At 55.3% G+C, this 57671-nt stretch carries 57 protein-coding genes (1 of these 57 running past the window's edge); 6 read left to right on the top strand and 51 right to left on the bottom strand.

The features are described from left to right. The 5 genes from ACVBEJ_RS11975 to ACVBEJ_RS11995 form a co-directional block, all read right to left on the bottom strand. Positions 1 to 3022: retention module-containing protein (locus tag ACVBEJ_RS11975; RefSeq protein WP_447129867.1), on the bottom strand; the 3022-nt coding region annotated here is incomplete at its 3' end. Positions 3023 to 3115: 93 nt separating this feature from the next. Beyond that, positions 3116 to 4435, bottom strand: a complete 1320-nt coding sequence (locus tag ACVBEJ_RS11980) for a TolC family outer membrane protein (protein ID WP_447129868.1) — start codon at positions 4433 to 4435, stop codon at positions 3116 to 3118. Positions 4436 to 4785: 350 nt separating this feature from the next. Beyond that, positions 4786 to 6141 carry an HlyD family type I secretion periplasmic adaptor subunit gene (locus tag ACVBEJ_RS11985; RefSeq protein ID WP_447129869.1) on the bottom strand — a complete coding sequence of 452 codons (1356 nt, stop codon included), beginning with the start codon at positions 6139 to 6141 and terminating at the stop codon, positions 4786 to 4788. Between the two features lies 1 nt (position 6142). Further along, entirely contained in the window at positions 6143 to 8263 is a 2121-nt protein-coding gene (locus ACVBEJ_RS11990) for a type I secretion system permease/ATPase (RefSeq protein ID WP_447129870.1), read from the bottom strand. Positions 8264 to 8333: 70 nt separating this feature from the next. Beyond that, positions 8334 to 9248 carry a LysR substrate-binding domain-containing protein gene (locus ACVBEJ_RS11995; protein ID WP_447129871.1) on the bottom strand — a complete coding sequence of 305 codons (915 nt, stop codon included), beginning with the start codon at positions 9246 to 9248 and terminating at the stop codon, positions 8334 to 8336. 106 nt (positions 9249 to 9354) lie between these two features. On the opposite strand from ACVBEJ_RS11995, the gene ACVBEJ_RS12000 reads away from it, so the two are divergent. Both ACVBEJ_RS12000 and pabB read left to right on the top strand, forming a co-directional pair. Further along, positions 9355 to 10311 (top strand): GNAT family N-acetyltransferase, encoded by a 957-nt coding sequence (locus ACVBEJ_RS12000; RefSeq protein WP_447129872.1) that lies wholly within the window; start codon positions 9355 to 9357, stop codon positions 10309 to 10311. Positions 10312 to 10442: 131 nt separating this feature from the next. Next, a complete protein-coding gene (pabB, locus tag ACVBEJ_RS12005; RefSeq protein WP_447129873.1) occupies positions 10443 to 11807 on the top strand; it encodes an aminodeoxychorismate synthase component I in 1365 nt (454 codons plus the stop codon). Here the strand turns inward: pabB and ACVBEJ_RS12010 are convergent. The 5 genes from ACVBEJ_RS12010 to prmB form a co-directional block, all read right to left on the bottom strand. Continuing rightward, positions 11793 to 12767: a LysR substrate-binding domain-containing protein gene (locus ACVBEJ_RS12010; protein WP_447129874.1), complete on the bottom strand. Its 975-nt coding sequence runs from the start codon at positions 12765 to 12767 to the stop codon at positions 11793 to 11795. The two genes, pabB and ACVBEJ_RS12010, sit on opposite strands and share 15 nt — an antisense overlap. 368 nt (positions 12768 to 13135) lie before the next feature. Beyond that, the gene (locus ACVBEJ_RS12015) at positions 13136 to 14035 is read right to left on the bottom strand and encodes a 5'-nucleotidase (RefSeq protein ID WP_447129875.1); all 900 of its coding nucleotides are present in this window, start codon (positions 14033 to 14035) and stop codon (positions 13136 to 13138) included. 60 nt (positions 14036 to 14095) lie between these two features. After that, positions 14096 to 15250 (bottom strand): MFS transporter, encoded by a 1155-nt coding sequence (locus tag ACVBEJ_RS12020; RefSeq protein ID WP_447129876.1) that lies wholly within the window; start codon positions 15248 to 15250, stop codon positions 14096 to 14098. 13 nt (positions 15251 to 15263) lie between these two features. Beyond that, positions 15264 to 16361, bottom strand: coding sequence for a chorismate synthase (aroC, locus tag ACVBEJ_RS12025; protein ID WP_447129877.1), 1098 nt, complete (start codon positions 16359 to 16361; stop codon positions 15264 to 15266). A gap of 134 nt (positions 16362 to 16495) precedes the next feature. Then, positions 16496 to 17440, bottom strand: coding sequence for a 50S ribosomal protein L3 N(5)-glutamine methyltransferase (prmB, locus tag ACVBEJ_RS12030; protein ID WP_447129878.1), 945 nt, complete (start codon positions 17438 to 17440; stop codon positions 16496 to 16498). Between the two features lie 84 nt (positions 17441 to 17524). Here prmB and folE point away from each other — a divergent pair, with 84 nt between their 5' ends. Next, a complete protein-coding gene (folE, locus tag ACVBEJ_RS12035) occupies positions 17525 to 18064 on the top strand; it encodes a GTP cyclohydrolase I FolE (protein ID WP_447129879.1) in 540 nt (179 codons plus the stop codon). Positions 18065 to 18192: 128 nt separating this feature from the next. Here the strand turns inward: folE and ACVBEJ_RS12040 are convergent, their stop codons facing one another. The 26 genes from ACVBEJ_RS12040 to ACVBEJ_RS12165 form a co-directional block, all read right to left on the bottom strand. Then, positions 18193 to 20250, bottom strand: a complete 2058-nt coding sequence (locus ACVBEJ_RS12040) for a TonB-dependent receptor (protein WP_447129880.1) — start codon at positions 20248 to 20250, stop codon at positions 18193 to 18195. Further along, positions 20250 to 21338, bottom strand: a complete 1089-nt coding sequence (locus ACVBEJ_RS12045) for a PQQ-dependent sugar dehydrogenase (RefSeq protein WP_447129881.1) — start codon at positions 21336 to 21338, stop codon at positions 20250 to 20252. Before ACVBEJ_RS12045 ends, ACVBEJ_RS12040 begins: the two co-directional genes overlap by 1 nt. Before the next feature lie 163 nt (positions 21339 to 21501). Then, positions 21502 to 21930, bottom strand: a complete 429-nt coding sequence (locus ACVBEJ_RS12050) for a hypothetical protein (protein ID WP_447129882.1) — start codon at positions 21928 to 21930, stop codon at positions 21502 to 21504. 21 nt (positions 21931 to 21951) lie between these two features. After that, positions 21952 to 23688, bottom strand: a complete 1737-nt coding sequence (gene ggt / locus ACVBEJ_RS12055) for a gamma-glutamyltransferase (RefSeq protein ID WP_447129883.1) — start codon at positions 23686 to 23688, stop codon at positions 21952 to 21954. A gap of 260 nt (positions 23689 to 23948) precedes the next feature. Next, the gene (locus tag ACVBEJ_RS12060) at positions 23949 to 24929 is read right to left on the bottom strand and encodes a malate dehydrogenase (protein WP_447129884.1); all 981 of its coding nucleotides are present in this window, start codon (positions 24927 to 24929) and stop codon (positions 23949 to 23951) included. Positions 24930 to 25123: 194 nt separating this feature from the next. Continuing rightward, complete coding sequence (locus ACVBEJ_RS12065) at positions 25124 to 25729, bottom strand: dUTP diphosphatase (RefSeq protein WP_447129885.1); 606 nt, start codon at positions 25727 to 25729, stop codon at positions 25124 to 25126. Between the two features lie 230 nt (positions 25730 to 25959). Beyond that, complete coding sequence (locus tag ACVBEJ_RS12070) at positions 25960 to 26739, bottom strand: TatD family hydrolase (protein WP_447129886.1); 780 nt, start codon at positions 26737 to 26739, stop codon at positions 25960 to 25962. A 50-nt stretch (positions 26740 to 26789) separates the two neighbouring features. Beyond that, positions 26790 to 27143 carry a PilZ domain-containing protein gene (locus ACVBEJ_RS12075; protein WP_447129887.1) on the bottom strand — a complete coding sequence of 118 codons (354 nt, stop codon included), beginning with the start codon at positions 27141 to 27143 and terminating at the stop codon, positions 26790 to 26792. Positions 27144 to 27250: 107 nt separating this feature from the next. Then, positions 27251 to 28195, bottom strand: coding sequence for a DNA polymerase III subunit delta' (locus ACVBEJ_RS12080; RefSeq protein ID WP_447129888.1), 945 nt, complete (start codon positions 28193 to 28195; stop codon positions 27251 to 27253). Beyond that, positions 28188 to 28823: a dTMP kinase gene (gene tmk, locus ACVBEJ_RS12085; protein ID WP_447129889.1), complete on the bottom strand. Its 636-nt coding sequence runs from the start codon at positions 28821 to 28823 to the stop codon at positions 28188 to 28190. Before tmk ends, ACVBEJ_RS12080 begins: the two co-directional genes overlap by 8 nt. A 140-nt stretch (positions 28824 to 28963) precedes the next feature. Further along, complete coding sequence (locus tag ACVBEJ_RS12090; RefSeq protein WP_447129890.1) at positions 28964 to 29698, bottom strand: ubiquinone/menaquinone biosynthesis methyltransferase; 735 nt, start codon at positions 29696 to 29698, stop codon at positions 28964 to 28966. Positions 29699 to 29807: 109 nt separating this feature from the next. After that, the gene (locus tag ACVBEJ_RS12095) at positions 29808 to 30095 is read right to left on the bottom strand and encodes a helix-turn-helix domain-containing protein (RefSeq protein WP_447129891.1); all 288 of its coding nucleotides are present in this window, start codon (positions 30093 to 30095) and stop codon (positions 29808 to 29810) included. A gap of 421 nt (positions 30096 to 30516) precedes the next feature. Beyond that, positions 30517 to 30687 (bottom strand): hypothetical protein, encoded by a 171-nt coding sequence (locus tag ACVBEJ_RS12100; protein ID WP_447129892.1) that lies wholly within the window; start codon positions 30685 to 30687, stop codon positions 30517 to 30519. A gap of 197 nt (positions 30688 to 30884) precedes the next feature. Then, the gene (gene mltG, locus ACVBEJ_RS12105; RefSeq protein ID WP_447129893.1) at positions 30885 to 31937 is read right to left on the bottom strand and encodes an endolytic transglycosylase MltG; all 1053 of its coding nucleotides are present in this window, start codon (positions 31935 to 31937) and stop codon (positions 30885 to 30887) included. Continuing rightward, on the bottom strand, positions 31922 to 32755 hold the full coding sequence (gene pabC / locus ACVBEJ_RS12110) for an aminodeoxychorismate lyase (RefSeq protein ID WP_447129894.1): 834 nt from the start codon (positions 32753 to 32755) through the stop codon (positions 31922 to 31924). The genes mltG and pabC overlap by 16 nt, the downstream gene beginning before the upstream one ends. Then, on the bottom strand, positions 32755 to 33663 hold the full coding sequence (locus tag ACVBEJ_RS12115; RefSeq protein WP_447129895.1) for an alpha/beta fold hydrolase: 909 nt from the start codon (positions 33661 to 33663) through the stop codon (positions 32755 to 32757). Before ACVBEJ_RS12115 ends, pabC begins: the two co-directional genes overlap by 1 nt. Beyond that, a complete protein-coding gene (sixA, locus tag ACVBEJ_RS12120; RefSeq protein WP_447129896.1) occupies positions 33645 to 34103 on the bottom strand; it encodes a phosphohistidine phosphatase SixA in 459 nt (152 codons plus the stop codon). Before sixA ends, ACVBEJ_RS12115 begins: the two co-directional genes overlap by 19 nt. After that, the gene (locus tag ACVBEJ_RS12125; protein WP_447129897.1) at positions 34103 to 34621 is read right to left on the bottom strand and encodes a DUF4389 domain-containing protein; all 519 of its coding nucleotides are present in this window, start codon (positions 34619 to 34621) and stop codon (positions 34103 to 34105) included. The genes sixA and ACVBEJ_RS12125 overlap by 1 nt, the downstream gene beginning before the upstream one ends. Positions 34622 to 34708: 87 nt before the next feature. Further along, positions 34709 to 35734: an NAD(P)H-dependent glycerol-3-phosphate dehydrogenase gene (locus ACVBEJ_RS12130; protein ID WP_447129898.1), complete on the bottom strand. Its 1026-nt coding sequence runs from the start codon at positions 35732 to 35734 to the stop codon at positions 34709 to 34711. 109 nt (positions 35735 to 35843) lie between these two features. Beyond that, the gene (locus tag ACVBEJ_RS12135; protein ID WP_447129899.1) at positions 35844 to 36599 is read right to left on the bottom strand and encodes a class I SAM-dependent methyltransferase; all 756 of its coding nucleotides are present in this window, start codon (positions 36597 to 36599) and stop codon (positions 35844 to 35846) included. Positions 36600 to 36771: 172 nt separating this feature from the next. Then, entirely contained in the window at positions 36772 to 37554 is a 783-nt protein-coding gene (gene djlA / locus ACVBEJ_RS12140; protein WP_447129900.1) for a co-chaperone DjlA, read from the bottom strand. Positions 37555 to 37753: 199 nt separating this feature from the next. Next, complete coding sequence (locus ACVBEJ_RS12145; RefSeq protein WP_447129901.1) at positions 37754 to 38455, bottom strand: ABC transporter permease; 702 nt, start codon at positions 38453 to 38455, stop codon at positions 37754 to 37756. Further along, the gene (locus ACVBEJ_RS12150) at positions 38455 to 38796 is read right to left on the bottom strand and encodes a DUF1244 domain-containing protein (RefSeq protein WP_447129902.1); all 342 of its coding nucleotides are present in this window, start codon (positions 38794 to 38796) and stop codon (positions 38455 to 38457) included. The genes ACVBEJ_RS12145 and ACVBEJ_RS12150 overlap by 1 nt, the downstream gene beginning before the upstream one ends. Positions 38797 to 38798: 2 nt before the next feature. Continuing rightward, positions 38799 to 38978 (bottom strand): hypothetical protein, encoded by a 180-nt coding sequence (locus ACVBEJ_RS12155; RefSeq protein WP_447129903.1) that lies wholly within the window; start codon positions 38976 to 38978, stop codon positions 38799 to 38801. 45 nt (positions 38979 to 39023) lie between these two features. Further along, entirely contained in the window at positions 39024 to 39575 is a 552-nt protein-coding gene (locus ACVBEJ_RS12160) for an OmpA family protein (protein WP_447129904.1), read from the bottom strand. Next, a complete protein-coding gene (locus tag ACVBEJ_RS12165; RefSeq protein WP_447129905.1) occupies positions 39560 to 39769 on the bottom strand; it encodes a hypothetical protein in 210 nt (69 codons plus the stop codon). The genes ACVBEJ_RS12160 and ACVBEJ_RS12165 overlap by 16 nt, the downstream gene beginning before the upstream one ends. A gap of 176 nt (positions 39770 to 39945) precedes the next feature. Here ACVBEJ_RS12165 and ACVBEJ_RS12170 point away from each other — a divergent pair, with 176 nt between their 5' ends. Further along, on the top strand, positions 39946 to 40638 hold the full coding sequence (locus ACVBEJ_RS12170; protein WP_447129906.1) for a response regulator: 693 nt from the start codon (positions 39946 to 39948) through the stop codon (positions 40636 to 40638). A 141-nt stretch (positions 40639 to 40779) separates the two neighbouring features. Further along, positions 40780 to 42894 (top strand): ATP-binding protein, encoded by a 2115-nt coding sequence (locus ACVBEJ_RS12175; protein ID WP_447129907.1) that lies wholly within the window; start codon positions 40780 to 40782, stop codon positions 42892 to 42894. A gap of 92 nt (positions 42895 to 42986) precedes the next feature. Here ACVBEJ_RS12175 and ACVBEJ_RS12180 read toward each other — a convergent pair whose 3' ends face one another. The 13 genes from ACVBEJ_RS12180 to ACVBEJ_RS12240 all read right to left on the bottom strand — a co-directional run bounded on the left by ACVBEJ_RS12180 (position 42987) and on the right by ACVBEJ_RS12240 (position 55532). Further along, positions 42987 to 43949 carry an FAD:protein FMN transferase gene (locus tag ACVBEJ_RS12180; RefSeq protein WP_447129908.1) on the bottom strand — a complete coding sequence of 321 codons (963 nt, stop codon included), beginning with the start codon at positions 43947 to 43949 and terminating at the stop codon, positions 42987 to 42989. Then, entirely contained in the window at positions 43949 to 44701 is a 753-nt protein-coding gene (locus ACVBEJ_RS12185) for a type II secretion system protein N (protein WP_447129909.1), read from the bottom strand. The genes ACVBEJ_RS12180 and ACVBEJ_RS12185 overlap by 1 nt, the downstream gene beginning before the upstream one ends. Continuing rightward, positions 44698 to 45168, bottom strand: coding sequence for a type II secretion system protein M (locus ACVBEJ_RS12190; RefSeq protein WP_447129910.1), 471 nt, complete (start codon positions 45166 to 45168; stop codon positions 44698 to 44700). Before ACVBEJ_RS12190 ends, ACVBEJ_RS12185 begins: the two co-directional genes overlap by 4 nt. A gap of 2 nt (positions 45169 to 45170) precedes the next feature. Further along, the gene (gspL, locus tag ACVBEJ_RS12195) at positions 45171 to 46406 is read right to left on the bottom strand and encodes a type II secretion system protein GspL (protein ID WP_447129911.1); all 1236 of its coding nucleotides are present in this window, start codon (positions 46404 to 46406) and stop codon (positions 45171 to 45173) included. Positions 46407 to 46529: 123 nt separating this feature from the next. Then, positions 46530 to 47573, bottom strand: a complete 1044-nt coding sequence (gspK, locus tag ACVBEJ_RS12200; protein ID WP_447129912.1) for a type II secretion system minor pseudopilin GspK — start codon at positions 47571 to 47573, stop codon at positions 46530 to 46532. Next, positions 47536 to 48261 (bottom strand): type II secretion system minor pseudopilin GspJ, encoded by a 726-nt coding sequence (gene gspJ / locus ACVBEJ_RS12205; RefSeq protein WP_447129913.1) that lies wholly within the window; start codon positions 48259 to 48261, stop codon positions 47536 to 47538. The genes gspK and gspJ overlap by 38 nt, the downstream gene beginning before the upstream one ends. Beyond that, positions 48258 to 48638, bottom strand: coding sequence for a type II secretion system minor pseudopilin GspI (gene gspI / locus ACVBEJ_RS12210; protein WP_447129914.1), 381 nt, complete (start codon positions 48636 to 48638; stop codon positions 48258 to 48260). Before gspI ends, gspJ begins: the two co-directional genes overlap by 4 nt. Further along, positions 48635 to 49219 carry a type II secretion system minor pseudopilin GspH gene (gspH, locus tag ACVBEJ_RS12215; protein WP_447129915.1) on the bottom strand — a complete coding sequence of 195 codons (585 nt, stop codon included), beginning with the start codon at positions 49217 to 49219 and terminating at the stop codon, positions 48635 to 48637. Before gspH ends, gspI begins: the two co-directional genes overlap by 4 nt. A gap of 38 nt (positions 49220 to 49257) precedes the next feature. Next, on the bottom strand, positions 49258 to 49719 hold the full coding sequence (gene gspG / locus ACVBEJ_RS12220; RefSeq protein WP_447129916.1) for a type II secretion system major pseudopilin GspG: 462 nt from the start codon (positions 49717 to 49719) through the stop codon (positions 49258 to 49260). A gap of 13 nt (positions 49720 to 49732) precedes the next feature. Next, positions 49733 to 50953, bottom strand: coding sequence for a type II secretion system inner membrane protein GspF (gene gspF / locus ACVBEJ_RS12225; protein ID WP_447129917.1), 1221 nt, complete (start codon positions 50951 to 50953; stop codon positions 49733 to 49735). 102 nt (positions 50954 to 51055) lie between these two features. Then, complete coding sequence (gspE, locus tag ACVBEJ_RS12230; RefSeq protein ID WP_447129918.1) at positions 51056 to 52519, bottom strand: type II secretion system ATPase GspE; 1464 nt, start codon at positions 52517 to 52519, stop codon at positions 51056 to 51058. After that, complete coding sequence (gene gspD, locus ACVBEJ_RS12235; protein WP_447129919.1) at positions 52516 to 54528, bottom strand: type II secretion system secretin GspD; 2013 nt, start codon at positions 54526 to 54528, stop codon at positions 52516 to 52518. The genes gspE and gspD overlap by 4 nt, the downstream gene beginning before the upstream one ends. A gap of 23 nt (positions 54529 to 54551) precedes the next feature. Beyond that, positions 54552 to 55532: a type II secretion system protein N gene (locus ACVBEJ_RS12240; protein WP_447129920.1), complete on the bottom strand. Its 981-nt coding sequence runs from the start codon at positions 55530 to 55532 to the stop codon at positions 54552 to 54554. Between the two features lie 305 nt (positions 55533 to 55837). Between ACVBEJ_RS12240 and ACVBEJ_RS12245 the strand changes: the two genes are divergently transcribed. Then, positions 55838 to 56941 (top strand): phosphoribosylaminoimidazolesuccinocarboxamide synthase, encoded by a 1104-nt coding sequence (locus ACVBEJ_RS12245; protein WP_447129921.1) that lies wholly within the window; start codon positions 55838 to 55840, stop codon positions 56939 to 56941. Positions 56942 to 57035: 94 nt separating this feature from the next. Here ACVBEJ_RS12245 and ACVBEJ_RS12250 read toward each other — a convergent pair whose 3' ends face one another. Continuing rightward, a complete protein-coding gene (locus ACVBEJ_RS12250; RefSeq protein ID WP_447129922.1) occupies positions 57036 to 57377 on the bottom strand; it encodes an NGG1p interacting factor NIF3 in 342 nt (113 codons plus the stop codon). Beyond that, positions 57370 to 57671 carry the 3' portion of a Rieske (2Fe-2S) protein gene (locus tag ACVBEJ_RS12255; protein ID WP_447129923.1) on the bottom strand. The gene runs 97 nt beyond the window's last position, so 302 of the gene's 399 nt are visible here — the last part of the coding sequence; its start codon lies off the right edge, out of view; it ends in the stop codon at positions 57370 to 57372. The genes ACVBEJ_RS12250 and ACVBEJ_RS12255 overlap by 8 nt, the downstream gene beginning before the upstream one ends.

The following is a 57671-nucleotide window of genomic DNA, read 5'->3' on the forward strand; positions in this document are numbered from 1 at the left end:
CGGTGATGCTGAACACGGTGCCGTCGGCCAGACCATCGGCGTCGCTGGCGGTCAGGGTGCCGGTGATGGCACCGGCGTCTTCTTCGCCACTGCCACTGGTGTCACCACCCACGGTGGTGGGATCGTTCACCGCTGTCACGGTGATGTTGACGGTTTCGGTTTCCGCCGTACCGTCGGCGCTGGTCACGGTGTAGGTGAAGCTGTCGCTGCCGTTGAAGTTGGCGTCCGGGGTGTAGGTGACGGTGCCGTCGGTTTCGATCACGACGCTGCCGTTGGCCCCATCGGTGACGGCGGTCACCGCCGCGTCGGCGGCCTCGAAGTTGTCGTTGGCCAACACGTCGATGTTGACCGCGTTATCTTCGTCGGTGGTGGCGCTGTCCGCCACGCTGTCGTCTTCGCCGGTCACGGTGATGGCAATCACCTGGGTGACGCTGTTGCCGGCATCGTCGGTGATGGTCACGGTGAAGTTGTCGCCGCCGTTGTAGTCGGGGTTCGGGGTGTAGCTCCAGGCACCGGTGGCCGGGTCGATGCTGGCGCTGCCGTTACTGGCCAGTCCGGTGATGCTGAACACGGTGCCGTCGGCCAGACCATCGGCGTCGCTGGCGGTCAGGGTGCCGGTGATGGCACCGGCGTCTTCTTCGCCACTGCCACTGGTGTCACCACCCACGGTGGTGGGATCGTTCACCGCTGTCACGGTGACACCAACAGTAGCGGTATCACTACCACCATTACCATCATCGATGGTGTAAGTGATAGTGTCAGAGCCATTGAAATTGGCATCTGGGGTATAGGTTAGAGTGCCATCGGCATTAATGGTGATACTGCCATTTGTAGCGGTGGCAGTAGTGATGGTTAGATCATCACCATCCACATCAGAGTCGTTGGCCAGTACATTGACAGTGGTTACAGGAGTATCTTCGTTGGTGATAACAGCGGAATCGTCCACTGCTTCAGGTGCATCGTTCACTGCGGATACGCTGAGGGTCAGCGTATCGGTCATCCCGGTATTGGTGGTGTAGGTAATAACCGGTACATCACCGTTAAAGTCCGCCACTGGGTCAAAGCTGTAGCTGCCGTCGCTATTTAGTACGAAGTCACCAACACCAGAGATTGTTGTTGTATCTCCAGCGTTACGTATAGTTACATCTCCGGCAACCTGGTAGCTGGAAATGGCCAGGATATTGTCTTGGTCGCTGTCATTGTCGAGTACGCCACCAGCGCCCGCGGCAACGTTCAGGTTGTTGTCTTCAGCAACACTATTACTGTCGGAGTTAGTGATGGTTGGATCATTGTTGAGCAGAACACTTGGAGTTCCGCTGGCGGTATCGGTGAGGGTTGGATCGGTATCGTCGGTAGCGATCAGACTGACTTGTGGCAGCAGGTTGCCGTTGTTGACAAAGTCTGCACCAGTCTGGGTGAGTACGATGTTGTTGCCGTCGATGGCGAAGTAGCCATCGTCGTTGGAGCCTGGCGCGAAGTCTACGGATGGTGTGCCATCCGGGTCGGTGGCAGTAAAGGTGCCCACTACGCTGCCATCAAGGGCGCTGTCTTCAGTAACACTGCCTGGGGTAAAAGTCAGTTCGGGGGCATCGTTTACCGGGTTAACGGTGACTGTCAGGGTGCCGTTTGCGGTGCCACTATTACCATCGTCTACGGTATAGGTAACGGTATCAACACCATTGAAGTTGTTGTTTGGCGTGTAGTTGAGAGTGCCATCCGGGTTGATGGTGACGGTGCCGTTAGTGGCGGTTGCGTTGGTAACACTGAGGGGGTCGCCATCCTGGTCTGTATCGTTAGCCAGTACGTCAATATTGTTCAGCGGTGTGTCTTCGTCTGTTGTGACGGTGTCGTCCACGGCAACAGGGGCATCGTTTGCGGCATTAACAGCGATGGATACGGTGGCGGTATCGGTACCGCCCTGGCCATCGTCGATGCTGTAAGTAAAGCTGTCGGCACCCTGAAAATTGGCGTTTGGTGTATAGGTAAAGGTGCCATCGGCATTGAGTACCAAGGTGCCATTCTGAGGGCCATTTACCGGGGTGGTGTTGACACTGAGAGGGTCGCTATCCTGCCCGCCATCGCTGTCTGCGCCATTGCCGTTGTCGGTTAGTACATTGCCTTGCAGTACGCCATCTTCGTCCACAGAGAAAGCATCGCCCAGAGCAACCGGGGGAACATTGGTCACGGTCCAGATAAAGGATTCTGAAGCCTGGGCGCCGCCATTGTCGGTAACGGTAATGGTGATGTTGTAATCCTGAACGCTGGTGCCGCTGGCATCAGACACTATTGTGCCGCTGATGACCCCTGTTTGCGGGTCGATGCTCAATCCTTCCGGCAAGCCTTCTGCGCTGTAGGTGAGCTGGCCGTCCGGGTCAGTAAAATTGCTGGCCACGCTGAAGGAGATAGTTTCGCCGTCGTCGCCATTTTGTGGGCTGATGGATTGAGATGAGGGTATGGCGTTAAGCAGTTCCGCCTGCAGGTTCTGGTCTTGGGTAACAACGGGCGTGGCAAAGGCAATATCCGGGTCGATGCCTACTTCCGGGTTCACGCTTTGTTCGACCCGCTCCAGGCGCACGCCCTGCCCCAACTCGCCTTCGCTGCCGTTGCTTTCTTCACCGGCCGCAGTGGGTTGCAGCAGTTCGTTGATGTCCTGGCCGTTTTCCAGTGCGGCCATCAGCTCTTCAAAGGTTGGCGCCAACGCTTCGCCCTGCTGGTAATCCACTTCTGCCATGTGTAAGAAACTGTCGGCATTGAGGCTGGAAATACCCTGCGGCGGCACTTCGCGCACAGAGCCATCGGCAAAGACAATGCTGTTGCGGGCGGAATAAACCTGTTGTTGCAAATCGCCAGCTGTGTCGGCGATATCAATTCTCAAGGTGCTGTGAACTCTGAGTCCTTCGCCGGCAAATACCGGGTCGCCGACTTTCAGATCACGAGCCTGACCATTGCCTGAAACAGCCACCAGAACACCACCATCGGTCGCATTGACGATACCGATTGGATTTGCGCTTCCGTTGTTCATGCCTTGAGTTTCCATTATTTCACCTTGTGCCTTTCGCTAAAGCAGCGGCCCGCTTGCATCGGTGCCGCTAGCTGACAGTCTTGTTATCTGCGATTACAGTGCCGCACCCATAGTTCCCAGCAGATCACCCGTGGAACGGAGAATGCGGTATTCACTAAACAATACCTGATGCCAGGCTTGCTGATAGGCCACCCTTGCATCGATGTATTCGTTCTCAGTATTCAGCAAATCCAGCAAAGTTCTGCGACCCAGATCAAACTGCTGGGTGTAGGAATCACGGGTGGACAGGGAGTCCTGCATATGGTTTTTGAGAGCCGGCAGCTGATTTACCAGGGCTTCTCTGGCGGACCAGGCCAGGCGCAGCTCTTCTTCCACTGCGCGGCGTGCGTCATTGCGAATTTCACGGGATTGTTCTACCAGGTGGGCAAACTGCTGCTTGCGGGCCACATCCGCCTGGCCATTAAAGATGTTGTAGCGCAGGCGCAACATTACTTGAGTGTCGTCGATGCGCCCTTCTACACCATTGATATTGTCGTTCCAGTCCCGCTGCGCTTCGATATGCAACGAAGGGTAAAAGGAGCTCTTGGTTTGTTTGTAAGTTTCCTGCACCGCTTCCACGTCCGCTTCGGCGGTTTTCAGCAATGGGTGATTGGCAGCGGCCCGGGCCACCGCTGCTTCTACGGTAGCAGGCAGCGCGCTGCCATAGCTGCCGGGAGTGACCAGTTCGCCTTCTTCCGGGAAGCGACCGACGACCCGCTGGAAGTTAATGCGGGCATCCAGCAAATTGTTGGTGGCGGTAACCAGGTTGGTTTTGGCCAGGGCCAGGCGGCCTGATATCTGGCTCAGGTCGGCCTTGCTGCCGGCACCGGAGTCAAAGCGCTTTTCCATGCGCTTGTATACGTCTTCATGGAAGGCCAGCGATTCTTTGGCAATGTCGAGAATTTGCTGGCGGTTGAGCACATCGATATAAGACTGGATCACCCGCAGTGACACGTCTTCGGCCACAGAGCGAGTGCGGTGCTCAGCACTTTTCAGGCGGGCTTTTTGGTTGCGGTGTTCACTTTGCGAGCGGAAGCCGTCAAACACCAATTGCCTGAGGTTCAATTGCAGTTCGCTGCGTTCCAGTTCGTTGCGGGTGCGGCCAGCGGGCAATTCGCCGGTAAATGGATTGCGCCCCACCACCGGGTCGCGCTCCTGAAAACCATAGGCGGCCACCAGGTCCAGGGTCGGGTAGTATTTGGCCAAAGCCTGGCGCACCTCCCGGTCGCGAGCGTCCACTTCACGCTGTTCGCGGCGGATTTCCGGGTTGGTTTGCAGAGCAATATTTACGGCCTGCTCTACACTCAATGTGTCGGCTGACGCCATATTGACGAACACCAGAGAGAGGACAGAAAGCAATGTGCGCTTTGCCATAGTTTTTTCCTTGTAGAGCAGTCTTATCAATGTTTCCAAACACAATATTATTATTGGTGTTTGCTGTTGGTATGTGTCGCTGATAAATACCGGGGTTCATAACTCTTCGGAGCCGTATTATGAACTTTCAGCTTGTGCCTGGTGTGTTTATATGGGGTTGTCACTGATTTGTTACATTTAAAATCAATCAGTTACACCATTAAACTCAGCTAACTTGCCAAAAAACTCACTTAATTTCAGCCCGATATAACCCGAAAGTGTGATATTAGTCACACTTTGACTGTGAATCAACGCCATTAATTAGCACTAAAGAACCACTTATAGGGAATAAAGTATTAGATGCTCAGGAATTAACGCTCTCTTAGAGCCAATTCCCTCATCTTTAGTATGGGTTTGAGGATGTAATCGAGAACGGTCTTCTGACCGGTGAGGATATCTACATTGACTACCATGCCAGGGATGATCGGCAGCTCCTGATCACCGTTGCCAATGTAGGCGCCGGCGGTTTTCAGGCGCACCTGGTAGTAGCTCTCCCCTTCTTCATCGACGATGGTATCCGGGCTGATTAGCACAACCTCGGCATCAAGGCCGCCGTGAATGGAGAAGTCGTAGGCAGTAAATTTCACCAGCGCGGGCTGGCCGGGGTGAATAAAGGCGATATCCGCCGGGCGGATGCGGGCATCCACCAGCAGTGAATCCTCCACTGGCACAATTTCCACCAGATCCATACCCGGTTGAATAACGCCGCCGATGGTTTTCACTTTGAGTTGCTTTACCATGCCCTTGACCGGTGAGCGCACAATGCGGCGCAGCACCTTGTCTTCCAGGGATTGACTGTTTTCCCGTTTCAGCTGAAGTTCGGCCAGCACATCGGTTAGCTCGGCACGGGCTTTACCGGCAAATTCTTCGGCAAAGCCAGCGGCGGTTTGCTGGGCCTCCTTGATGGCGGATTCCAATTGAGGGATTTCCAGTTTGACCTTATTCAATTCGCCGAGCTTGTCATTTGTCTGGCGCTCCAGACGCAGAAACTCTACCTGGGAAACCGCGCCGTCCGCCACCAGTGGGCGGTTTAATTCCAGCTCCCTTAATTGCAGCTCATAGCTGCGGGACAGGTTTTCGCGAGATGCTTTGGCTGCGGACAGCTCCTGTTTTTTCTGGGTGATTTTTTGCTGCAAAGCGCTGGCCTTGGAGCGAAATTCCCGTTGCCGCCCCTCGTAGAGCTGGCGCTGTTCGGAAATCAGGCTTTCGTTCTGCTTTCCGTCAAGGCCGGCCAGTTCCTTGTCCAGTGAAGAACCGTTTGCCTCCGCCCGCAGGCGGGCAGCACGCACCGAGAGCTGATTGATTTCCAGGGTCAACTCACCAAAGTCTGCAGAAAAGGTTTTGTCATCGATATTGAGCAGGGGTTGCCCCGATTCCACCAGTTGGCCTTCATTGACCATCAGGTCGAGCAGAATGCCGCCTTCCAGGTTTTGCACTATCTGAATATCGCTGGAGGGCACAATCTTGCCATCGCCACGGGTAAACTCATCGATATTGGCGAAAGACGCCCACACCACCATCACCAACAAGAACAGCCCCGCTATCCACAACAGCAGACGGCTCATTACCGGCGACTGTTGCAGCATGGCCTCCGATGAGTAGGACATGTATTTGAGATCGACGCTTTTGGTGTCGTCCAGGTAGCGAGAAAGTTTCTTTAAGTTCATATCAGCCTCTCTTCGCCAACTTGCCCTGTTTCAAGGCTTCAAGAATATCCTCTTTGGGGCCGTCTGCCACTACAGAGCCCTGGTCGAGCACAATCAGTCTGTCCACCAATTCCAGCATGCTGCTTTTGTGAGTCGCCAAAATCAGGGTTTTGCCGGCCGTGGCTACTTTCAGTTGCTCGCGGATGCGTTGTTCACTGCCCATATCCATAGAGGCGGTAGGTTCATCCAATAGGTAAATTTGCGGGTTGCGCAGCAACACCCGGGCCAGGCCAATGGCCTGACGCTGCCCGCCAGACAGGGTTTCACCACGCTCCCCAACCGGCATTTCGTAACCCAGCGGGTGGCGATTGATAAAGTCAGCAACTCCGGCGCCCTCCGCCGCGGCAACAATTTCCGTGTCTTCTGCGGCGGGTACGCCGTAGGCTATGTTGTCGCGAATGGTGCCGTAAAACAGGGTCACATCCTGGGACAGGTAACCGATGTTGTGGCGGGTATCTGCCGGGTCCACCTGTTGCAAATCAAAGCCATCAATGGTCACTGAACCGGCGTCCGGTTCGTACAGGCGCAGCAGCAACTTGGCCAGCGAGGACTTGCCGGAACCAATGCGGCCAATAATGCCTACCCTCTCACCGGCGTTTATGGTGATACTGACCCCGGAAAGTGCCGGGTTCGCTTGTTCCGGATAACTGAAATTCACCCCTTTCAACTGGATATCGCCACGCAGTACCGGGCGATGCAAAAAGCGTTTGTTGTGGTCCCGCTCTACCGGCAGGGCCATAATTTCATTGAGGGACTTCAAGGTTGCCTCAGCGTGATCGTAGCTGCTCAGCAACCCGGCAATCTGTCCAAGGGGGGCCATAATGCGGCCATTGAGTATCACGCAGGCGATCAAGCCGCCGAGAGAAAGTGAGTGATTGGCAATCAGGTAAACACCCCACACCACCACCGACACCATGGCCAGTTGTTGCAGAAATTGCACCACCTGCAACACCGTATTGGATGTGGCGCGGGTCTGCAGCCCCCACTGGGACACATAACCAACGGATTGCTCCCAGTTGTGCTGCACTTTACTTTCCGCCCCCAGCGACTTGACGGTTTCCACCCCGATCAGCCCCTCCACCAGAATGGCATTTTTGCGGGAGCTGGCGCGCATCACGTTTTCGATGGCCGGGCGCAGCTTTTTTTGCACGGCGATGCCGTACACCACAGCAATTGGCAGGGCCAGCAGTGGCACCGCCACCAGCCAGCCCCCAAGAAAGGCCATAACAATCACAAACAGAATCAGAAAGGGAATGTCCACCAAAGTCAGAATGGTGGATGAGGTAATAAAGTTGCGCAGCGCATCGAACTCGTGCAGGCGATTGGCAAACGCGCCTACAGAAATGGGGCGGTGCTTCATTTTCAGGTTCAGCACCCGCTCAAACAGCTGTGACGACAAAATCACATCGGAGCGCTTCGCCGCCAATTCCACAAAGTAGCTGCGCAAGCCTTTCAGCAGCAGGTCGAACAGGTAAACCACGAAGATGCCAATGGTCAGCGCCCACAGGGTTTCAAAGGCGTTGTTGGGCACCACCCGGTCGTACACATTCATCACAAACAGCGGTTGGGCCAGTACAAACAGATTGATCAACAGCGAGGCGATCAGTACATCCCGGTAAATGCTGGAGGAGCTCTTGATCACCCCCCAAAACCAGTGCTGGCCGGTATTGGGGTAAATTTTCGGGGAGCGTTGGTCGAACTGCTGCATCGGCCGCAGCAGGAATAAATGGTTGTCGTACACTTCTGCCAGCTCGTCCAGTGAGAACTGCTGATATTGCTCATCCGGGGACACCAAAACCCCAAAGCCGTGTTCGAAATCCAACTCTGTCAGTACCGCAGCATTGCCGTCTTTCAACATCAGCACACTGGGCAGTGCCGCAGGTTTGATGGCGTCCAGGCTTCGCTCCACCAACAGGCCTGCCATGCCCGCCCGGTTAGCCGCCCGTACAAACAGTTGCGGGGTGAGTTTGCCGTCTTCCATAGGGAGGCCGGAAGTCAGCGCTGCAGCGGTGGTGGGGCGCCCTTCCAGTTTTGCTGCAATCAGCAGGCACTCAAGCAGGCCTTGTCCGGTAGGTAAAGTCATTATTGTTATATCCTGTTACTTGCCGCCTGTGACGCAATTCTAACCCTTGCACAACCACGCAACAAATACGTCATGGCCGTTTAATGCCTTGTAACGTCTCAAAACTGACATCTTGTGCCGTATTCAGAAAATCTGCGATATAGGCGCTGTTCGCCTGCTCCTCTCTGATACTGGCGTATAACGTTCGCCACAGGCCCGCTTCGCCGAGGGAGCAGGATTTCACAAAACCGTTGCTGGTGTAATCTGCCATTGCCCAGTTGGGCAGTGCCGCAACACCTCTGCCGCTGGCCACCAATTGAGCAATCATCAGGGTGAGTTCGGCGGTGCGGATACCTGTTGGCTCAACCCCTGCCGGGGTCAAAAAGTGCTTGAACACATCCATACGCTGCGGCTCGACCGGGTAGGTAATCAGTGTTTGATCCGCCAGTTGCTCCGGCTCCACAAAGGCCGCGTCTGCCAGGGGATGCTCTTTCGGCAGAGCCAACTTAACCTCATAGCGGAACAACGGCTCATAGTGGATGCCCTCGATCGTTTGAGGGTCTGAAGTCACCACCAAATCCAGGTCACCGCGCAGCAGCACCGGCAAGGGTTCAAAACTGAAACCGGTGCTCAAATCCAGTTCCACATCCGGCCAGCTGTCACGAAAGCGGTTGATGGAAGGCATCAGCCAGTCGAAACAGCTGTGGCAGTCAATAGCCATAAACAGGCGCCCTGCCCGCCCCCGGGTAATCTGCTTGAGGTCGCGCTCGCCCTTTTCGATCAGCGGCATTACCTGTTGAGACAGCTGCAACAGGCGCTGGCCCGCATTGGTGAGGCGCAAAGGCCGGGACTTGCGCACAAACAGCGGTGTACCGATACGGTCTTCCAGCTCTTTGAGCTGGTAGGAAAGCGCCGACTGGGTAAGATGCAGTATTTCCGAGGCCTCAACCAGTGAGCCGCCCTGTTCAAGTGCCCGAATAGTACGCAAATGGCGAAGGTCTATCATAAGTGGTATTCAATATGGTTTTGGTTTGATTAAATTTTTCTCATAATAAATCTATGGCAGGAATTGCGCCAGCGCCACATACTTTGTGGCCGTTACAGGAAATCCCATGCAAGTCATCGAATTTACTGACATCACCATCAAACCCGCAACCTGGCAACAGGATAAGCAACAGCTGATGAGCGTGCGCCAGCCTGTGTTTGTGGAAGAACAACAGGTGCCCGTTGAGATAGAAATTGACGAGCAAGATCCTTTGAGCGCCCACTGGCTGGCCTACTCCGCAGACGGCAGGGCAATTGGTACAGCCCGCCTTGAGCCCAGCGGCAAAGTGGGCAGAATGGCGGTGTTGGCACAACACAGGGGAACCGGGGTGGGCTCGGCACTGTTGCGGCGCATTATTCTCGACGCCAGCAGCCAGGGGCACAGCCGCCTCTACCTGCACGGGCAATGCCACGCTCTGGAGTTTTATGCACAATTCGGTTTTGTGGCATTCGGCGAAGTTTTTGATGAAGCGGATATAGACCATCAGGCCATGGAGTTGGACCTTGGTCCCTACCGCCACCGTGCCCGCAAAAGCAATATGATCGTCAACCCCCTGGAAAGCCCAATGGCCATGCAAGAGGCGTTGGTGGCTGCGGTTGGCAACACAAGCCGCAAGATTCGCTGGTACTCAGAACAGTTTGATGACGAGTTGCTGACCAACACCGACAGCGGTGCTGCACTGCGACAATTTCTGAACAGCTCCGCAAACTGTGAGGTGCAATTACTGATACGGGATGTCGACCCGGACAGTGGCCGCCAACACCCGCTTTTGGTGTTGCAACGAACTCTGGACAGCCGCTTCCATATTCGCCAGTGTGACCGCCGCGATACCACACCGGATTGGCCCGTGATGGTGTTGCTGGACGACCACCAACTGTTGCGCTCCGGTGTCGGCCCCGGCCAGGCCGGACAATGGTTGCAACAGGCCCCCGCGGAAGTGCGCCAGCAGGAGGAGCGGTTCGACAGTTTGTGGCAACGCTCACCGGTGCCTGTTGAAGTACGCCAGTTGAATATATCCGGGTAGTGCAACAGTCGGCACATATCATTAAAATGCCAACTTCCCCGTAGGGTGGATTAGCAAAGCGTAATCCACCAGCCACGCTTTCTGGTGGATTACGCTTTGCTAATCCACCCTACAGAGCTTTGCTCAGTTTTATGCACCAAACCACTCTCCTGCCCTATATCGCCGACTGCAGCGCCATTTTTGAGGCATTGCGAACCCTGCCGGATGCCATCTGGTTTGATAGTGGCAAGCCGGCCAGTGGCTATGGCCGTTTCGATATCATTACTGCGGCGCCATCGGAGCTGTTGTCTGTCGAGCACCCTCAGGCAGACGCCTTTGCCCAGGCACAGACGTTACTGGACAAGCTGCCGAAACCATCGGTGGTGACACAGGGTGTCCCTTTTGTGGGCGGGCTGGCGGGGTACTTTAGTTATGACTTAGGCAACCACGACCTGGGCGCCTGTGGCGAGGGCATTCGCAGCCATTCCAGATCCACGGCAATTTTGCCCTTGATGCGCCTGGGCTTGTACCACTGGTCATTGGTCAGTGATCATCAACAACAATCCACCCAACTCAGTTTTCTCGACAGCTGCCCCGACGATGTTCGCGACCAAGTGCACAACATCATCAGCGGCTTTCAGACAGGTGATGTGCCGACAGCCCGGCCCTTCCACCTGCAACAACCGTTTGCCGCCAGCATCAGCACCGCTGACTATCACGGCGCCATCAGCCGTATTCACGACTACATTCTCGCTGGCGACTGTTACCAGGTGAATTTTGCCCAGCACTTTTCCGCGCCCTTTCAAGGGGACAGTTTTGGCGCATACCAACAATTGCGCCGGACAACACCCTCGCCATTCAGCGCCTATATGGAATGGCAAAACGACACTGGAAACCAGGCAGTCCTCTCGCTGTCGCCAGAGCGGTTGCTCAGGGTTAACCGCAACGGCCAGGTGCAAACCAAACCCATCAAGGGCACCATCCGCCGAGGAACCGACCGGTTGAGTGACCTGGCCAATGCCGACACATTGGTTAACAGCGCCAAGGACCGGGCGGAAAATTTGATGATTGTGGATTTGTTGCGCAACGACCTGGGTAAAGCCTGCCAGCCCGGAAGTATTGAAGTCCCGCAGTTGTTTGCCCTGGAAAGTTTCGCCAACGTTCACCACCTGGTCAGCACGGTCACCGGGCAACTGGCAGCTGACAAAACCCGCCTGCAATTGTTACAGGGCTGCTTCCCTGGCGGTTCCATTACCGGCGCACCCAAGCGTCGCGCCATGGAAATTATTGACGAACTGGAAACTTGCCAACGCTCGGTTTATTGCGGCAGCCTGGGCTATATCAGCCGCTGTGGACGTATGGATTTCAATATTGCCATTCGCACTCTGGTGGCAGATCAACAAACCCTGCACTGCTGGGGAGGTGGCGGTATTGTTGCCGATTCAAGCGCCAGCGCCGAATATCGGGAGTCATTGGATAAAGTGGAACGCTTGATGAAGTGCCTAGAGCAACGGTAGCTCAACAGATTTGAGCAGGCGGTGGCGTTTGTCCGGCGAATCCGTCTGCCTGACCTGCGCAACCAATTCCCTGTCCAGCTGGGCCGCCAGCAGTTCGATAAAATAGTGGTGAAACTCCCGCAAAAAAGCATGGCGCCAAATGCCCAGATAACTGGTAGGCGGAGTAAACAAGTGGCTGGCATCAATCACCGCCAGGTCCAGATGATCGGTTTTCTCCACCGCCATAGTCGCCACTATGCCAACGCCCATTCCCATGCGCACACAGCTTTTAATCACATCGGAATCGGATGCGGTGCAGGTAATATTCCCCTGTATTTTATTGTTGTAAAGCGCATGCTCCACCTCCCGGTGGCCGGCGGAATTACTGGCGTAGGTAATCAGCGGAAATTCTGCCACTTGCGCCAGCGCGGGCTGACCAACAGTCGCCAGCGGATGTTCTTTGGGCACCACCAAGGACTGTCGCCAACGGAAACAGGGCAATAGCACCAGGTCCTGACTTTCTACCGATTCGTTGCTGGTAAGCACCATATCCATATGGCTTTCGCGAACCAACTCCGCCACATGGTCCGGGCTATCTTGCTGAAACTGAATGGCCACCTCCGGGTAGCGTTGCTGGAATTGCTCAATCACCCGGGGCATCACATAGCGGGCCTGCATATGGGTAACCGCCAGACGCAAGCTGCCTTTGTCCGGGTTGCTGTACTCCTCCGCCACCTGGCGAATGCTGTCTACGTGCTTGAGCACCTCGCCGGCGATTTGAATAATCTTTTCCCCTGCGGGAGTAATTTCCACCATATGACGGCCACGGCGGGAAAAAATTTCCACGCCCAGCTCGTTTTCCAACAGCATAATGTGCTTGCTGATAGCCGGCTGGGAGGTATAAAGGGTTTTGGCGGTTTCGGAAATATTCAGCTCGTGATGAGCCACTGCCCAGATAGAGCGGAATTGTTGCAGCTTCATAGCAGACGCCTGTGATTGCCTACTTTCAGCATAGAAGTCAATTGGCATAAGTGCCAAAGTTTTTATAGCTTTTTGGGATACACAAAGGAGAACTTAATTGGCACCAGTCATGAATACAATATGGCCTGCTGTGACACGCCGTAAACCCTTCCCTGGGGGCTCGTCGCCAGCATCCATGCTGGCCACGGTCACATCAGGCCGTATTGTACCCATGACTTCCGAGTGCTGTGGAAAAAGTATGAAACCAAATGGGCTGGTGATGCTTTACAGAACCGTATGCGACAGGGATGTCGCATCCGAGCTTATAGGGACATATTCACAGCGTGTTCTGTAAAGCATCACCAGCCCCTGATCGCCACCGAAACCAATTACTCATTCGCCACCCCATGAGGCACATGGCCGGTCGCCACATACTCACTGGCAGAATCGCAGTGTTTTTGCTGGTCATCGAAAAATACATCGGCGCCAAAGGCTTTTAAAAAAGCGCCTTTATCCATGCCGCCGAGGAACAGGGATTCGTCCAGGCGGATATTCCAATGGCGCAGTGTGCGCACCACTCTTTCATGGGCGGGAGCGGAACGGGCGGTGACCAATGCTGTGCGGATGGGGCTGTCATCGCCGCCAAATTCGCTTTGTAGCTTTTGCAGCGCCTGCAAAAAGTTTTTGAAGGGGCCGCCAGTGAGCGGGGTTTTTGCCAGTGCCCGTTCGCTGTCAGTAAATGCAGGCAAGCCTTGTTGTTTGTATATTTTTTCCGCCTCGTCAGAGAAGATAACCGCATCGCCATCAAAGGCAAAGCGCAGTTCGTCATCGTTGTCATTGGCGCTGTTGGCGGATAACAAGGTGGCAGCGGCCACCCCATTTTTAAGGGCGTTGCGCACATCGTCGCCATGGGTAGACAAAAACAGATGGCAGCCAAATGCCGAGACATAGCGGTAAGGGCTGTCGCCGCCACAAAAAGCGGCGCGGGTAATATTCAGGCCATGGTGTTCGATGGAGTTAAAAATTCGCAAGCCGGTGTCGGCGGAGTTGCGGGACAGCAGAATAATTTCTACCCGCGGATCACCACCGAGTTTTTCGTTAATGCGCAGCAGCTTTTTAACCAGAGGAAATGCCTCCCCCGGTTGCAGGATGTCGTCTTCGTGGTCAATCTGATAGCTGGAATAGGCTTGCAGGCCATCGGCTTCATACACCTGATGACTGTCAGCCAAATCGAATAGCACCCGCGTTGACAGGGCGATTACCAGCTTGTCGTCACTGTTATTTGTCATTATCAATACTCCACAGCCAAACAACTGTATATAAATACAGAGCCAGCCGCAACATGTCAGTCATTCTCGATACCAGGCTGCAATCACCACCAGCCCAAACAGTGACACCAATGCCGCCAGGTTAAAGGTGAAATCCGCCCCAAGGTGCCATACCTGCCCCGCCACTATAGAGCCCACTGCGCCGCCCAAGCCAAAGCTGACCGCGGTGTACAACGCTTGTGCTTTGCTCTGATGGGCACTACCAAACAGGCGGCGAACGCCTTCAACGGCGGCAGCATGGAATACGCCAAAAGTGAACGCGTGAAACACCTGGGACAGCAACAGCCAGACCATCTGGTGTGCCAGATGGCCAATCAACAGCCAGCGGACAGCCGCGATTAACAGACTGGCCAACAGCAGCCCCTTGACGCCAAAACGGGGCAGCAGCCTGTGCATCAATAAAAACAGCAATACCTCGGCGATAACACCCAGCGCCCACAGCCAGCCGATGGTCAATTCGCTGTAGCCCAGATGCTGAAGATGAATACTGAAAAACCCGTAATAGGCGCCGTGCCCCAGTTGCATCAGCAAGCCACCCAGCAAAAATGCCACAGAGGTTTTTTTCAGCACCAATGACCAAAAACCTTTGTTGATCACTTTTGACCGGGGCTTGTCCTTTGAGGGAATCACCAGGCTGCTCATCATGGTCAACAGCAGTAATACCATGGCAATGGTGGGCAAGTGAAGAATGTTTTCATCACCCAGCAAGGCTCCGGCAGCCAGCACCAGAACGATAAAGCCCACCGACCCCCACAGGCGAATAAGACTGTAGCGTTCTGGCTGAGCGCCTAAAAAACCCAGAGTGATCGCTTCCTGTTGCGGCAAGATGGCGTTCCAGAAAAAACTGTAGGCAAACAGGATGGCCATTAACGGGTAAAAGCCCAGCTCCAGAAAATGACCGGCAAAAAATACCGTGGCCAGCAGGCACCCCACGCGCATCACCAACACCCGTTTGCCGGAACGGTCCGCCAGCCAAGCCCACAGGTTGGGTGCCACAACTTTGCAGGCGGTTACCGTACCCAGCAACCAGCCTATCTGTTCAGGGCTAAAACCCAACCATTGAAAATAAAGCGGCCAGTACGGTGCCAACACACCCAGAATGGCAAAGTAGAAAAAATAAAACGAAGAAAGCCGCCAGTAGGGAACTGGCGGCTTTTCTGGCAGCGCGTCCTGCATCGACAAAATCGGCTTATGGCTGCGCCGGTATCGGCGCGCTGCCCACCGATACATCACCGTTCTGGGCGCGGTGGCGCAGCAAGTGGTCCATCAATACCATTGCCAGCATAGCTTCGCAGATGGGTGCCGCACGTATGCCCACACAGGGGTCGTGGCGGCCAGTGGTGACCACTTCGATGGGCTCGCCCTGTACATTCACACTGTGGCCGGGAATCCGCAGGCTGGAAGTGGGTTTAAAGGCCACTTGCACGTCGATATTCTGGCCGGAGGAAATACCACCGAGAATGCCACCAGCGTGGTTGGACAAGAATCCCTGCGGAGTGATTTCGTCGCGGTGCTCGGTGCCCTTTTGCGCCACCGATGCGAAACCTGCACCAATCTCCACCCCTTTGGCGGCGTTAATACTCATCATGGCGTGGGCGATGTCTGCATCCAGCCGGTCGAATACCGGCTCACCCAAACCCACCGGCATGTTAGTAGCCACCACGCCTATACGGGCGCCTACGGAATTGCCCTCTTTGATCAGTTGTTGCATATACTCTTCAAGCTCGGGCACTTTGGCGGCATTGGCGCAGAAGAACGGGTTGTTGTCCACTTCGGCCAAATCCACCGTTTCAATCTCGATGGGGCCCAGCTGAGACAGGTAGCCGCGAATGCTTATGCCGCATTGCTCCTGCAGATATTTGCGGGCAATGGCGCCGGCGGCCACGCGCATGGCGGTTTCCCGTGCCGAAGAGCGGCCACCGCCGCGGTAGTCCCGATGGCCGTATTTGTGATGGTAGGTGTAATCCGCGTGGGCCGGGCGAAACTGATCTTTGATTTTGCTGTAGTCCTTGGAGCGTTGATCCATATTTTCAATCAACAAACCAATGGGGGTACCGGTGGTAACCCCTTCAAATACGCCGGAGAGAATTTTTACCTGATCTGTTTCCCGCCGTTGGGTGGTATAGCGGGATTGCCCCGGCTTGCGGCGATCCAGTTCTACCTGAATATCCGCTTCACTGATCGCCAGCCCCGGAGGGCAACCATCCACGATACAGCCCAATGCGGGGCCGTGGCTTTCGCCAAAGGTGGTGACGGTGAAAAGTTTTCCGTAGCTGTTGCCTGACATGACTATTTTCCAAGTTCGTTCACGTCATTGCGAGGAGCGCAGCGACGTGGCAATCCAGTGGTTTAAACGCAAAGGTACTGGATCGCCGCGCTCCGCTCGCGATGACAAATTTCGAGCTATTTACTTCAGATCCCTCAGGATGATGCTTCACACTGTATCAGTTGTTCCCGCGCGAGTACGCAAACCCCATGACCGCCGCGCTCGAACTCCACCCATTCAAAAGCCAACTGCGGATAGGCCGTTTCCAGCGCTGGCCAGGAGTTGCCCACTTCCAATACCAAATGCCCACCATTGTTCAAATGCTCTGCAGCTTGTGCCAACAGGCGGCGGGTAAAGTCCAGGCCGTCTTCACCAGAGGCCAGTGCCAGCGAGGGCTCGTGGTGAAATTCACTGGGCATGGTGCCAAAGTCCGTGGCATCCACATAGGGAGGATTGCACACAATCAGGTCGTAACGTTCGTTGTCCAGCCCCTGAAACAAATCCGATTGCAGCGCCCTCACCTGCCCAGTCATATGGTGCAGGTGAATATTCTGCTGCGCCAGCTCCAGGGCATCACTGGAAATATCGCTGATATCCACCTGCGCATCCTCAAACGCGTAAGCACAGGCAATTCCGATGCAGCCACTGCCGCAACACAGGTCGAGGATGCGTTGCGGCGCACTCTGCAACCAGGGGGAAAACTGCCCTTCAATCAACTCGCCAATGGGGGAGCGGGGTATTAATACCCGTTGATCCACCATAAATTCCAGCCCGCAAAACCAGGCCGACCCGGTAATATAAGGGGCCGGAATGCGTTCGTTAATGCGCCGCTCCAGCAATGCCACAACCCGCTGTTTCTCCCCACTGGTGAGGCGCGCATCCAATACCTGAGCGCCACTGCCGTTGGGCAAGTGCAGGCCGTGCAGAACCAGTGCCACAGCTTCGTCCCAGGGGTTGTCGGTGCCGTGACCAAAAAACAGCGCCTGCTCACTGAAACGGCTCGCCCCCCAGCGAATAAAATCCCGCACACTGTGCAGCTGCTCGGTAATTTCTGCCTGATCGTTCAACAGCAAATCCTGTGGGTTTCGGGAAGGCGACATTCTACCTATGTGGGCACAAAAATGCTTTACCTTAATTGCGCTTTCACGTACCTTAGCCGCCCCTTTTCCCCTCTCGACATTGCCATGAAAGACGCATTTGCCAAGATCATCGAAAGCGTTGGTGAAGACCTCAGCCGCCCCGGGTTGCAGGATACCCCCAAGCGGGCCGCCAAAGCATTTGAGTTCCTTACTCACGGCTACCACCAAAATCTGGATCAGGTCATCAACGGTGCGTTATTTCCCTGTGACAGCAAAGAGATGGTGATTGTCAAAGACATCGAACTGTACTCTTTGTGTGAACACCACCTGCTGCCCTTTATCGGCAAATGCCATGTGGCTTACATACCCGATGGCAGTGTATTGGGGCTATCCAAAGTGGCGCGCATTGTGGATATGTTTTCCCGCCGCCTGCAAATTCAGGAAAATCTCACCACCCAAATCGCCACCACCATCGAAGACGTAACCGGCGCGCTGGGTGTGGGCGTTATTATCGAAGCTCAGCATATGTGCATGATGATGCGCGGTGTGGAAAAACAGAACTCGTTGATGAAAACGTCCGCCATGCGAGGGTTGTTCAGGGACAACCAGATGACCCGCTCGGAATTCCTTTCGTTATTAAAATAATTCATTGCTGCCCTGCAAAATCTGAAGATATGAATCTGGAGTGGCGTGCTGTGACCGTGGCCGGCAGTCAAACCTGTATTGGGTTTAGGTACATCTGCCGCTTCTTTATGGGGCGGCAGTGAAAATAATCAGAACTGCAACTCCATACCGATTCGCCAAAACCGCTGCTGCCCCAGTGTTTCCAGACCACTGGCGGTGAGGGCAGACACCACTTTGCGATCAAACAGATTTTCCACTGCCAGCGACAAAGTAAGGCTGTCGTTCAGCGGGTAACTTGCAGACAGGTTTGCAGTAAACACCGCCGCCAGCTCTCGCTGGTTGAGATCATCGTCAAACTGATTGCCACTGTAACGCCCCTGCAGCGTGACCCAACCGCGAGTAAAACGATGGCTAAACGCACTGAAAAATCCGTGGCGAGGAGTCTGTACTGGCCGGTTGCCCAGCAGTGATTGGTTGGCGGCAAAGCGGCTGATGCGACTGTCTGTGTACAAATACCTGATTACCAGATCGCTGCTCTTACCCACTTTGAACTCGCCTTCCAGTTCAAGGCCATCGATATCGATGAGATCAATATTGGCCCGCTGCCGCAGCACACCCCCTGACGGTACAAAACCGCCCAGTGGGAAAAAACCGGGGCCAAAACCGATGGTGATATTACCCACAGAATCGTCAAACTGATTGCGATAGACCGTGGCTGTGGCTTTTGCGCCCTCTGCAAATTCCAGGGTGATACCCACTTCTGCGCCGTATAATGTTTCCGGCAACAGCCCGGGATTGGCCTCGGTAATGTCATTGACCACGCGAAACGGGCGATAAAATTCATTGATGGTGGGCAAACGCCAGCTGCGATAAGCCGCCGCGTTGAGCGACAGCTTTTTATTCAATGGGTAATACAGCCCCGCACGACCAGAAAACTCGCTGCCACTGCGGTTGGCGATATTGTCTTCGCGCAACAGGTTGCCGGTATTGATGTCTTGCTCACTGCGCTGGCCATTGAAAGTGCGGTAACGGTCCAGCCGGGAAGACAAACTCACCGCGCCCCACTCCCCCTGACGGTGAAAATCCGCAAACAGGCCAACCGTGCGCTGCTCGCCACCGGCGATGCGCTGGCGGGTAAACCCCTGCCCCAGATTGCGAAAGCGCTCGTTGGTTTCTCCCTTACTGTGGCGCCCTTCGATGCCCACTTCAAAATCACCAAACTGAAGTCGAGCCAGCAAACCGCCGCCGCGGGAAGGCACATCAAATTGGTCCAGCACCGGGCGTTCTGTGGTTCGATTGTCTCTGGCGCTGGCAAACACATTGGCAAAATCCGTGGTGCGGTAGTAACCCAACAGCTCCCAATTGAAATGGTCGTCAGTTTGCCGAACAAGCCGGAAAGAACTTTCCAGGCCCAGTGTGTCATTAAGGGCGGCAGCAAGGCCATTGGTTCGCCGCTCCTGAAAATAGCGCACAGTGCCAGTCGCGCGGGTACGGCTGGATAACTGCACGCCGCCACGTACACTGAGGGTTTTTGCACTGCTGGCGGCGGGAACATCGATGCTGCCCCGTTGCTCACTGGATAACAGTTGAGGCCCATCACTGCGAAAGCGCCCTGCGGACAGGGACAAATAACCCTTCTCAGCCACCCGGCTGGCTCCGACAGACAGGTTATAACTGTTGAACTCGCCGTATTCGGTAGCTACATAGCCGCCATTTTCTTCCGGAGTCAACGATTGCAAAGACACCGTGCCCGCCACCCCTTGAGGCCCAAATGCGCTGGCGCTACCGCCTTTGTGCACCGTTACCTCGGCAATATCCCGGGGGTTGATGGACGACCAGTAAACCCAGCCACCAAAAGGATTGTTAAGGGGGGCTCCATCCAGAGTGACCAGCACCCGACCGGCACCGTTGGCTCCCACTCCCCGGGCGGACAACCCCTGAGTTGTTGGGTGCGCCGTGAGGCTGCTGGTACGGCGAAACAAGCTCAAGCCGGGAATCTGTTTGAGTTGCTCGTCCAGCCGCAAAGCGCTGCGATGAGTGATGTCCAGTCTGGCTTTGGCCTGACCAATGGCAGTGACTGGCAAGGGGTTGCCAGAAACCCTGACTTCTTCAATAACACCTGTTGTGGCAGGCGTATTGGCAGCAAATACTGCTGGGCTGGCAGCGGTAAACAGCAGCCCTGCGCATAAACGAAAAAAATAAACCATTATTGTTTGGGTTTAACTCTCAGTACCTTGCCGGAAGAGCTGTCTGTCAACAGATACAGAAAGCCATCCGGACCGGCGCGTACATCACGAATACGTGAAGCCAGCTCCTTGAACAGTATTTCCTGATCTGTCACTTTGCCTTTTTCCAACGTCAAGCGGCGCACAGAAAGCTCCTTCAAGGCGGCCACAAACAGGTTATTTTGCCACTGCGGGAAGGCCGCACCACGATATTGACCCATACCCGCTGGCGCAATGGAGGGCACCCAATAAACCAGGGGCTGCTCCATATTGGGCAATTCCGTGTGCGGAGAGATAACGGAGCCGTTGTAATCAATGCCATAGGTGATGGCGGGCCAACCGTAGTTTTTACCCGGCTCTATCACATTGAGTTCGTCCCCACCTTTAGGGCCGTGTTCGTGCATGTACACCGAGCCGGTGTCCGGATCGTAGACAATGGCCTGGGGGTTGCGGTGGCCGTAGCTCCATATTTCCGGGCGCGCATTGGGCTGGCCAACAAACGGGTTGTCAGCGGGCACAGAGCCATCCGGGTTCAGGCGGATTGATTTGCCGTAATGGTTGTCCAGTTTTTGCGCCTGCTCCCGGTGATTGCCACCATCGCCATTGGCCGTCAACAAGGTGCCGTCCGGCAGCCAGATCATGCGGCCGCCGTAGTGAATGGCTCTGTTGCGCCAGGGCTCGGCGCTAAAAATCACCTCCACATCCGTAAGCGCCATGCCCACCAGCTTGCCTTTGGCAATACGCAGGGTTTTGCTTTTTTTATTGCCGTGAGCGTAAGACAGGTAAACCACCCCGCTTTGCTCAAAATCCTCGGCCAGCAGCACATCCAACAGGCCACCCTGCCCCTGTACATGAGCTTTGGGCACACCGCTGATGGGTTGAGACAACAGCCTGCCATCGCGAATCATGCGCAATTGCCCTGCGCGCTCGGTCACCAGCATGTCGCCGCTGGGCAGGAACGCTATGGACCAGGGGTAATTCAAATCTTCGGCAACGGTTTCTACCTGATACTGCCCCCAGGCAGCACTGGAAAAAAGCAGTACAAACACCACCCTGAACAAAAACGCCATACTGTTACCCTCTTGTAGCCTTGCATTCCAATCCTGTCAGGTACATTGGCACAGTACTCGCAGGCTTTTCCAGACACGCTGTGAATACGTCCTTGTACGCTCGATGGCCGCTATCCCTGCGGCCAACGGCCTGAAAAAGCCTGCGAGTACTGCACCGGCGAAATTAACCTGCAGAACTATTTGTTGCGGCCAGTAACCGATAGCACCAGCCACCGACAAGCCCGGAAAAAATCAACGCCAATACACCCCAGCCGCGAAAACCGGCAATCAGGGAGAGCCCAATCAGATTATTTACCAGGTAATTACCCAGCCATAACAACCCGCCAAAACACAGTGAAAAGAGCAGACTGTGGGCTGCCGAATCCAGGCTTTTTTTGCAGAGATGAGACAGCAACAATGTCATCAACAGCGCAGGAATAATAATGGCCCAGTACAGCGGTGCACTGCGCCAAATATCCGTAACGGTCACTTCCAGCCGGGTAGCCAACAGTACCGGTACATCCATGGCTGTCAGCTCCGCCAGCACAAATTGCGAGGCCGCAACACTGGCACAGACATGAGTCACCAGCGCGGCCATTAAAAATGCCAACAACTGCCTGATACGTCCTTCTCCCTATTTGACACCAATAGCTGCGCCGCCGGGCCAACGGGGGTCGCAGTAGCCGTACCAGCGACCCTGTTTAAACAAGATGGTGCTGGTGCGCCCGGGCATCCAGCGGCCAGAGTGGAGGTGGTGCCCCTGGCGTACCAGCAACAGCTGGGTATCCGGGCTGATGCCCTTTTCCAGACGCAGACGATCCGGCAGCCACTGGTGGTGAATACGCGGCGCAATGGCGGCTTCCGCCACGTTCATGTCAAAATCCACCATATTGAGAATGGTTTGCAGCACCACATTGATGATGGCGCTACCACCCGGGCTACCGGTGGCCATCCAGGGCTTGCCATCCTTGAATACCAGAGTCGGCGTCATGGAAGACAGTGGCCGTTTGCGGGGCTCAATAGCATTGGCCTCGCCACCCACCAGTCCATAAGCATTGGGCTGCCCCGGCTTGGCAGAAAAATCGTCCATTTCGTTATTGAGCAAAAAGCCCGCCCCCGGCACGGCGATACCACTGCCGTAGGAGAAGTTCAGAGTGTAGGTATTGCTCACCACGTTGCCCTGTTTATCCCACACGGTGAAGTGCGTGGTTTGCGGGCTCTCCTCCACTTGAGGCAGGGACGGCGACACGTTCAGCGATGGAGTCGCCCGCACCGGGTCGATGGTGGTGCGCAACTGTTCGGCGTAGTTTTTATCGATTAATTGCTCCGCCGGCACCTGGAAAAAATCCGGGTCACCCAGGTATTTACTGCGGTCGGCGTAGGCGCGGCGCATCACTTCCGTCAGGGTGTGGATATAGTTGGCGCTGTTGTGACCCATCTGTGAGAGGTCAAACCCCTCCAGCATATTGAGCATCTGGATCAGGTGCACACCACCGGACGATGGCGGTGGCATGGAAACCACTTGATAGCCCCGATAACTACCACTGACCGGCTGGCGTTCTACCACCTGGTACTGAGCCAGATCATCCAGGGTGATCAAACCATTGCCACGCTCCATTTCCGCCACAATGCGTTTGGCCACTTCGCCTCTGTAAAAACCGTCAGCGCCTTTTTTGGCGATTTGTTTCAGTGTCCAGGCGAGGTCTTTTTGCACCAATCTGTCGCCGGGCTGATAGCCGCTGCCATCGGGCTTGAAAAAATAGCCCGCCGCTGCCGGGTTTTGTTTCAGGCGAGCACCTCGCCATTGCAGGGAGTGAGCCAGCGGGTAACCGACCACAAAGCCTTGTTCGGCCAGCTCAATAGCCGGCGCCATTACTTTTTTCAGGGGCAGCGAACCGTACTGTTCCTGGGCGTGCAATAACCCGGCTACCGTACCGGGCACCCCGGCAGACTGGTGGCTGGCGCGAGCCCGTTCGCCGTCTACACCACCCTGTTCATTCCAGAACATCTCTCGGTGAGCCGCCGCCGGAGCCAACTCGCGATAATCCAGGGCGATGGTGCGGTTTTCTTCCGCCAGATACAGCAGCATAAAGCCGCCACCGCCGATATTGCCGGCCTGGGGAAAGGTCACCGCCAGGGCAAAACCGGTGGCCACGGCTGCATCCACGGCATTGCCACCCTGGGCGAGAATATCTGCCCCAACCTGGCTGGCCAGCGTATCCCGAGCCACCACCATGCCCGCCTCGCCAATGGCTGGGTGCACTCGGGCACCGAAATCCAAAATGGGGGCGTCGGGGGTAGTTTCGGCGGCGTGCACTGCGGGGCTGGCAATCAGTACGGCAAAAAAACAGGCCAGGTATGGGCGCAACATGGAATCAGTCTCCTATCTATTGCGGGCAATCATAGCAAGCAAAGTGCTTTCTGTTTACCCTCTTTGCAGTCGACCGTTCGGCGGAAACTCGGCAATCCGATCAAAAAGCCACTATTCTTTACAGTGCTCCATTAAATGAAGCAAGCCTACCCCTAGCCACCGACCAGGTGGCCGCAAAAGCCCCATCCGACAAAGTGCGAATGGGGCTTTTTGGGGCCAAAAAAAACCGCCCGAAGGCGGTTTTCATATTGCTTAAACTGTTACGGCAGCAGGTGTGCCACGCCGTCGCGTTCTTCTTTCAGCTCCTGTTCAGTGGCGGTCATTCTGGCGCGGGAGAAGTCATTGACCTCCAGACCTTGAACGATCTGCCAGTCGCCGTCTTTGCAGGTGCAGGGGTAAGAGTAGATCAAACCGGCTTCAATGCCGTAAGAGCCATCGCTGTAGATGCCCATGCTCACCCAGTCGCCATCCGCAGTGCCCAAGGCCCAGCTGCGAATATGGTCGATGGCGGCATTGGCAGCGGAAGCGGCGGAAGATGCACCGCGAGCGTTAATAATGGCGGCACCGCGCTGCTGAACGGTGGGAATAAAATCGTTTTCGTACCACTCCTGCTCAACCTGTTCCACAGCCACTTTGTCGTTAACTATGGCGGTGTGCAAGTCCGGGTACTGGGTGGCGGAGTGGTTGCCCCACACGGTCATTTTGGTAATGCCGCTGCTGTGCACACCCAGTTTGTTGGCCAGTTGCGACATGGCGCGGTTGTGGTCCAGGCGCATCATGGCGGTAAAGTTGCGCGGGTTCAGGTCCGGCGCGTTGCGTTGGGCAATCAGCGCATTGGTGTTCGCCGGGTTGCCAACCACCAGCACTTTCACATCGCGAGAGGCGTGGTCGTTAAGCGCCTTGCCTTGCACAGAAAAGATTGCGGCATTGGCTTCCAGCAAGTCCTTGCGTTCCATGCCGGGGCCACGGGGCCGGGCCCCTACCAGCAGGGCGTAATCCGCATCCTTGAAGGCCACATTGGGGTCATCGCTTTGCACCATGCCTTGCAGCAGCGGGAAAGCACAGTCTTCCAGCTCCATAGCCACCCCTTTAAGGGCTTCAAGAGCCGGGGTAATTTCCAGCATTTGCAGAATAACGGGCTGATCTTTGCCCAGCATATCGCCAGCGGCAATACGAAACAGCAAGGAGTAACTGATTTGACCGGCTGCGCCAGTCACGGCAACGCGTACAGGTGCTTTCACGTGGATTCTCCGAATATAGAAAAGATTGGGTAATTAAATGACCGCTGGATTATAAGGGATCGGCGGCCATATCTGAATGCTTCAAGTGGGGTATTAGACCAATGTGTAGCCCGGGTGCAGCGCAGCGAAACCCGGGGCAGGTTATGATCAAGCTACGTTCCCGGGTTTCGCTGCGCTGCACCCGGGCTACCTGTTTAACCTGGGTAGCGGGATTGCAGCGCGGTGTATAACTGATCTTTAAAATCGGCGCTGGCAGTATCCAGTTGCTGCACTGCTTCTACCAGGTGCTCATTGTCTTCGCGGCCATTCCATATCTTGATGTAACTACCATCTTTGTAGCCGTGATCCTGGCGGAAAAAATTGAGCACGTTCTTGCCCACATAGCGCACATAGAGCTCATTAAAATCCATATCCACACCGGCCATCAGGCGGGCAAAGCCGGGGATATCAAAGCCTTTGGTTTGCAGGGTGATTTGGGTAAAAGATTCCAGGTCGGTGCGAAAGTCATCGCCCTGTCCGTTCAGTTGAGCCTCTACCCTGGCGGCAATCTCGTCACCAGAGCCCCCTTCCAGCAGCAAGATGCTGAGACCAAAATGCCAGATATCCACCAGTTCCAGCTTCACCTGGTCCACATCCGGCTGTTGGTGCTTCCACCACTTCCAGCCGTAGTGGTCCATTAATTCGCCACATTCGATCCAGATAGCCCGATACCAGGCAAAGCCGCGCTCGCGCCAGTCACTGTGAACCTTGCTGTTCATAGCGTCTTGCAGTTCCAGCATGGTAAGAATTTGTTGTTGCATGTTTTGCCTCTTGGTATTTATGGGACGGTCATCTTGAACGAAATAGAGCCTACATTTCCTTTATCCTGAGCAGCTCAGCCTATGCTTGCGTCATCCTGAGCGGCACGGCCTATGCTTCCGTCATCCTGAGCGGCACAGCCGCGTGAGGATCTCGTAACTATCCGATCATGAGATCCTTCGCTGCGCTCAGGATGACAGTGAAACCCAATCAGGATGACAGTGAAACCCAATCAGGATGACAGACTGCCAAATAACTTCTGGAAATTTTCACCGGTTTGGCGAATTACGGTTTCTTCACTAACGCCTTTGATTTCAGCCACACAGCGGGCCACTTCTACCACGTAGCGGGGTTCGTTTTGCTTGCCTCGATACGGTACCGGCGCCAGCCAGGGGGAGTCGGTTTCTACCAGTATTCTTTCCAGTGGCAGCGCCTTGACCACAGCCCGCAAGTCCGTGGCATTGCGAAAGGTGATAATGCCGGAAAAAGAAATGTAATAACCCATATCCATGGCACTGCGGGCCATTGCTTCTGTTTCCGTAAAACAGTGCAGCACCCCGGCCTTTTTGCCGCCGTACTGCTCGATGCATTGCAGGGTTTGCTGGCGCGCCTCGCGGGTGTGGACGATCACCGGCTTGCCAATGTTGTTGGCCGCTTGCAGGTGGCGCACAAAACTCTGTAACTGCCAGTCGGCGGTTTCGCTGCTGTAATGGTTGTCCAGGCCGGTTTCACCGATGGCCACCACTTTGGGGTGCCCGGCGAGCTCTGTGAGTTCACTGATTTCCGGCAGTGGCGGCAAATCCCGTTGCAGCGGGTGTACGCCCACTGATGTCACAATATCGTCCTGTTGTTCCGCCAGTTTTTGAATGTTGCGGGCTGAATCCAGATTCACCGCCACACTGAGAAATTGCCGTACCCCACACTGCCGGGCACTGGCCAGCAGCTCATCCAGGCCGCCGCTGTAGTGGTCGCAATTGAGGTGATCGAGGTGGCAGTGAGAATCCACAAGCATGGCGTGAAATACCGGAAAAACAGCTGAGAAGGCGGACGAGCAAATGCTCGTCACATGGTATGAGTGTGTTCTGCGCTTTGCAGCAGCCCCGCGAGGTAGGCTTCGATTTTACCCAGAAGTTCAATATTGGCCTCGTCCAGCTGAATACCAATACCCTGCTTGCGCTGACCACCCAGGCCTTTGGGGGATATCCACACCACCTTGCCGGTAATGGGGATTTTTTCCGGCTCATCCATCAATTGCAGCAACACAAACACTTCATCACCCAGCAAATATTCCTGCTTGCTGGGCACAAACAGGCCGCCATTGGCAATAAATGGCATATAGGAAGCATACAGATCTTCCTGGCTGGAAAGTTTGAGGTTGAGAATGCCGTTGCGTACACCGCCGCCTAACGCGTCCATAGATAATATTGTTTCTTGCTGTGGTTGTTATTGTTGAAGCGCTTATTGGCACGGATAGTACGCCATGGGCCGATCACTGGCAATGGCTGCCCCCTGGACGGGCCCGGTCAGGCTGTCATGATCTGCCAATCCATCAGCAGTGATTCCCACAACAACTGCGGATTGGGGTTGCTGCTCTCCAGTTCACGGCGCGCCACTGCGATGCGATCCAGCAGCTGAAACCAGGTTCGGGTAGCGGCGTCACCGGGCTGACTGCGAATGGCGTCCTGCACACGCAGCATCAACCACTCCAGGCGTTCCCGGGCAGGCTGGCGATAGCACTTTTCCGCCGCCACCACTGCCGACAGGCTGTGCTCAGACAACTGTTCCAACAGCTGATAAAAACTCTGCCGCTGCTCCAGCAGGTCGCTTTCAACCAGTTTGAGAGCCTGCAGCGGGCGCCCACCCGCCTGCTGCAACAGCCAATCCGGGTCCTGCTCACTGCTGCTCACCCGAGCCAGCCAGTCGCGGCTGGCCACCGCATCCGGCAGCGGATGGCTGAGCATCTGGCAGCGGCTGCGAATGGTCGCCGGCACCAGAGACAGCTGATGGCAAACCAGAATCAGCAAGGTGTTATCGGTGGGTTCTTCAAGGGTTTTCAGCAAGGCATTGGCGGCATTGACGTTCATGGCTTCGGCGGGCTCGATCAACGCCACCTTCCAACCGCCCTGCTGAGCGGTTTTCGCCATAAAATCACAGAGCTGGCGAACCTGGTCTATTTTGATGGCTTTGCCTTCTTCCTCTGGCGCCAAGCGTTTCAAATCCGGAAAACTCTCAGCAGCAATCAGCTTGCAACTTTTGCAAGTGCCACAGGCATAGTCCCCCACCGGCTCGCGACAGATCACCCGTTGTGCCAGGGCGCGGGCGAACCGGGATTTGCCCACGTCTGCGGGGCCAGTGAGCAACAGAGCGTGAGGCAGGCGTTGCTGCTGGTGTTGCTGGACAATGCCGTCCCACAGCTCCCCCTGCCAGGGGTAAGGCATGGCCAGTGTTTGTGTCGCAGGGTCAGCCATCAGTCAATCCTGCCACAAACTGTTGCAGGGTGATGTCGATCTGGCCTTGAACCCGATCCAGTGGCAATGAAGCATCAACCACCTGACAGCGTTTGGGTTGCTGGCGGGCGCGCTCCAGGTAAGCGTCGCGAACCCGCGTAAAGAACTGCTGGCGTTCAGCCTCAAAGCGATCCGGGTCACTGCGTTTACGAGCCCGCTGTAAACCCAACTCCACCGGCAAGTCCAGCAGCAAGGTCAAATCCGGGCGCAGCTCACCCTGAACCAGTTGTTCCAACTGCGCGATCTGTTCGCTACTTTGGCCGCGGCCACCGCCCTGATAGGCATAAGTGGCATCGGTAAAACGGTCGCAAAGCACCCACTTGCCCGCCGCCAGCGCCGGCTCGATCACCTGGGCAATATGCTGGGAACGGGCGGCAAACATCAGTAACAGCTCGGCAGTTTCATCCACCGGCTCATCTCTGGGGGTTAGCAGTAAATGTCGAACATCCTCCGCCAACGGCGTGCCACCGGGCTCGCGGGTAGTCACAAAAGCAATACCCCGCCCTGTAAGCCATTGCTGGATAAAGGCCATATTGGTGGTTTTACCCACCCCTTCGGTGCCTTCAAGGGTTATAAATTTGCCGCGCATATGGCCTCAAGTGATGGTAGATGGTTTGGCCCAGGTGCATAACAGCCTGCCGGCCAGAAGGCGGGATTATAGGGTATCTGTTTACAGTCTGTCAGGGAGCGGCAAGCGATTTTTATCCTTATTGGTTAGGTGAAAAATTCTCATTTCCTTGCTGTATGGATTGCAACGATGCCAAGTGATAGCCGAATAAAGTTAACTTTCCTCAATCCCATATTTTCCATCTCAAGCTTTAAGTCTTCAGCAGTTGGAAATTCCTTTATTCCCTGAAGTAAGTATTTATATGCCGAGGCGTCTCCACCTGTGGCAATCCAACCGATTATTGGCATGCCTATTTCCATATATAGTAAATAGGCTCGATGAAGCCACTTTATAGATATGTTTGATGCCTCAAGAATAATAATTCTTCCGCCAGGTTTAAGAACTCTAATTGCTTCTTTCATTGCAGATTTTCGGTCACAGATTTTTAACCCAAGTGACATCGAGTAGCAATCAACACTTTCCGTTTCAATCTGATTCAAATCCTGGGCATCAAGAATTTCAAGTTCAACTGTTTTGCCGACTTTCGATCCTAGCCGTTGATTTGCAATTTTCAGCATCTGTGGGCTAATGTCTGATGCCGTAATGAAGCGATCTGAGTAATTCGACTCCTGCTTTAACACTCTAAGAACAATATCGCCAGTGCCAGTAGCGGTATCGAGTAAATTGATCCATTTTTCTTTTGCGATTAATTTGGCAACTTCCCTTTTCCAAATGCGGTGAATCCCGAGACTAAATAGATCGCAAAGTAAATCGTAGCGGCCAGCAATTCTTCCAAAAATGTCATCAGCCCGAGTATTAAACTCAGCGGCATTATTCGTTTCAGCTGATGAAGCCACTTTGTTTACCTCGTCTAACGCTCCTGACACCGGAGAGCATGCAGTGCGAGCCCAGTAGAGGCCACGCTTTTTGTGGCCGGAACGTGGTGCTCAGACTTGTTACACATTTTTAATGTAGCTGATTAAAAACTTCAGGGTGTTGCTCGGCGATACGCAACAGTGCAATTGCTGGGCCCTGAGGAGATCTGCGACCTTGCTCCCAATCTTGTAAGGTGCGAGTACTCACACCAAGAAGACCCGCAAAAGCAGACTGAGAAAGCCTTAGCTTTGACCGAATAATTTCAGGCGATGATGGCTCAGTTAATTCGGTGGTTTTAAGCCTGCCACCATTTTTTTTGAAAGATTTAATTTCATTGATACCATCTAGGATTTCAGCACCAATATCACGTTTACTCATAGCTGATAGCCTCCGCAATTTGTCTCAGTATGTGGGCAGGGATAGTTGAACGCTCTGATTTACTGTAGATGGTTAGCATCCAGATTTCGTGATCTGGCCGTTTCCAATAATAGATAACCCGAACGCCACCACTTTTGCCCTGACCAGTCGGAGCCCACCTGACCTTTCTGACACCCCCAGTTCCTTTGATCAGATCACCTGCATCTGGCTTTTGCATCAGATAGGTCTGCAGACCGCGATATTCATCGTCAGAAAGATAGCTGGATAGCAACTTTGTGAAATTTGTGGATTCAATGAATATCATTGCACAGCATTATACGGCAATGCCGGACAATAGCAAGATGCTTATTTTGATGTGTAACGCCCAAAGCTGTGGGCGCTTTAGCGCCCCGCAGCCTTTTCTTGTTATATTTTGTTTTGGTCAACTTGCAGCCCTGTTTTTTTTGGTTTTTTGTAGCTGCTCGATAGCAAATTCTTCGGTAACAAACCCTATTACATCACTAGAATCAAGTAGACCGCCCTCTAAAACCCCCGCGTTAATTTCTTTTTCCGAATTTGTAATGAAAACTTTTTCTTTGACTCCCGAACTCACATCAAGTTGTTTACCTGAATCCGTGATTTCAGAGCGAGTGTAGAGTGCAAGATATTGGTTTCACAGTGGAATTGAAAAATCTTAGCTTCACCCGTCGGTTAAGTGGGTATTTTTCAAACCGCTGTGGAATCAAGAGCTTGTGCTGTGCGCCGCTCTGAAGTCACGGATTCAGGTTTCTATTAAAACCGATCTGTTTGCTACTGTCCCGGCGCCGACCGATAGTCACTGCGCCGTTGTTTTCGCTGGTATTTATCCACCGCTTTTTCATGTTCCGCCAGGGTCGCGGAAAAGTAGTGACTGCCATCGCCTTTGGCCACAAAGTACAGTGCCTCCCCTTCTGCCGGGTGCAGGGCGGCATGGATGGCGTCGGCACCGGGATTGGCGATGGGGGTTGGTGGCAGGCCTTTTATCACGTAGGTGTTGTAGGCGGTTTTTTGCCGCAAATGGGTGCGGGTCAGGTTGCCCTGATAACTATCTCCCAAACCGTAAATTACCGTGGGGTCGGTTTGCAGGCGCATGCCTTTTTGCAGGCGGCGCACAAATACACCGGCGATTTGCGGGCGTTCCCAGGCAACGCCGGTTTCTTTTTCGATAATGGACGCCATAATCAGCGCCTCATAGGGCGTTTGGTAGGGCAAGCCAGCATCCCGCTGCTGCCAGAGTTTGTGCAGTGTCTCTTTCATGGCCCGATGGGATTGCTGCAAGATTTGTTCTATGGAGTCACCGCGCTGGTAGCGGTAGCTGTCCGGGAACAGCCAGCCTTCCGGATTGCCATCAGATGTGCCATAAGGGTTGCCTTCTATAAACGATAACAGCTCACTATCGTTCAGTTTGCTGCTTAAATAAGGTTGCCGGCGCAGCCGTTGCAACCATTGTTTGGCGGTTAAACCTTCCGGCAAGGTCACCTGGTGATACACCACCTGGCCGCTGTTGAGTTGTTGCAACAGCTGTGCGGGTGTCACCCCCGGCTGCAGGCGGTAATCCCCTGCCTGAATATCTGTCAGCCCGGTAAAGCGCGCATAGAGTCGTACCCCGGCCAACTGTGGCTTGCCGCCAAACAGGGAATTTTCCGATTCCAGCTTTTGCAGCACTCGCGTCAAATTGCTGCCGGATTCCACCCGCAGCTCTACCGGCTGCTGCAGTGGCAGTGGCTGTTGCACATAGCCTTGCAGCCACCAATAGCCAGCCAGAGACAGCAGAACTGCCAGCAATATGAGCGTTAGTAAAAAGCGTTTCAACAGCGAAAGCACGGGTACTGCTCCCCCAGAATTCGGCGCAGTTGCTGCCCCTGGGTAAATTCTTTGTAATTTACCAGTTGATCCACTGAGGCCACCGACCGTATGCCCTGCACGGAGTTGCAGAGAATCATTTCGCAAGCCTTGGCCAGCTCATCCCGCTGCATGTCTCTCTCAATAACATCAATTCCCAGGGCTGGGCAAAGTTGTTCCATAATTACCCGCCGCATCACTCCGGCTACACCGCAGCGATGCAACTTCGGCGTTACCCAGGCGCCCCGCAGCCAGACAAACAGGTTGCTGGCCACCGCCTCTACCGGCCGACCCTGGGTATCCAGCATAATGCCCTCGCCAATATCGCTGCCGTTCCACTCCTGGCGGGCAATAATCTGGTCGAGGCGATTAAGGTGCTTGATGCCTGCCAGCGGCGGGTTATTGGGCAGGCGGTGCTGGCACAAACGCACATGCAGAGGCTCACTGCTTGTTGAGGCCAGCGGGTGCCATTGCAGCACAATATTGGGTTGCGCCAGTTCCGACGTCTGATAGCCGCGGCCACCGTAACCGGCGGTAAGCAGAATTTTTGCCACTCCCGCTTCAGTGCGGTTTTTAATAAAGCTCAGCAGTTGTTTTTCAAGCCCATCCAGGTCCACCGCAATACCCAGCACCTGGGTGCCCATGTGCAAGCGTTCCAAATGGTATTGAAGCAATAGCGCTTTGCCATTGCACACTCGCAGAGTTTCAAACAGGCCGTGGCCATAGGCCAGGCCACGGTCGCTGGTTTCCAGCTCTGAGGCTGGCTGGCCGTTGATCCAGCAGGATGATTGTTCAGTCATTAGCTATCTCTAGGGGTATTCTCAATGACGGGCTGGTTGAAAAAATCTGATAGCTGTCGGGCAATGGCTTGCTTGGCACCTTCCATGTGCAGATGGTGGCCGCCATCCAATACCACTTTTTGACAGCTTTTGATCTGTTGCCAGTAGCTGGCGAACAGGTGCTCCTTGATATCCAGTTGTTCATTGCCCAGAAACAACATCACCGGTGCCTTTACCTGGTGGATAAAAGCGCGCAGCTGGCCGTCGCTGTATTTCACATCCGAGGACGCTTGCAAGCGGGGGTCGGCGGTCCAGTAATAGCCATCATCATCTTGTGCCAGGCCGCGTTCGGCAAACAGTTCGGCGGCTTGTTGGCTCAGGGGAAAGCTGCCCTTTATGCGCACGGTCAGTGCATCTTGCCTGGCTGAGTATCGGCGGCGGCGATATTCCCGGTATTTGTAGCGGTCGGCAATGGCCTGGGCCAGTTGCAGTGGAGCCTCTGCTTCGGAAATGGGCAACGGCACCAGGCCATCGATCAAGGCCAGTTTAGCCACTTTTTCCGGCGCACTGGCGGACAGCAACACCGCAATCATGGCACCCCGCGAGTGCCCTAACAGGTGAAAGCGTTGCCAGCCCATTTGTTGCGCTACCTCAAGAATTTCCCACACATCCTGCCACAGGTTATAGCCGGAATCTGCCGAGCGCTGCTGGCTGTGGCCGTGGCCCGCCAGGTCCAGGGAGAGAATATTTGCCGTGGGCAATTGCTGCGCCAGTGGTTGAAAGGAATTGGCGTTATCCAGCCAGCCGTGCAATGCGATAACTGGCTGGCCATCGCCTTCAGTAGCTGGCCAGTAGCGCGCCGCCAGGGTGCGACCGGCAACGGTGAACTGCTTTTCCTCTACTGGCCGGTTCAAGGTTGCTGCAACCATTCAAGGGTGGCACCGCCCCGGCAAAAGCCCAGCACATTCAGGCAGGCCAAGCAGCTGGTGGACATTTGATGGGCCAGGTCAGTGCGGTCAGTCAGGCGGTTGAGCCACTCCCCCACCAGGGGCTGGTGGGTCACCAGTAAAATTTGTTGGCGGGCCGAGTGTTCGAGTAATACTTCCAGTTCGTGAATATCGCCTTCTGGAAGCAACGGCTTGATGATGTCGGGCTTCAAGCTGCCGCCCAGGGTTTGGCAGGCAATATCTGCGGTTTGCCGGGCGCGCAGTTTGGGGCTGCAGAAAATAGCATCCAGACCCGCCATGGCATTGCCGGCCTGTTCGATCACGTTCTGCGTCTGGCGGATGCCCAGTGGCGTCAGGGGACGTTCACCCCCTGTGGTTGTGTGGTAAGCCGCATCGCCATGGCGTAGCAGGTAAAGTTTCATCACCGCTTTCCGGTGTCGCCCTCTTGCTCTGATGCCTGGTCAGGGCGGTTGTCTTCGGTGAAAGATGGCACATCACCAGTGGCCGCAGGCTCGTCATCCAGTTCCACCTCTGCTTCGCCGCCCTGATAACTCGGTTCCGATTGTGAAGGTTCCGGTGCAGGTGCTGCTTGCGGCTGACTCTGTGGCTCCGGCTGAGCCTCGGTTTGTGGTGCCTGATAGGGTTCGGTGGGCTCTACAGTGGGCCACTCGTTGAACGGAAAGGGTTTTTCCTCGCTGTTAAAAGTAACGAACAGCAAGCACTGGTGAACCCATGTGCTGAGACCCTGGCCAAAGTTGCGCAGGTTGTCATTGTCGCGACCGACAATCAGCACCAGTAGGAATTGGAACAGCGCCACAAACCAGAGAAGGATTCGGGCTATCCACAGGCAAAACAGGGTCAGCATCATAAATACCAGGCGCAACCACACATTGACGTTCAGCAGGTTGGTTTGCCACTGGTTTTGGGTTTCGTTGCTCATGGTGTACTCCAGTAATTGAATGTACTGCTTACAAACTATGCCACGGTTAAGAGATTCTTCGCTGCGCTCAGAATGACGACTGCGAGCCTACGGCAGCGCCGAAAACTCCACATCGTTGGCCTGTTCCGCCAACATCATATTGCCCATCAATTGCCGGATATCACAACCATTAAACATGCACTCGTACATGGCATTGGCCAACGGCATATAAATTCCCAGCTCGTCTGACTTTTCTTTCACCAGACGCGTGGTATTTACCCCTTCCGCCACCTGGCCGATGTCTTCGATGGCCTGCTGCAAAGATTTACCTTTACCCAGCGCGTAGCCCACCTGGTAGTTGCGGCTCAACGGCGAGGTGCAGGTAACAAACAGGTCCCCCACTCCACTGAGCCCCAGGAAGGTCATGGGGTTGGCGCCCAGCTGCACCGCAAAGCGGCTCATTTCCGCCAGGCTACGAGTGATAAGAACACTGGTGGTATTTTGGCCCACCTCAAGTGCCGCCGCCAGGCCAGCGGCCAAAGCGTAAATGTTTTTCAGGGCACCGCCCAGCTCAACTCCAAAACGGTCGGCGTTGGCGTACACGCGAAAATAACGGGAGCCCAACAGTTGTTGCACCACCTCGCAGAGTTCGCTGTCATCACTGGCGATGACCGTGGCGGTAATTTCCTGGGCGACGATTTCCTTGGCCAGGTTGGGGCCGCTGATCACGCCGATGCGCTCGGTGGGCAGTTCCTCCTCCAGAGTCTGGCTCATCAGCTCAAAGCTGTTGGCTTCGATACCCTTGGTGGTACTGACCGCCATGGTTTGCGCATTCATATAAGGTGCCGCCATAACCGCCACCTCACGAAATGCCTTGCTGGGAATGGAAAAGAACACCACATCACTGTCTTGCAGTGCTTGGGCCAGATCGGTAGTCACTTGCAGGCCATCGTGCAGTTTATAGCCTGGCAGGTAGCGGCTGTTTTCGCGCCTTTCCTGGCAGGCCTTGGCGTTGTCGGCGTCCCGCATCCACTGGGTCACATTGATGTTGTTGCAGGCAATCATATTGGCCACGGCGGTGCCAAAACTGCCTCCCCCTAAAACGGTGACCTTATGGTTGTTGTTATCTGTCATAGAGTGCGGCTTGGTAATGAACAAGGTGCCCGATTATAGGGGGTAACTGTGGCCATCGCCATGACCCCATCGGGTCAAACAGTACGCTGAAAGTTGTGACTAACGTGTGTCAGGGTTGTGCCCCGGGTTTGCGGAAGCGCAATACAAAGCGGTCAGTGCGCCCGCGTATATCCGGGTCAAAGACATTGATGGTGTGATCATCTTCGGGGTTGGCGAGCAGATCAGTACTGGCTTCCAGTACAAAGCCGGCGGCGACCACTTCTTTGATCACCAATGCCTCATCCACCCGGTGCAGAGTTTGCACATCCCGCTCGCCACTGCCTTTTTCGGCGCGATGATCCCACAGGGCAAATACCCCACCGGGCTTCAAAGAATCGAAAATTGCCCGGTTCATTTGGCGGCGATCCGCTTTCATCCAGTAACTGTCGTGGTAAAACAGCCCCAGCAGAACCGCATCTAGCTCCCCCACCGGAAAGCCCGGGGTTTCCAGCTCCCGGTCCAGGCGCACCACATTATCCAGGTCGCGACCGTTGAGGCGCTTGTCCATGGCTTTGCTGGCAAAGCGCTCAAGAGCGATGGAGTTGTTTTGTGCGTAAACAGTGGTTTTTGGCCCCAGATAACGGGAGAGAATTTCCGTGTAGTAGCCCCGCCCGGACATCATATCCGCCACCTGCATACCCGGCTTGATGCCATAAAAGGCCAGCAATTGTGCCGGTTTTCGGTTGCTGTCGGCGGCCTTGTCCTGCGCTGGACGATTGGGATGTTGCAACGCCCCCTGCAGTGCTTGCTGGTCTGCTGTCGTCAATGCCGATTGCTCAGCCAGAACCGGGAAGGCTACCAGTAGAGATAAGATAAATATTTTCACAAAACCTCCAAAAAACATTAAGGGCGCTTCTAAAAATAGTGATATTTTCGTGAGAGCAAGGCGGCGGCGCACGGAGACCCGCAGTGTATAAGGCATACATGAGGACTCGAGTACGACGCCAACGCCGCTATCGCGGAAATAGTGCATTTTTAGAAGTGTCCTTAAGTTGTTATTACAAGCCTCTGTTTTTCTTAATTAAATCATAGGCGGCCTGAATCTCTTTCGCCTGTTCTGTCGCCACCTTGAGCATATCCTCCGGCACCCCCTGCCCCATCAGCTTGTCCGGGTGGTACTGGCTCATCAACTTGCGATAGGCCCGCTTTAACTCCTGGTCGCTGCAGCTGCTTTCAACCCCCAGTGCTTTGTAAGCCTCGTCCAATGCAGACGGTGATGCCCCCGCGCTACCACCGGCAAAGTGAGACTGGTTGAGCGTCATATCCAGCAACTGCCGGAACTGTGCCTCGCTGTACCCCAACTGAGCACCGATAGAACGCAACAGCGACTCCTCGGCACGGTCCATTACCCCATCGGCCATGGCCATCACAATCAGGTAAACCAGCAACACCTGAGGCAGATTGCGGGTCTGCCCGCAGGCCGCCATAAACTCCTGCAAGGTCGACTCAACATGAAAATCCGCCGCCGAACCCTGCTTGAACCACTTAATAGCCTGTTGGCGATGCTCTGCCGACATACCCAACTGGCGAATAAAATTCTCGGTGTGATCCACTTCCGCCTGGGAAATATGACCATCCGCCTTTGCCAGCTTGCCCTTTAACAGAAACACCGTGCGCAAAAACACCGCCTGACGGTTGCCCTGGGTAAAGGGGTTAAAGCCGCCGCTGCCGTAGTTTTGAAAACGCTCAAAACTGCCGGCAAACAGAAAGCCGAGGATGGCGCCAATAAAGCTGCCACCAAGGAGAAAAAAGCCGATAACGGCGCCGATAACTTTAATCAAGGTACTTTTCCCAGAATTATTTTTCGCCTGCATCATAGCCGGATGACGTCAAAAACCATAATGCGAAGACGTTGGGCTGTAGAGGCCTTTTCAGACCGTATGCGACAGGGACGTCGCATCCGAGCCTACATGGATGTATTGACGGCGTGTCTTAAAAGGCCTCTACAGCCCAACGTCGCCACCCAACTCAAAAACATATTTACCGTCTCCCAAGCCACCACAAATAAATAGCGGCACCAATCCCCGCGCTGCCAAAAATCATGCACATCACCACAATTTGATAACGAGCAGCGATCAGCGGCGAAACCCCGCTGAGAATTTGCCCGGTCATCATACCCGGCAACGACACCAGCCCCACTGCCAGCAAAGAATTAATCTGCGGCAACATGGCTGCACCAAAACCCTGGTTGCGCGAAGATACATACCCCTCGCCGCGTTGCAGCTCCGCACCAAAACGCTCCGCCGCCAGACTCACCGCATTCAGACAATTGGCGTACACCATTCCCGCCATGGGTATCAGAGTATGAGGGTTGTGCCAATCACTGCCAGCATTGAACAGCGCAATCACCAGCGCCAGATTGAGGCTGCCGCCCACACCAATTCCCAACAGCGCCCCCTGCCAGTGACGGGGCTGCTTGTGAGGTACCGGCCGCAAGGCAATAGCGGCGGAAGTAGCGATCATCAGGGCAAGAATAGCCAATGACAGAGAGTGTGAATCCTGGGCAAAGATATACTGCAGCACATACCCCACCAGCAACAACTGCAACAGCATGCGGGCAGCGGCCCAGGCTACCTGGCGGCTGTTGGCCAGCCAGCGGGCGGCAATAACTGCCACAACAGCAACCGGAATCAGAGCAACCGCCAAGTCCAACAGACTGAGCGTGCGCAGGGATTGCTCCATCAGGAATTTTTGGCGTTTGCCTTGGCCGCCTGGCGAGCCTCAAAAGCGGCTTTTTGCTCCGCCGTGGCGGGGGTCTGGTATTTATCTTTCCATTCGCTGTAAGGCATGCCGTAAATCAGCTGCCGGGCGCTGTCGTAATCCACTGCTTCGCCGCGTTCCTCGGCGGCGGCCATATACCACTTGGCCAGGCAATTGCGGCAAAAATCCGCCAGCACCATCAAATCAATATTTTGTGCCTCTTTGTGTTCGTCCAGGTGCTTTAGCAAACGGCGGAAAGTCGCCGCTTCAATTTCGGTTTGGATTTGTTTGTTCTTTACAGGATGAGTGATGGCTTGGGTCATAGTCAGTATTTCTGTGAGGACAACAAGTCGCTCACCTTATCACACCATGTGCGACACATCTCCTGGCGGCAGGGCCTGTTTTTCTCAATCACCTCAAGCGTAAAATCCGGCTTGTCACCGAGCTGAACAACCGCCCCTTCAGCAAGAAACAGCTTTTCTGCGGAATAGGTCAGCTCCAACACACAGCTACCCGCCAAAACCCGCAACTCAATCATCCTCTGTTTGCCTTACCGTTGGCTCAACAACTTTTTCTGTTGGCCATCGACCCAGCCTTTGGCGACGATTTCAATACGGCGGTTGAGCTTGCGGCCACTGATACTGTTGTTGTCGGCAATGGGCACCGCCTCACCGCGGCCGTCCACCTCCAGCACCCCTGCGGGCACGCCGTAATCCGCCAGCTTGTCCGCCACCGCATTGGCCCGGCGCAGGCTCAGCAGCAGGTTACTTTTGTCAGAGCCTTCGCCATCCGTGTGGCCCACCACCACAACACGGCTCAACTGCTGCCAAGTATTCACCTGATCAAGCAGCGGCTGCAACAGTGCATCCAGGTTATCCGGCAACAACGCTCCACTGGGGCCGGTTTGCAGGCGCAGGGAAAAATGTACCGGGTACAGCACGGGTTTATCCCCCTGGGTGGTTTGTTGCTGCAATTGGGTCAGTTGTTGATTGAGCTCCGCATCAGTCGCTGTATGCGCCAGCGGCGTGTTGCTGCAACCGGTCAGAACCAGCGGTGCTATCAGACTTGCGGCGCAAAACGCCTTTTTCAGTGGGAACGACATGGCGCAATCTCCCCGGGTAAATCATCACTGTGAAAACGTTCAGCAGTCAGTGCATTGTCCGCCTGAAACGACTCGCCCAGTGGCTGCTGCAACAGATGTCGGCAGTCGATGCTGTGGCTGAACGGCACCAGTTGCTCGAACAATTGCGGGTTGTTGTAAAACATCTCATCGGTGATGGGAACAAACTGTTTCATGGTGATTCCTTTTCGGAGCAGGGTTTAAAATTTGTGTGCTTGGTGATTGCCATTAAAACCGAGGAAAATGAACCAGTAGAGAACAGACTGTGGACAAATCGTGGAGCTGAAAAGAGCGCGTTATGATTGTGATAGGATGGCCGCAAACGGGCTGATACCAATTGTCAGGAATATCTATGAGCTACTCCATTGCCATCGTCGAAGACGACGCCGACCAGCGCCGCAATTATTGCGCGGCCATTGAAAACAAAGGGTTTGAAACCACCGCCTACGCCAACCGCAGCGACGCCCTGAAAGGCATTCAGGAACGCCAGCCCGATCTGGCGGTGTTGGATATTATTCTCGAAAACGAAGTGGACGGCGGTTTTATGCTGTGTCGCGACCTGCTGGCGCAAAATCCGGATTTGCCGATTATTTTCCTCACCGAACGAGTGGATGAAATCGACAAAATTTCCGGCCTGCGGCTGGGGGCCTGGGATTATCAGCCGAAACCCATCAGCGCCACATTTCTCGCCGAGCGGGTCGCCTCCCTGTTGCGTTTGAAAGAAGTGCGCTCCGCGCCGGAAAGCCAGGGCAACGCCAAAAATCTCGGCGACCTGAGCATCAACGAAAGTTCCATGCAGGCCGCCTGGCGTGGCGAACGGGTTGATCTGACGCTCACCGAATTTCGTCTGCTGGCCCACTTGCTGCGGGTGCCTGGCGAAGCGGTCACCTACGACAGCCTGATGAAATCCACTATCCAGAGCTACGTTACCAGCAATACCATCAACACTCACATGCGCAATATCCGCAAAAAATTCCGCCAGCTCGACGATCAGTTTGATTGCATTAAAAACGAGTACGGATTTGGCTATCGCTGGGCGAAATAAACTTTCCCGAAGGGCGAGTGCGGGGTTGCCTGCTGTGACCGCCGCCAGCATGGATGCTGGCGACGAGCCTACAAGGATGTATTCACGGCGAGTCACAGCAGGTAACCCTGCGCTCGCCAAGCCACAAGGAATCTTGCCACTTTGAACATCTTGCGCGGCCCCCGCCTCAGTACCAAGCTGATTTTGCTGGGCCTGGTGCTACTGGTGATTCCCTATTTGGGAACCCAAACCCTGCGCGCCATGAAAAATTTTCTGGTGCAGGGCCAGCAACAGGCGCAATTGATGACCGCCCAAGGGGTGGCCACCCTGCTCTATGGCCGCGACGAACTGTTCAACGACACACCTCCCACCCTGGAAGGCTACGCTACCCTGCCCATCTATCCGCTGCAATCCAGCATTCAACTGGATGCGGACGATGAGGAATGGCAAACCTGGGGGCTGACCTTGAAGTCCGAACCCTACAGCAATTTTCACCTGGTGCTGGGAGAGCGGGAAGGCAACCTGTACGGCCTGCTGGAAGTTAACGACAGCACCCCGGTGAGTCGCGACCCCAGCTACAACCGCCTCAATCACGCCGACCATGTACGCCTGTACTTTCGCGACAGCAAAGGGGTAGAACAGCGGGCGCAGATAATCTGGGAGGGCAACGGCAAAACCACCACCTACTTTATGGACAGGGATTGGATAAACGCCACCGACCGTGGCCTGCCCGACTATCGTATTCAAGGCTATATGCGCCGGGGCGAAAACGACTACCGACTGGAATTTCGCATTCCCCTGGAAATGATCAGTGACGGCCACCTGGGGGTTGCAGTAGCCGACGCCTGGGAGGTGGAAGGAATCAAAGAAATCAACACCCTCAATGGCACCTTCGACACCATTGATGGCAGCCCCTACAGTCCTATGGTGCTGCGCTCCGCTCAGCTGCAAACCATACTCGACAGCATTGCCAAAACCTCATCTCGCATCTGGATTTTTGACAACGAACTGCGTGTGCGGGCCAACAGCGGAGAGCTGGCAGATATTATCAACCCCTATATGGGAGCTGGCGAACAACCGGTAAACGCCAGCGACCTGTGGAACAGTTTTATTTCCCGCACCACCGACCGGCTGATCGGCATTCCCACTGGCGATATTGAAGACTACGACCCCAGCCTGACCAGCAGCCGCAGCGACCAGATGCTGCTGGACGCCCTGGACAATCGCGCCACCACCGCCACTCGCCAATCCCTTGACGACAAAACCCGTATTATCAGTGCCGCCTCTCCCATTCAGAGTAACGGTCAGGTTATCGGTGTGGTGATGCTGGAACAGAGCACCCAAAACGTGCTCAAGCTGCAAAGCGAAGCTCTGGAAGAAGTGACCGAACGCACCCTGCTAAGCCTGCTGGCAGTTATTGTCGCCATGCTGCTGTTCGCCGCTCGCCTGGCCTGGCGCATTCGCCGTCTGGGACGCGAAACCAATGTATCCATCGACGACTATGGCCGCTTGCAGGGCATCAGTATTTCCAAAGACCTGCGCGCCGGAGATGAAATTGGCGATCTGGCGCGCAACATCAACCTGGCGCTGGAAAAACTCAATCAACACCAGGGCTTTCTCGCCAATATTCCCCGTACCCTGCGCCACGAAATCAACAATCCGCTCAATACCATCAGCACCTCACTGGACAACCTGGAGCGGGAACAGCTTAGCGACAAAGACAGCACCTACCTGGACAGTGCCCGCCGCGGTTTGATGCGCATCAGCGTATTAATCGGCAAACTGGCGGATGCCGCCAACCTGGAGGAGGCCCTCAACGCCGAAGATATTTTTGAATTCGACCTGGCCGCCATGCTCAGCGCCTACGTGGAAAACCAGCAAAAATTGAGCCCGGATCACCAGCTGATTCTGAATATGGACAGCAACTCCGTGTCTTTTAACGGCTCCGACATGCACATAGAACAACTGCTGGACAAACTGCTGGACAACGCCCGGGACTTTAGCGAAAAGAACGCGCCCATCACCATCAACCTGTTTGTCAGTCGAGAGGTGTGCACACTTCAAGTGATCAACCAGGGGCCACTGATCCACGAGCAACAAATCCCCAACCTGTTTCAGATGATGCATTCAAAAAGGCAGGACAAAACACCGGGGCATTTTGGTTTGGGGCTATACGTGGCCAGAGTGATTGCCGAACATCACGGTGGCAGTATTCGGGCATTTAACCTGGAGAACGGCTCCGGACCCTGTTTTAGTGTGCGCTTGCCGCTGGGGTGAGCGGCTGCGGCCTGCCAAGAGCCGCTCGGGATGACAAGAAAGTGCAATCAGAAAGTAGCCCGGATAAAGCGCAGTGGCACCCGGGCTACACATTACGGCTCAACCAGCCCTTTGGAATAATGAGTTTTGCCGTACTCGTCGATAATAATGGCTTCGTAGTTGGCAAGGGAATCAATCAGCGCCAGCCCTTTTTCCACACCCATCACAAACACCGATGTGGACAGCGGGTCAGTATCGAAACCGTTGGGGCCGATCACGCTGACGCTGGCAATGCCATTGGCGGAACGGCCGGTTTTGGGGTTGAGAATATGGTGGATTCGCTCGCCATTTTCGTCGATAAAAAAGCGTTCGTAATCACCGGATGTGGACAGCGCCTCGTCCTGTAATGGCAGTTTGATGGCTACATCATTTTTTTCACCACGAGGGTTTTTGATACCCGCCACCCAGGGGCGGCCACGGCGGTCGCCCAGTAGCCGGGTATCGCCACCGGCGCTGATGCTGGCGTGTTCGATCCCCCGTTCTTCAAGCAATTCCACTGCCCGGTCAATGGCGTAACCTTTGGCAATACCACCCAAGTCTATTTTGATGTTGGGGTGGCCAAAACGTACCGCCCTTTTCTGGCGATCCAGAGTGACAAGGCGGTAGTCAATCAACGCAGCGCTGCGCAGTTGGGTACTGGGTTTTGTGCCGGTGCGGTAGTCGTAGCCGTGACCTACAGAGGCAAAAGTAATATCGAAAGCGCCATCGGTTAATCGGCCATAGTAAAGCCCTTTGTCCAGTAACTTGATCATCTCCGCCGACACAGACACCAGGCCTTTGGCCCCGTGCAGGTTTACCCGGTACAGCTCGCTGTGCTCGTCCCAGGGGTTGTAGACAGCGTCGATGCGTTGCATTTCTGCCATTACCGCGCCCACTGCTGCCCTGCCCTGCTTTTCTTCAACGTGCCACAGCACCACTCGCACTTCAGTGCCCATAATGGTTTGGGTGTCACTGTGCCACTGGCACCAGGCGGCGGGAGAAAACAGCGACAGAAGCAGTAAAAATCGCGCCATCATCAGTAAGTAAACTCTATGTGGAACTTGCCATCCTGCTGGCGTTCGCCAAACAGGGCCAGCCCCTGAATCACCCCATCGGCGGTTTGCGGCGGTGGCGTAATCAGCGCATTAATGGCCAGTGTGTTGTTGGGATTAACCAATACTTCGCCGTCCATATCCCAGGGGCCGGAAAGGTCAAAAAAGCTGAGTTTTATGGCTTCTCCCTGCATGGCAAGATCACCGGCAATGGCCCCCAAATCCAGCCAGTGCCCACCCATATCCAGGCGAGCTCGCTGCCAGCTGCCATTGCCACTAACACTGGCAATGCGCTGCCCATCCGCCTGCACTTCCTCCAGCCGCAACGACAGATCACCGGCCAGTGGGTAACCAATAACGTAGCGCCCAACCCAGTTGGCAGGGAGTGTGATCTCAAGGTTTTCACCACCCCAGCGTTGACCGCCCAACCATTGCAGTTCGCCGGTCAGAATATCGCTGCCATCACGTTTGATGGTAATTTCCGCGGCGGGGGAAAAAGCCAGCAGGGAAAGTGGTTTTAAACGCCACTGCACAGAATCCAGCGCCACCGTAGCGCCCTGGCTACCTACCACCAGTTGTCGGGCGCTGCCATTCCACAGGCTGCCCTGATAATGCGCCGCTTGAAAGGTCAATTGTTGCGGTATAAGCCACTGAATCAAATATGCCGGTGCGCCGGCAATCACATGGCATAAAAACAATGCCACTCCCAGCATGACCGCGTATTTCAGTTTGTTCATCCATTGCCCCGCAAACGCACGGACACTTTTACAACCCCGCTGTCACCGGTGGGGGCGATGCTGAGGTTGTCGACAACCGCACTGTGGCTGCCTTCCATTTGGTTGAGCCACTCGACGAAATGATTGAAAGCTGCACGCTCGAAACGCAGTGACACACTGTTGTCACTGTTGGGCGTAAAGTTGCTCATGGCCAAACCATGACTGCGGGCACTGCTGCTCACCAGGCGCATCAGGCTGCTGCTGTCCAGGGTGGTAGTGCCACTGGCCTGCAAGGTTTTTAATTCCAACGCCAGGGTCTGAGCCTCCTGCAATTGGCCGCCCAGCCGTGCATTCACACCCTGTTGGTTGCTCACCATGGCCAGCAGAGGTTGAATCAACAGCCACCACAGCAGTATCAGCGCCACTATCAAACCACCGGCCAGCAGTATTTTTTGTTCGCGACGATCAAATTGTTGCCAGTTAGCCATGCTTACCTCCCCGCCACGGTCTTGGCGCGGTCAGCGCGCTGGATTCGGAAATTACCCTGCTGGCCATCGCCGTCGGCGCTGGCGGTAAAACGCACCTGGTAGCGCTGTTTTTCCAGCGCCATCTGGATTTTCTGCAAAGCGTCAAAGTCCGGCGCCCAACAGTTGATGCGCAATTCGCCACTGCGACCGGTAAAGGTGATATTGCCCGGCACTACACCTTGAATAGCCGCAAAAGCGGGCATAATTTCGGCCAGAACTGCAGTCGGCGATTGATAGCCACCGCCACTGTTGCCCCGGCGCTTGCGTAATTCACTGCGCAGGGAATTGAGCTGGCGCTCTGCACCGCCCACCGTGCGACGGGACAGGGATTGAGAAACTGTCTCGGCAATTTGTTGCTGGATTTTCTGCCCCTGAGTTTTCGCCTGGTTGTATTGCACCAGCTGTGCAGTCACAAACACCAGCAAGACCGCTGCGGCAAAAATTCCTACCCGCTGCCATTGCTGCCACCAACGGGCCACCGGCAGGTGGTTGGAAAACGCGCCCTGACGCATATCCAGTGCCGGGCTTTGATCGGCGCCGGCGGATACCGTCTGCGGCCAGCTTTCCAGGCGGTTGTGGCAGCGTTCTTTTAACGGCTCCGGCATCAGCCCTTGCAGTTGCTCCAGCTGTTGGTCGTTGGCGGCCAACAGCAGAATGGATTCCGGTTCCTGCTGCTCACTGAGTTGCTGCAGTGCCAACGGCATCAGTGCAGGCTCCAGCGCAAACCCCTGGCTGACACCACTGCGCAACAGCACCGAGCGACCACTGATTCCCAGGCTCCAGCCGCCTTCCTCCAGCGGCAGCATCAGCGGTTCCGGCACCATATGGTTTATATCCAGCCCCATATCCTGAAAGGCATCGAGTTGCTGTTGCAACCAGTCCTGGTCACAGCAGGCCGCGGTCACCTGGTCGTGCTGCGGGGAGGTAAAAGCAAAATGCAGCTGCTCCACATCGCTGATCAACTGTTCTTCCAGCTCGTAAGGGGCCGCCTTGCGCAGATGACGGCGTTCTTTGGGACTGCAGGGCAATTGATTTAAAACCACTTTGTCGCCGGGCAGCAATAACCACAGCCGGGCACCACTGAGCAGCTCCCTTTGTTGCTGAAGTTGTTCCAGCGAACCCTGCCCCAATACCTCGCCGGCAGCGAACCATTGGTAGTCACCGTTGTGGGTTGGGCGGATAAACAGGTTTTTTGCCATATCTGGTTTTCCAGTTCGTCATTGCGAAGGAGCGTTAGCGACTGTGGCAATCTCCATAGTTATTGGAGGACAGCCACGAGATTGCCGCGTCGCTTCGCTCCTCGCAATGACGAATTATTAAAATTACTGCCAACTACCCAGCTGGCGATAAACCACCCTCACGCCATCGGCGCTGCGGTGCAACAAGCTCTGGCTGTAGTTGCGCCGCTGGGCAACCACCGCTTCTGTTCTGAGCATAAAGTAGCCGGTGGAGACGCTCAACTCATCCGTGCTCAAAAATTGCCCTTCCCGGGCGGCCCGGTCTTGCAGGTCGGACAGCAGTGCCGTATCGAGAAAGGCGTCTAAATCTTCATGGCCGTTTGTGCCTCGCCGGGACAGTATTTCGTCGCCATCTTCCGGGGACAGCGGCGTCAGCTGATCGCTGATATTGAGAGTTCTCAGCACATGGGCAGAAGCCGTATTGACGTTCACCGGCGTACCTGCGGGCAGTGCGCACAGGTGTGGGGTGAGCAGCTGGTACAGCTCGGGGGTAACCCCTTTCACCAGGCGCAATTCGCTGACACTGAGCATCTCCCGATTCGCCGGGCGGTACCCCGGCGTGGCGGCTGACTGATAAAAGCTGGATTCAGCACCGCCAAAACCGGTGGTGTCGTCGTCCGGGTCCAGCCAGTCGATCACCGCCTCGGTGATTTCCACCGCCTGGTTCTGGTCCAGCGCTGGTTCTTCAAAACTCTGCAACAAGCGGATAAAACGGCGCTGGGGTACGGTAAAACGGTCGTGAAGCGGTTTGCTGTTTCTGTCCGCCACCCTGCCCTGTAAATTGTTGATATTCAGCCGCCCCTGCATATCTTCCAGGGCCAACTGGATAACAGCGATTTCCACAGGAAAACTATAGGCTTGTGCCCAGGGCTCCCCCAGATGATCTACCTGATTGTTGTTGAGGTCTTCTGTCAGGTAAAAAACAGCCGCTTCTTCACCGCCGGCAAACAATTGCATGCCCTGGGCAGCAAACTGGCGGTTCTCCGCAAAGCGCAATCCCCTGTCCACATCCCTGTTCATATAAACCGCCATAGCGCCGACTGCTGCGACAATCAGCAGCGCCAATATCAGCGACACCCCTTGCTGGCGATCAGGCCGCTGGCAGCATAAACAGGCGTGTGATTTCACCCCATTCCTCCAGCTCCAATGTGACTTCAACCGCCAGTGGCAGCGCTTCGCTGGCACCACTTGCACCATTGCCGGAGGCCACGCCTGCTGGCCATTCCTGCACCCAGGACAGGGGCGCCTGCGGGCGCAGGTAACGCAGCCTTATCTGTTGAACGCCCTGCAGCAGTGGCAGCTGTACTGGCGGCTCCTGGTCCGCCATATCCAGGTGAGGCCAGTGGTCGCGCCACAGTTGTTCATCCGCAAGTCTGTAACCTACCCGTTGCAATTCGCTGCGCAGTTGTTGCTGTGGGTTGTGCCACCCCCCCCGACTGAATTGCAGCAGATACACATCAAAACCACTGGCATCCGCCTGGGGCAAGCCTTCAAAGGCAGAACGGGATTGACCAAAACCAAGCACCACACTGCGGGGGATAGCCTGTTGCAGGTCTCGTTCCAACAGGTTCATGGCACGATCCAGGGCATTGAGCTGGCGCAGTCTGTGTTGGTTTTGTTCGCCACCATCCATGGCCGTTTGGAATGAGAGGTAAGCCATGGTGCCAATAAAAGCGGTGATGGCCATGGCCACCAGCACCTCTACCAGGGTAAAGCCCTTTTGACGACTATTTACGCAGGTTTCCTGCCGCTGACGACCATTTTTGCAGGTTTCCTGCAGCTGACGGCTCTTTATGCAAGTACGCTGACGGCTCATTGGCGTTCCACCGCAGTCAGGGTAATAAGCGGGTCTTCGCCTTGGCGGAATACTGTTGTCTCCATGGTGCGAAAGTCTTTATTGGTGTTTCCCAATGGAACAGTCCGCCACTGCCAGCGCTGCCCGGCCATTTCCACTTCACCGCTACTTTCGTCTCTTGAAGTTTGCCCCAGGCGGCGGCGAATGCGGCGCTCGGTAATGCGATCGCTGGCTATCCACTGGGCCACGGCTTTATCCCGCACATGAGCAGCGGTGGTACTGCCCGCTTCTACCGAGCTGAGCAAGGCTGGCAAGGCAATGCCGACAACCGCCAGGGCCACCATTACCTCAACCAGTGCCAGGCCGCTTGAGCGATATTTTACAGTTGGGGGGTTCACAGCGAATCGTCCATTTTATCCACCACGTCTGCACGCCCCAGTAAATCCGCTTGCAGTTGAAAATGGCTGTCTCCAGCGGCGCTGATCAGTTGCAGTTGAAATGGCGTGATTTCTCCGTGAGGGTAGAAAAACACCTGTGGTATGGGTTCATCGGCACCAATTTCCAGCGGCGGCAGACTGTCGTTACCGGCAAAGCGCAGTTCCACTTCAACCCCTGCGGGAAAGCTGACCGGCGGGAACAGCGCTCGTCCCTCGCCCCTTAAGGGCAGCCACCAGTCCGCGTCTGTCTGATCGTCTTCCCGCAGCGCCACTTCCAACTCCTGACGCCAGCGGTAGGTCCAGATGTCGTTCTCGTCCCGGCTTAGCAGCAGACCAAAAGTGGTGCCGTGCAGCTGGGCTTCCTCCGCCATTAATTCCACCTGGCCTTGCAACTCTTTCACCTGGCGCTGCAAGCGCTGGTGGGTGGAATCGGTAAAGATTGCCACGGTGGTGATGGTGGCGATCAAGCCAATAACGGTGACTACCACCAACAGTTCCACCATGGTGAAGCCGTTGGGTTTGTGTTGTGGTAGAAAGGTCACGAGATTGCTTCGCTACGCTCGCAATGACGGTAGAGCGTTTACTGCTCTTCTTCGCGCCAGTTGCCAATGTCCGCATTCACTTCTTCGCCACCGGCCACGCCATCCGCACCCAGGGTGTAAATATCAAAGGGGCCGTTTTCGCCGGGACTCTGGTAGTAGTATGGCCGCTCCCAGGGGTCCAATGGCAGGTCAGGCAGGTAGCCGCCGTTTTTCCAGTGGCGCGGTTCCGGTGGCAGTTCCGGTTTGTTCACCAATGCCTCCAGGCCCTGTTCGGTGGTGGGATAGGTGTAATTATCCAGACGGTACGCCGATAGCGCGGTTTTAATAGCGGCAAAATCCGCCTGCACTTTTTGCACTCGGGCCTTGTCAGCACTGTCGAGAATATTGGGCACAATCATGCCCGCCAACAGCGCCACAATCACCAGCACCACCATGATTTCCACCAGGGTAAAGCCAGCATTTTTCGTCAGTTTTTTTGGGGATTTTACGGCAGTGTTCATTGCACCAAACTCTCTAAATTAAGTTGATTTGTTCCGATATGGGCAACAGCACCGCTGCCACAATAAAAATCACAATAACGCCCATAAACACCACCATGGCCGGGGGCAATACGGACATCATGGCGGCCAGCTTGTAATCCAGCTCCCGTTCCTGATTGTCTGCGGCACGGGCGAGCATATCTCCCAGTTCGCCACTGAGTTCGCCACTGGCCACCATTTGCACCAACAGTGGCGGGAATACTTCAGCGCGATCCATGGCCACGTTGAGGGAGCTGCCTTCAGACACCATGGTTACCACGGTTTCGCAGCGTTCCCGCAATTCCAGGTTAAACATCACCTGACGGGCGATCTGCAGTGCATTGAGCAGGGGCACGCCACTGGCCACCAGAATCGACAAGGTAGCGGAGAAACGGGAGCAATCCAGCGCTCGTTTCCAGTCGCCAACCACCGGAATATTCAGTTGCAGACGGTGCCAGCGCTTGCGATTTTTGGGGTTGCGTAACCACAGCTTGACTCCCACAGCCACGGAAACCAACAGCAACAACAGGTTGAGGCCGTGATTGACAAAAAAGTCACTGATATCAATAAGTATCAGTGTGGGCACCGGCAGTTCCTGACCCCGGCGGGTAAAGGTGCCCAGCAATTGCGGCACCACCTCGGCCATTAAAAAAGCCACCACAGCGACGGATACTACCAGCAGTATCAACGGGTAGGTCATGGCGCTGCGCAATTTTTGCACGGTGTTTTGACCCGCTTCACAATACTCCGCCAAACGCACCAGCACCGGGCCCAGAAAACCGGCGCTTTCACCGGCTTCCACCGTGGCCCGGTAGAGTTCGTCGAAACTCCGCGGGTGTTCCCCCAGGGCGTATGCCAGGCTGTGACCTTCCTGCACCCGGCTGCGACTTTGCAGAATCAGCTCCTGGGCGCGGGGTTTATTGTTCTGTTTGGCGCAGGCTTTGAGGGCATCGGTCAGAGGCAGGCCGGATTCCACCAGGGTGGCCAGCTGGCGGGTAAACAATGACAGTTCCGGCGCTTTCAGGCGGCCGTGATTGCTGCGCTGCAAGCGGGACGGGGTTTTGTCAGCGCGCACCGCTCTGGCGGCTTTGACGTCCAGCGGGCGAAGGGATTGGGCGCGCAGCTGACTGCGAATCTGGCGCTCGGAATCCCCTTCCATCACCCCTTTGGTGACAGAACCGGATTCGGTTAATGCGCGATAGTTGTAGGCGCCCAATGTTGATTCCTGTTTACATGTTCGTCATTCCGAGCGCAGCGAAGAATCTCTCTTTTCAACAACACAAGATCCTTCGCTGCACTCAGGATGACAGTGGAGTGGTCAATTCGACGTCGCCGTTACCCGCAGCACTTCCGCCAAGCTGGTGTCTCCGGCCATTATGCGGTCGCGGGCGGATTCGCTCAGGGAGGGGTTGCGTTTTCGGGCCAGGTCGAGGATTTCCTGCTCGCCGGCACCATCGTGAATCAGGCGGCTGATTTTGTCGTCAATTTCGATCATTTCAAACACCGCACTGCGCCCCCGGTAGCCGGTGTGGTTGCAGCTTTCACAACCCACCGCTTTGTAAATGGGCACCGCTTGTTTCAGCCCCAGGCGCTCGCACTCCGCTTCGTCCGGTTGGTATTCCTGCTTGCAGTCCACACAGAGTACCCGCACCAGGCGCTGGGCCATAACTGCCAACAGACTGGAAGCCAACAAAAACGGTTCCACGCCCATATCCTGCAAGCGGGTAATGGCGCCCACGGCGGTATTGGTGTGCAGGGTGCTGAGCACCAGGTGGCCGGTCAAACTGGCCTGCACTGCGATGGAGGCAGTTTCGCCATCGCGAATTTCCCCCACCATCACCACATCCGGGTCTTGCCGCAAAATGGCCCGCAAGCCGCGGGCAAAGGTCATATCCACCTTGGTGTTGACCTGGGTCTGGCCCACGCCGGGCAGCATGTATTCCACCGGATCTTCAATGGTGAGGATATTGCGGCTGCTGTTGTTCAAATAACTGAGCCCGGCGTAAAGGCTGGTGGTTTTACCGGAACCGGTGGGGCCGGTAACCAGAATAATGCCGTGGGGCCGGGTAAGTACGCTTTTGAAGGTGTCCAGCATGGTCGCAGGCATATCCAGTTGATCCACCTGCAACTGCCCCGCCTGCTTGTCCAGCAACCGCAATACCACGCGCTCGCCGTGGGTGGCGGGAATGGTGGATACGCGAATATCCACCCCGTGCCCCGCCAGGCGCACGGAGATACGGCCATCTTGCGGCAGGCGCTTCTCGGCGATATCCAACCGCGCCATCACCTTTAAGCGGGAAACCAGTAATGGCGCCAGCAAAGGTTTTGGGGACAATACTTCGCTGAGCACACCGTCGATGCGAAAGCGCACCGCCAGACGGTCTTCAAAGGGTTCGATGTGGATATCTGAGGCTTTTTCCCGCACCGCCTGGGAAAGTATGGCGTTGATAAGGCGAATAACCGGGGCGTCGTTCTCCCCTTCCATCAGGTCGCTGTCTTCGGGGATTTCGTCCGCCAGCCGGCTCAGGTCGATGTCGTCGCTCATGTCTTCGGCAACCCGTTGGGCTTCGCCGCTTTCGCCGCGCTGGTAGCTGGTGCTCAACAGGCGGGCAAATTCGCTGTCGTCTACCGGTTGCAAATCAAAGGGGGTACCGAGAAAACGGCGCAACTCCAATAAAGTGTTCAGGGCGAGCCCCTGCCGATGCACCACTTTCCCCTCATCCAGCAACACGCCATGAGCTTTGGCGAAAGCGAATGGCAGGCTATTAGCATCGGCACTCATTCGTCGGACTGTTCTGTTTCGGGTTGCGGCTGAGGTGACTGCGGGCGGGTGCCATCCCATGCCGGCAATATGGGGATTTTTTCCTTGTTCAACCAACCGCTGCTGCCGCGCTGCATTTCCAGCTGGCGCTGGCGAATAAAGTCGTATTTTTCGGCGGTAAAGTCGTAGGTGTCCTGCTCGTCGTGAAGAATGCGGGCACGGATAAACACCATCAGGTTGGTCTGGCGCAATTGGGTCGTGGTGGAGCGGAACATGCGGCCCAGCAGGGGAATATCCCCCAGCAGCGGCACTTTGCGTTCGTTGTCGGTCAGGTCGTCCCGTATCAGGCCGCTGAGCACAATCATCTCGCCATCGTCCACCCGCACCACGGTGGTGATGTCTCGCTTGTTGGTGATCAGGTCGGAGGCGACGCTGCTGTTACTGATGCTGGATACCTCTTGATAGATCTCCAGCTCCATGCTGCCGCCGTTGTTGATATGAGGCGTGACTTCCAGGCGAATACCCACATCCTCACGCTGGATGGTCTGGAACGGGTTGGTGGAGCCGCTGTTGGTGCCGGTATTGGTAAAGGAGCCACTGATAAATGGCACCTGCTGACCGTTGTTAAACACCGCTTCGCTGTTGTCCAGGGTAATCAGGTGAGGCTTGGCCAGAATGGTGGAGTTATCGTCGTTGTGCAGGGCGTTGAGCACAATGGAAAAATCCGTTGTGCTACCCAGGCGACCTATGCCGATTGTCTGGCCGGGAATACCCGCCAAGGCACCGGCTATGGACAGGTTATTGCCACTGTCATCGTCATCGTCATCGTCATCGTTATTATTGTTATTGTTGTTCGCCAGTGCACCAGCCAGCGCGCCCAGGCCGCCACCGGCGTTGGTGGAGCTGCCGAAGGTGCCCCGGTCTTCATCGGTGTAAAACCATTCAATGCCCAGGTTGCGATCGACTGTGTCGTTCACCTCGGCGATTACCGCTTCAATAATCACGTTGGAGCGGCGGATATCCAGGCGTTCCACCACTTGCAGCAGGGAATCCAGGGTATCCCCCTGAGCGGTAATAATCAGGGAGTTGGTGTCCACATCCGCCACCACCGCAGAACGAGCTTGTTGCTGGGCGGCTGGCTGACCCTGTTCCAGATTGGAGATAACACCGGAGAGCACTTCTGCCAGCGACACCGCATCCGCGTGTTGCAGGTAAATGGTGCGAATATTGCCGGTTTGTTCGCCGGGACGGTCCAGCTGGCGGATCAGACGTTTTGCTTCCTCACGGGAGAGCTGATCACCTTTCAGCAAAATGGCGTTGGTGCGATTTTCGGCCACCAGAATCAGCTTTTTTTGCTGATTGCTGGCGCTGCCTTCGCCTTTTTCCAGTTGTTCCAGCAGCGCCACCAGTTCCTCGGCGTGGGCGTGGTGTAACTCCACCAGTTCGGTTTCCACTTTGGAGGCTTTGTCCAGCTGGCGAATCAGGCGTTCGATGCGCTTGACGTTGGCGGCGCTGTCGGAAATAACCAGAGTACCGTTGGTGGACGCCGCCAAATGCGCGTGCTGGGGAACCATCGGCCGCAATATGGGCAACACCTTGGCGGCAGACACATGCTTGAGTTCGATAATGCGGGTGACAAAACCGTTTTCACTGGCCGATTGTGCAGCGGCACTGGCGGGAGCGGTACGGGCTTTTTTGGCGGGAATCACCCGCAGCACCCCATCGCTGTTAATGGCGGCAAAGCCGTGCACATCCAGCACATTGACAAACAGATCGTAGAGCTTGTCCCGATTGAGCGGCACCCGTGAAATCACATCCACCTTGCCCTTTACCAGCGGATCGATAATCACCGATTCCGCCCCCAGGGTGGCACTGACAAAGTGGATGACTTCGCGAATATCCGCATCGCGAAAGTTAGGCGTCCAGGTTTTTTCAGCACTGTCTTGCTGGGCGGACGCCATCGTGCAGACGAGCGTCAGCAACAACCCTCGCAAGCTGTTTATTATTGTTGTGTGCAAAAGTGACGTCACTACTGCTCCTCAATCCACTTTGCTTATTCGTTGATGGCTTTGGCCAGATTCGCCAAATCCACATTCAAGTTTACCTGGCGGTTGCCCCGCAATACCTGCATCTGCGCGGTGGGGGATTGCAATACATCCAGGTACAACTGACGCATTTGCTCCGGGTCCAGGCTGACCGGGGTGCCGTTGACTTCGGTCACCACATCGCCGGGTTTAAAACCCAGCTGCTCAAACTGCGCCAGATTTTTCAACGGTTTCACCTCAAAGCCTTTCTTGTGAGGAGTTACCCGCACCACCTGCGCCAGAGTGTCCGGGGTTGGCAGTTCAACCGCAACGCTGCGCTTCGCTGTTGGCTGACTTGGCAGTAATGTTTGCGGCTGTGGCGGGCGATTATTGTTCGCCGCTGAATTCTGAGGCTGGACCGTTTCTACCAGCAAGCCCTCACCATTCATACCTTCAAACAGCCAAAGTGATTCATAACGACCGGCGTTGTTGAGAATCACCCGCCGCTCCAGCACCCGATCCAGGGTGACATTGCGGCCCGCTGGCAACTTGTCACCGACTTTATAACTTTTATGCTTGTTGTTGTGGGCGATCATGGCACTGGCCAGCTTTGCATCACTGCTGCTCAGCACACCGGTGAGTTTGAGCGCCAGTTTGGTGTCTTCCGCCTCGATATCCGCCTCCGGCAGCACCAGGTCCACCGGTTGTTCCAACGCCACATCACCGGCAACCCCATAGAGATTCAGGCGCAGCAATGAGGCTATATCTACCCCTGCCACCTGACTGCCGCTGTTGCCCTGGGGCAACGCCAAAGTCGCTTTTACAACCTGTGCCTGTTTTTGTTGTGGCCACAGCGCCCAAAACAACTTGGCAGCACTGCTGGCCAACACCAGCAACAGCAGCATAACCACTGCCCTTTGCCACCAGCACACAGGCACACGCTTGACGGTGGCCGCAGCATTTGCAGCTGTGCGCATAACCGCCGAGTTGGGGGTGAGTCCTGTTAGCAAAGCGCTCTCCGGGTATTTGTGCGCAAACTTATCTCAATCCGATGACAAAAAATGGTATTTGCGCACTAAATGGCCAAACTGCAGGTATTTTCTTATCTTTTTCACCTATGCGACTGAACAGCATACCAAAATCTGCTGGAGAGTCCCATCACAGAAGGTGTTGCGGAAAGACAAAACGCAACGATGCAGCGCCTGATGTGGCACCAAAAAATCGATCTGGTATTATCCCGGCCCCTAAGCGTCCCATTTATACTTTGTCATTTGCACCGTAGCTTTCCACAACGAGGAAGGTAGAGGATTTTATTATGAGTCTCGCCCATAAAGTTCTGGCCGTAAACAACGACCTGCCCATTCGCACTGAGCAGCCGGTTCACAGCGGCAAGGTTCGCTCGGTTTACTGGCTTACCGAGGCCGACAGCCGCCGCCTGATTGCCGAGCGCGGCTACGACGTGGCCGCCGATGCGCCACTGGCCATTATGGTAATCAGCGACCGCATCTCTGCCTTTGAGTGCATCTGGCGCGGCGAAGGTGGCATGGACGGCGTTCCCGGCAAAGGTGCGGCACTGAATGCCATCTCCAATCATTGGTTCAAGTTGTTCCGCGAACAGGGATTGGCAGACAGTCATATTCTGGAAATTCCGCACCCGTTGGTGTGGATTGTGCAAAAAGCCCGCCCGGTAATGATCGAAGCCATTGCCCGTCAGTACATTACTGGCTCCATGTGGCGTTCTTACGCAAAGGGTGAAAGAGAGTTTTGCGGCATTGAGATCGCCGACAATCTGGCAAAAGACAGCAAGCTGCCGGAGCTGTTGATCACGCCATCCACCAAAGGCATCTTGGAAGGCATTCCCGGGGTGCCGGCTCAGGATGACGTCAATATCACCCGCAAGGATATTGAGAACAACCACGAAGCCTTTAAATTCCAGAGCCAGGGCGACATCGACCTGTACGAGAAATTACTCACTGAAGGTTTCGATGTTATCAGCAACGAGCTGGCCAAACTGGACCAGATTTTTGTGGATACCAAGTTTGAGTTTGGCTATGTGACCGACAAAAGCGGCAACGAAAAACTGATCTATATGGATGAAGTGGGTACGCCGGACTCTTCGCGTATCTGGGACGGTGCCGAATACCGCAATGGCGTGGTGGTGGAAAAATCCAAAGAAGAATTCCGCCAGCTGCTGCTCAATCACTTCCCGGATCCGGACATTCTGATCAACAAAGACCGTATGCAAGAGCGCAGCGCCCTGGCGCGGGACAACGCGCTCCCGGAAGCGGTGTTGATGCAGGTTTCCAAAACCTACACGGATATTGCCGAGAAGATCACCGGCCAGGCGATTGAGCTGTCGGAAAACCCGAAAGCGGAAATTATTGCCATTCTGCGGGATGAATTTGGATTGGTGGATTGAAGCTGCGGGCTACGAGCAGGACGTAGCGTTTTGTCATTCTGAGCGCAGCGAAGAATCTCGCGCACTTTGCCGGCATTGAGATCCTTCGCTGCGCTCAGGATGACGATTTTACGCTAACCTGCTCGCCGCCCGCAGCCAATTCCCAAACATCATAAGCGGGTTCTTCGTAGGGGTGTGCCTCAATTAATGCCTTAACCGCCCCGGCAATCAGCTTGTTATCACACACCATTTCCACCCGGTATTCCTCAACCGTCTCCACTTGACCCTGCTGGCCAAGAAAGGGCGCGCTGCCCTTTAAGGGACGAAACTGGCCCTGCCCCAAAACCTGCCAGCAACAGCTGTCGTAATCACCGATGCGACCGGCACCGGTGGCAAAAACCGCCTGTTTTACGCTGTCCAAATGGGATTCGGGAACAAAGAAGGCCAGTTTATACACTGCCTAACACCGACACATCGGCGGTCAGCAGCGCGCCATCCTGAACAACTACCGGCACTTGTTGCAGGCCATAGTTGATGCAGGGGCCCGCAGTGCAGACTCCGCCATCCAAACTGAAAACCGCACCGTGGTGGCTGCACAAAATCAGCGAGCCATCGTTACTGAGAAAATCGTCCGGGGCACCGTTAAGGCGAGCCCCGGCATGGGGACAGCGGTTTACGTAAGCGCGTACCAGATCACCTTGACGCACCGCAAAAATGGACACCACCTCCCCCTCTTTGCCTTCAAACAGAA

The sequence above is a fragment of the Porticoccus sp. GXU_MW_L64 genome (assembly GCF_052983295.1).

Coding starts and splice junctions, on each gene's coding strand:
- tmk (WP_447129889.1), bottom strand. CDS start 28,823: ATGCGCGGCAAATTTATAACCCTTGAAGGCACCGAAGGGGTGGGTAAA.
- folE (WP_447129879.1), top strand. CDS start 17,525: ATGAAAGACGCATTTGCCAAGATCATCGAAAGCGTTGGTGAAGACCTC.
- gspE (WP_447129918.1), bottom strand. CDS start 52,519: ATGAGTGCCGATGCTAATAGCCTGCCATTCGCTTTCGCCAAAGCTCAT.
- ACVBEJ_RS12245 (WP_447129921.1), top strand. CDS start 55,838: ATGAGTCTCGCCCATAAAGTTCTGGCCGTAAACAACGACCTGCCCATT.
- ACVBEJ_RS12165 (WP_447129905.1), bottom strand. CDS start 39,769: ATGAAACAGTTTGTTCCCATCACCGATGAGATGTTTTACAACAACCCG.
- ACVBEJ_RS12015 (WP_447129875.1), bottom strand. CDS start 14,035: ATGACAAATAACAGTGACGACAAGCTGGTAATCGCCCTGTCAACGCGG.
- ACVBEJ_RS12125 (WP_447129897.1), bottom strand. CDS start 34,621: ATGAGCAACGAAACCCAAAACCAGTGGCAAACCAACCTGCTGAACGTC.
- ACVBEJ_RS12130 (WP_447129898.1), bottom strand. CDS start 35,734: ATGACAGATAACAACAACCATAAGGTCACCGTTTTAGGGGGAGGCAGT.
- ACVBEJ_RS12095 (WP_447129891.1), bottom strand. CDS start 30,095: ATGAGTAAACGTGATATTGGTGCTGAAATCCTAGATGGTATCAATGAA.
- ACVBEJ_RS11990 (WP_447129870.1), bottom strand. CDS start 8,263: ATGACTTTACCTACCGGACAAGGCCTGCTTGAGTGCCTGCTGATTGCA.
- ACVBEJ_RS11995 (WP_447129871.1), bottom strand. CDS start 9,248: ATGATAGACCTTCGCCATTTGCGTACTATTCGGGCACTTGAACAGGGC.
- ACVBEJ_RS12160 (WP_447129904.1), bottom strand. CDS start 39,575: ATGTCGTTCCCACTGAAAAAGGCGTTTTGCGCCGCAAGTCTGATAGCA.
- ACVBEJ_RS12000 (WP_447129872.1), top strand. CDS start 9,355: ATGCAAGTCATCGAATTTACTGACATCACCATCAAACCCGCAACCTGG.
- ACVBEJ_RS12115 (WP_447129895.1), bottom strand. CDS start 33,663: ATGGTTGCAGCAACCTTGAACCGGCCAGTAGAGGAAAAGCAGTTCACC.
- ACVBEJ_RS12065 (WP_447129885.1), bottom strand. CDS start 25,729: ATGCAACAACAAATTCTTACCATGCTGGAACTGCAAGACGCTATGAAC.
- ggt (WP_447129883.1), bottom strand. CDS start 23,688: ATGTTGCGCCCATACCTGGCCTGTTTTTTTGCCGTACTGATTGCCAGC.
- gspJ (WP_447129913.1), bottom strand. CDS start 48,261: ATGAGCCGTCAGCGTACTTGCATAAAGAGCCGTCAGCTGCAGGAAACC.
- pabB (WP_447129873.1), top strand. CDS start 10,443: ATGCACCAAACCACTCTCCTGCCCTATATCGCCGACTGCAGCGCCATT.
- ACVBEJ_RS12075 (WP_447129887.1), bottom strand. CDS start 27,143: ATGGACGCGTTAGGCGGCGGTGTACGCAACGGCATTCTCAACCTCAAA.
- ACVBEJ_RS11980 (WP_447129868.1), bottom strand. CDS start 4,435: ATGGCAAAGCGCACATTGCTTTCTGTCCTCTCTCTGGTGTTCGTCAAT.
- ACVBEJ_RS12020 (WP_447129876.1), bottom strand. CDS start 15,250: ATGCAGGACGCGCTGCCAGAAAAGCCGCCAGTTCCCTACTGGCGGCTT.
- ACVBEJ_RS12190 (WP_447129910.1), bottom strand. CDS start 45,168: ATGGCTAACTGGCAACAATTTGATCGTCGCGAACAAAAAATACTGCTG.
- ACVBEJ_RS12040 (WP_447129880.1), bottom strand. CDS start 20,250: ATGGTTTATTTTTTTCGTTTATGCGCAGGGCTGCTGTTTACCGCTGCC.
- prmB (WP_447129878.1), bottom strand. CDS start 17,440: ATGTCGCCTTCCCGAAACCCACAGGATTTGCTGTTGAACGATCAGGCA.
- ACVBEJ_RS11985 (WP_447129869.1), bottom strand. CDS start 6,141: ATGAACTTAAAGAAACTTTCTCGCTACCTGGACGACACCAAAAGCGTC.
- ACVBEJ_RS12080 (WP_447129888.1), bottom strand. CDS start 28,195: ATGGCTGACCCTGCGACACAAACACTGGCCATGCCTTACCCCTGGCAG.
- ACVBEJ_RS12145 (WP_447129901.1), bottom strand. CDS start 38,455: ATGGAGCAATCCCTGCGCACGCTCAGTCTGTTGGACTTGGCGGTTGCT.
- ACVBEJ_RS12185 (WP_447129909.1), bottom strand. CDS start 44,701: ATGAACAAACTGAAATACGCGGTCATGCTGGGAGTGGCATTGTTTTTA.
- ACVBEJ_RS12045 (WP_447129881.1), bottom strand. CDS start 21,338: ATGGCGTTTTTGTTCAGGGTGGTGTTTGTACTGCTTTTTTCCAGTGCT.
- ACVBEJ_RS12070 (WP_447129886.1), bottom strand. CDS start 26,739: ATGCTTGTGGATTCTCACTGCCACCTCGATCACCTCAATTGCGACCAC.
- ACVBEJ_RS12010 (WP_447129874.1), bottom strand. CDS start 12,767: ATGAAGCTGCAACAATTCCGCTCTATCTGGGCAGTGGCTCATCACGAG.
- pabC (WP_447129894.1), bottom strand. CDS start 32,755: ATGACTGAACAATCATCCTGCTGGATCAACGGCCAGCCAGCCTCAGAG.
- ACVBEJ_RS12150 (WP_447129902.1), bottom strand. CDS start 38,796: ATGACCCAAGCCATCACTCATCCTGTAAAGAACAAACAAATCCAAACC.
- sixA (WP_447129896.1), bottom strand. CDS start 34,103: ATGAAACTTTACCTGCTACGCCATGGCGATGCGGCTTACCACACAACC.
- ACVBEJ_RS12170 (WP_447129906.1), top strand. CDS start 39,946: ATGAGCTACTCCATTGCCATCGTCGAAGACGACGCCGACCAGCGCCGC.
- gspG (WP_447129916.1), bottom strand. CDS start 49,719: ATGAACACTGCCGTAAAATCCCCAAAAAAACTGACGAAAAATGCTGGC.
- gspL (WP_447129911.1), bottom strand. CDS start 46,406: ATGGCAAAAAACCTGTTTATCCGCCCAACCCACAACGGTGACTACCAA.
- ACVBEJ_RS12180 (WP_447129908.1), bottom strand. CDS start 43,949: ATGATGGCGCGATTTTTACTGCTTCTGTCGCTGTTTTCTCCCGCCGCC.
- aroC (WP_447129877.1), bottom strand. CDS start 16,361: ATGTCAGGCAACAGCTACGGAAAACTTTTCACCGTCACCACCTTTGGC.